This is a genomic window from Palleronia abyssalis (assembly GCF_900302445.1).
In the GTDB taxonomy this organism is placed as follows: Bacteria; Pseudomonadota; Alphaproteobacteria; order Rhodobacterales; family Rhodobacteraceae; genus Palleronia; species Palleronia abyssalis.
This window is the reverse complement of record NZ_ONZF01000007.1, coordinates 108,800-163,228: the sequence shown is the minus strand read 5'-3', so window position 1 is coordinate 163,228 and position 54,429 is coordinate 108,800. Positions and strand designations below refer to the sequence as shown.

Genomic DNA, 54,429 nt, shown 5'->3' with positions numbered 1-54,429 from the left:
CGATACCTCGCCCACATGAATGCCGGCCTCTTCGTAGACTTCGCGGCGGACGGCGGCTTCGATCGTCTCACCGGGTTCGACGAAACCTGCCAGCAGCGAATACATCCCGTCGGGCCATCCCGGGGAACGCCCCAGAAGGACCGAATTGCCGCGGGTGATCAACATGATCGCGACCGGATCGGTGCGGGGGAAATGATGACGCCCGCAGGCGGGACACAGGCGTTGCCACCCTGCAAGGGTCACCTGCGATGACTCACCGCAGTTGGCACAGAAGCTGTGGGTCCTGTGCCATTCCATCAAGCCACGGGCCGTCGCCGCGAGTTCCGCGTCACGGGCCGACAGGGACGTCATGATGCCTCTCAGTTCCACGAAAGCGGCGTCCGGAAGGGCCGGATGGCGCTGTTCGGACGGGTCTGAGAAAGCATCGAGCGTCCCTGGCAGTTCGGCCGGTGTCCAGGACGATAGGTCCGCCGCATAGATCGGCCTACCGCCGTCTCGGCCCAGAAATAACGTAAATCCAGAATCCTGAAGGGCAGGGTGGTTGAGAGGGATGCGAAGAAGCGCTTGGCCGCCGGCTTCCGTGTCACCGATTACAGCCGGCTTGCCCCGCCACATGACAATGCTGCGTGCAACCGGAAGCTGCTTGAGCTGAGTTTGCGCCGCCTTGTCCCGCAACTGGGCCGCGCGGTCCAGTCCCGAGCCGCCAAACGTCACTATTTCCGCGTTTTTCACTTGGTTATTCCACACTGAGACAAAAAAGCATCGCGTTGTTCGAAGGTTCTTGATTTCGGAGCGGCAGTTTTATTCAACCAATACGTGTCCAATAGAAGCATCAACAGCACATCCGACTTGCCAGACCTCGGTTTTGACCCGGTGGACCAGGATCAGCTGATCTGGATACGGGTGCTGGCCACGACCGACATTCATGCCGAATTGCGCGATTTCGACTATGCGCGCAACCGCGCCGATCCGAACAAGGGGCTCAGCCGCGCAGGTGGTCTGATTGCCGGTCTCAGAAGAAGCGCGCCCGCAAGCCTGCTCCTGGACAACGGCGATTTCCTTTTCGGGCGGCCGTTTTCCGAACTGCCCGACCGCGGTGCGGCGGCTGTGATCGAATCGATGATCCGGCTTGGCTACGATGCGGTCAATCTGGGCAACCACGAACTGGACCTCGGATTTGACACGCTGGTCGGCGCGGTCAACGGAACCGAATTGTCCGTTGTCTCGGCCTCGTTCCTTGGGCCGGACGGGGCGCCCGTCTTTCCCGTTGGGCGGATTGTCGAACGGGCGATCCCCGTGGCGTCGGACCGGCGCGCCGTCGTTCGTATCGGTATCACGGGCGTGTTGCCGCCACGGTGTTTGGGCCCCTCGACGGCGCTCGGGGCCGCGAATATCCGATTGGCCGACCCGGAAGAGGCCCTTTTGGCGGCGGCCGCCCATCTGCGCGAACAGGGGGCCCAAATCGTGGTTTTGCTGTGTCATGAAGGGCTGTCAACCGAAGATGGGGAGGACCTGCCGCAGCGCCTTGCCAAGTCGGGTGAGATCGACGCCCTGGTCCTGGGGCATACGCATGAAACCTTTCCCGGACCCGCCTGGACCGGTCTGCCCGGCGTCGATCCCGAGGCTGGCACGGTCCACGGGATCCCGGCCGTCATGCCGGGCAGTTGGGCCAATCAGGTGGGGCGGATCGACCTGGGCCTTGCGTCGGACCCGGTGCTGGGCTTTCGGGTGGTCGCGCACGATGTAGGTTTGCATGCCGTCAATCCGCCGAATGCGGATCGCCCGCCCAACGCCCCGGCGGTGCTAACCGCTAGCCAGGGGGCGCATGCCGCGATGCTGCGGACCTATCAGGAACCTGTCGTCAATACGGACCGGTCGCTTTTCACCTTTTTCGCTCAGCTGGGCTATTGCCCGTCCACGCGGATGTGCGCCGCGGCCATCGCTCGGGCGGTTGCGCAAGCGGTGCCCGACAAAACCCGAGGGTCGCTTCCGATCGTCGGGCTCGCCGCGCCTTTCATGTGCGGCGGCTACCGGGGGCCGGGTGACTATGTCGAGATCCGCCCAGGGCCCATCTCGCGTGGGGAGCTCAGGCGAATGTCGCCCCACAGCGATCTGGTCATCGGGATCCCCGGCACCGGCCGCGACCTTCGATTCTGGCTGGAACGATCGATGAGCGCGTTCCACCAGATCTTGCCCGGCGAACATGCCGTGGAGCTGATCGACGCGGGCTTTCCACCTTCGGATTTCGATGTGCCTTTCGGGGTGCAGTTCACCCTCGACATCAGCAGCCCTGCGATGTGCACCTCACGCGGGATGGCCACCGGCGAAGCGCCGGGGCGCGTCCAGGACCTTCATATCGACGGACAGCCGGTCACGGACGACATGCCCCTGATCATCGCGACGACGACCCATCGCAGCGGTGGGGGCGGACGGTTTCCGATACCGCAGACCGATGCCGCGGTCGTCACGGATGTGTCCATTGCCGATGCCCTGGTCGACGCGCTGGCGGCCGGCGTATATCCGGCCACGGGTCGAATGTTCAATTTCGCCCCGCTTCCCCATACCCGGGCCGTCTTTTCGACCGGACCGCGCGCGATGGCCTATATCCCGGACGACGCCCGGACACGCCTGAAACCACTTGGTGTGGGGCGTGACGGGTTCCTCAAGATGCTTTTGAACCTCAGCGCGGGTTGAAACCCACGATCGTCGCGCGTATCTGCGGGATCGAGAGGCTGGCGCGGGCAGGCGCCTCGCCAACCCGGTCAGGTCCGGAAGGAAGCAGCCGCAACGAGCCCCGCCTGGGTCGCGTTCAGTCTCTCACCCAGCTTTTACCCGGATCACTTCTTGTAAGGCTTCATGCCTTCGCGGGCCAGCTCGTCCGCGCGCTCGTTCTCGGGGTGGCCGGCATGTCCCTTGACCCATTCCCAACGGACCTCGTGACGCTTCTGCGCCTCGTCCAGCCGCTTCCACAGGTCGTCGTTCTTCACCGGCTTCTTGGCCGCGGTCTTCCAACCGTTCTTCTTCCAGCCGTGGATCCAGGACGTAACCCCGTTCTTCACATACTGGCTGTCGGTCACCATCGTGATAACCGACGGGCGCTTCAGGGATTCGAGAGCCGAGATCGCGGCCAGAAGCTCCATCCGGTTGTTCGTCGTCACGGCCTCGCCGCCGTTCAGCTCGCGCCGTTTCACCTCGGCCTCACCATCACGCGCGATCAGAAGCGTGCCCCAGCCCCCGGGGCCGGGATTGCCGGAACAAGCTCCGTCCGTATAAGCGAACAATCTGGCCATCAGCCGAAGATCACCGGCAGAAGGCACAGGACGACGACCGTCGTCAGGATCACCCGCAGCGACACCCACCAGCGCGGCGCAAGGTTTTGCGCCTGGAACATCGCGTCGAGGCCCAGGATCCCGACGAACCCGAGGGCGAGGTACATCGCCGCCGAAACCGGCCCCCCGCCCACAAGGAAGAACGCCCACAGCGCGGGCACGGTCGACAAGGCATAGCCCGAGGCCGCCACAGCCCCTGTCGCTCGCGTCGCGAAGCCCCACAGGACGCCGGACATGAAACTGAGGATCACGGTCCCATAGGCCAGTTGCACGTAGGGCCCGACAAAGCGCGGCCCGATGGTCTGCGCGGTCCATTGGCCCAGTGGGGGGACGAACATCGTCACCACGCCCCACAGGAACGGCAAAAGCCCGGCAAGACCCAGAAGAAGGGGTGCGGCGGGGATACGGGTCATGCGCGCTCCATCGCCAGGCGGGCCGCCAATGCGGCGAAGAGGGCAGCGATCCCCCGGCCAAGCCAAGTCAGAAGCCGCGGGCTTTGCAGAACCCGCTCACGCGCGGAGGCCGCCAGAGACCCGTAGAGGCAAAAGACGGCGAAGGTCATGGCCATGAACATTGCGCCCAGCGACAGCATCTCGGCCGTCGCGGTTCCGGGGGTTCCCGACAGGAACGGCGGTAGCAGCGCCAGGAAGAATAGCGACAGCTTCGGATTCAGCGCGTTCAGAAGCATGCCGCGCAGTGCCGTGCGGGGGCCGGGCTCGGTCGCGCGGTCGGGTGCCACGTCAAGCGCACCCCCTGCCTGCAGCGCGCCCCAGGCCAGATAAAGAAGGTACAGAACGCCCACAAGCTTCATCGCGTGGAATGCCAGCGCGCTGGTATGCAAAATCGCGGCAAGTCCCAAAGTCGCAGCCAGAAGATGGGGCAGGATGCCGAGAGTGCAGCCCGCCGCGGCCCAGATCGATGCGACACGGCCCCGTCCCAGACCGATCGCGACGGTATAGAGGACGCCGGCCCCGGGCGCGATCACCACGACAAAGGCGGTCAACAGAAAGGCGGGGTCGAACATACGCGGTGTCCTCTGGCTCGGCCCCGGTCTTTTGGCATCATCGGCGGCCGAGTGAAAGGCGCACCGGCGTCGCGATCCGCAAAAGCGATGTCGCGATCTTCGCAGACTTGACCTAGGGTCATCTGGCAGGAAAGGCCATCGGAGTGCGGAGGAGGAAAGGGGCCGTGGATATCGCAAGGATGGTGACAACAGTCGCGAATGCCGACCATGCACCGCTGGAAGGGGGCACGGACCCGGCATTCGGGACAGTGTGCTGGCGCACCCTGTTCTCGGCCGACCGCACCGCGACGGCCGGCATGGTGCTGGGCGTGGCGGAATTCGGACCGAACGGCACGCTTCTTCCCCACACGCATACACCGGCCGAGTTCTATTTCGGACTGTCCGGAGACGGGATCGTCACCATTGACGGGATCGCCCACGATCTGCGGTCCGGCGTGGCCCTTTTCATTCCGGGCGACACCGAGCATGGAACAACCGCCGGGCCCGATGGGCTGCGTTTCCTCTATGGGTTCCCGACGGATCGGTTCTCGGATGTGGAGTACCTATTCACGGCATAACGTCTGACGCCCGATCAGGCCGGTTCGCGCAACGCGCGGGGGATCTTGAATTCGACACGCTCCTTGGCTGTCTCGACGACCTCGGTCGAGATCTCGTAGCGGTCGGCGATTGCGGCGACGACCTCGTCGATCAATACCTCCGGGGCCGACGCGCCCGCCGTGATGCCGATCGCCGAGATACCGTCGAGTGCGCGCCAATCGATATCCTCGGCCCTTTGAACAAGCTGGGCATAGGCGCATCCGGCGCGGCGGCCAACCTCGACCAGGCGGCGCGAGTTGGAGGAATTCGGCGCCCCGACGACCAGCATCGCGTCGATGAACGGGGCCATGGCCTTCACCGCCTCTTGCCGGTTGGTGGTAGCATAGCAGATGTCTTCCTTGTGCGGCCCGACAATGGCGGGGAACCGGTCCTTCAGCGCCGCGACAATCTCGGCCGTATCGTCGACCGACAGGGTTGTCTGCGTGATGAAAGCCAGGCGTGCGGGATCGCGGACCTCGATCCGGGCGACGTCTTCGGGGGTCTCGACCAAGATGACCTCACCCTCAGGCAATTGTCCCATGGTGCCCAGCGTCTCGGGGTGGCCGGCATGGCCAATCATGACCATCTGGAGGCCGTTGTCGTGATGGCGCTCGGCCTCGATATGCACCTTCGACACAAGGGGGCAGGTCGCATCGACGTAAACCATGTCACGTCGGGCCGCCTCGGCCGGGACCGCCTTCGGGACGCCATGGGCCGAGAAGATCACGGGCCGGTCGTCGGGCATCTCTTCCAGCTCTTCGACGAAGATCGCGCCCTTGGCACGCAGTTCGTCGACCACGTACTTGTTGTGCACGATTTCGTGGCGGACATAGACCGGCGCGCCCCATTTCTCGAGCGCCATCTCGACGATCTTGATGGCGCGATCGACGCCGGCGCAGAATCCGCGCGGCGCGGCAAGATAGAGCTTCAGGGGTGGTTTCTGCATGGGCCGGGCCTCCTTGATGCCACACCTAGGGATGCAGGCGCGAAGCGTCCAGTGGGTGGTTTGGTAACCAACGCCATCGAAAGTTTTTGCGGGAAAGTGATCAATCGCTTATGGTGCGGGTATTGATCGGTCCTTTTCAATCGACGTTTTCATCCGGGCTGCCGATGCGACTGTGCATCGGCAGCCCCTTTTTCGTTTAGGTGACGCCTGCCGTCGCGGCCGCAAGCACAGCGTAACGCCCTGTTTTCGCAAGTGTGACGAGGCCGACGAATATCCACCAAGGCGTTCGCAGGATGCCGGCCACGACGGTGATTCCATCCCCAAACGGGGCCCAGCTGAGCAGTAGCGTCCAGACGCCCCACCGCCGATACCAGTTCTGCGCGCGGTCGAGTTGTCTTTCGCCCACGGGAAACCAGCGGCTGCCGCGAAACCGTTCGACCCCCATGCCCATCAGGTAATTGACGACGGACCCCAGGATGTTACCGAGGCTTGCGACGACAATCAGCGTCGTGAGGGAAACGCTGCCCCGGATCTGAAGGGCGGCGAACAGGACCTCGGATTGTGCGGGCAAAAGCGTCGCTGCGCCGAATGCCACGGTGAACATGCCGACAAAGGACCATGCGTCTTCCATGATCCCACATCTAGGTCTGGGCAGGGCCGTGCGAAACTTAGCCGATTGCGGCGTCTTGCTGGGACTCGTGCCGAGCGGGGCGCCCGATCACGTCGCGCAGCTCTTCAAGCTCGATGAAGTTGTCGGCCTGACGGCGCAGTTCGTCGGCGATCATCGGAGGTTGCGACCGGATGGTCGACACGACCGACACCCGCACGCCAGCGCGCTGAAGCGCTTCGACCAAGGGCCGGAAATCCCCGTCACCGGAGAATATCACGGCGTGGTCCATCCGCGATGCAAGTTCCATTGCATCGACGGCCAGTTCCACGTCCATGTTGCCCTTGACCTTCCGGCGGCCATGGCTGTCAGTGAATTCCTTCGCGGGCTTCGTGACCATGGTGAAGCCATTGTAGTTCAGCCAGTCGACCAGAGGGCGAATGGGCGAATACTCTTCGGTATCCAGAAGCGCAGTGTAATAAAATGCCCGTAGAAGCTTGCCGCGACGCATGAATTCCTGACGCAGAAGCTTGTAGTCGATGTCGAAGCCCAGCGCTTTGGCGGCGGCATACAAATTAGAACCGTCGATAAATAGCGCGAGCCGCTCGTCGCGGTAGAACATAAAATTACCTTTCCAAAATTACCTGCCGGTAGGCACATCCGGTGGAGCAGATAGCGGATGGGGAGGGTGCCGGTTTGTTCGAACGCCAACAAGATATCCGAACGGATAGCTCGGACTTCAACGGGGTGGTCGCATTTGGTGCCAATCTACCGCGGAAAAGCGCCGAACCGCGACAGACGGTCGAAGAGGCGGTGCGGGCCCTGACGGATCGGGATGTGGCGGTCTTGGCCCGAAGCGCGATCTACAGCTCTCCGGCGGTCCCGCCGGGATCGGGTCCTGACTTCGTGAACGGCGTCATCGGCGTACAGTGGGCCGGCGACGCCAGCTCTTTACTTGATGTCCTGCACGATGTCGAAGCTGCGTTTGGTCGCACCCGGGATGCGCGTTGGGCGCCGCGTCCGCTGGACCTGGACCTGATCGCCTTTGGGCAGTCGGTCCTGCCGGACGCCGAAACGCAGGACCGTTGGCGCAACCTTGCGCCTGACCGGCAACGCATCGAAACGCCGGAGATGCTGATTCTGCCCCATCCCCGAATGCAGGATCGCGCCTTCGTCCTGAAGCCCATGGCGGACATCGCGTCGGGCTGGACACACCCGCGGACCGGCCTGACCGTCGTCCAGCATCTCGAAAACCTCGATTCTTCGGAAGTTGAGGCAGTCGAAGCGTTAGAATAACAGGGATTTGGGGCGGATCCGGGTTGTCAATACGTATTCATTGGCCTATCTCCTCACTCTCGTTCCGGGGCAGTTCTGTCCGCCGGACCCGAATTTGACTGGAGGCACCCATGGCCCGCGTGACCGTCGAAGACTGCGTAGACAAGGTTCCCAACCGTTTCGAACTGGTGATGCTTGCCGCGCACCGGGCACGCGAAATTACCGCCGGATCCACCCCCACGGTCGATCGTGACAACGACAAGAACCCCGTCGTGTCCCTGCGCGAGATCGCCGAAGAGACGCAACAGGCCGATGGCCTGCGCGAGCGGATGATCGAAAGCCACCAGACCCAGATCGAGGTGGACGAACCCGAAGAGGATGCGATGGCGCTTCTCATGGGGGCCGAACAGGACAAGCCCGCCGACGACGACATGTCCGAGGAAAAGCTTCTCCGCGCCCTGATGGAAGCCCAGAAGCAGCAGTAATGCATGGATGACGGCGCAATCTGGCTGGAGGACGCCGAGCGGCTGATCGCTCGGGTCCGAAGCTATAATCCCCGCGCCGACATCGACCGGATCCGCCGCGCCTATGCCTATGGGGCGGCGATGCACGAAGGGCAGTTCCGCCACTCGGGCGAGCCCTACATCACCCATCCCCTTGCCGTCGCGATGATCCTGGCCGAGCAGCAGCTCGACGATGCCACGCTCATCACGGCGCTTTTGCACGACACCATCGAGGACACGAAATCCACGTTCGGCGATGTCGCGGACCAGTTCGGATTCGAGATCGCCGAGCTGGTCGATGGCGTCACGAAGCTGACCAAGCTTCAGCTGACCTCGACCGAGACCAAGCAGGCCGAGAATTTTCGCAAGCTGTTCATGGCGATGAGCCGTGACATGCGGGTGATCCTGGTCAAGCTGGCCGACCGTCTGCACAACATGCGTACGATCAAGGCGATGAGGCCGGACAAGCAGGCGCAAAAAGCGCGTGAAACCATGGACATCTATGCCCCGCTTGCCGGACGTATGGGTATGCAATGGATGCGCGAAGAGCTTGAGGACCACGCCTTCAGCGTCCTGAACCCCGAAGGCCGTCGATCGATCATCCACCGCTTCGCAACCTTGCGGCGCGAGGCCGGGGATGTGGTCGACAAGATCACCCGCGATATTCGCATCGAACTCGACAAGGCCGGGATCAAGGGCGAGGTCTATGGCCGGGCCAAGCGTCCGTTCTCCATCTGGCGCAAGATGGAGGAAAAGAACGTCGGCTTCTCGCGCCTGTCGGATATCTACGGCTTCCGCGTAGTCGTCGCGTCCGAGGCCGAATGTTATTCCGTCATGGGGGCCATCCACCAGCGCTGGCGGGCCGTTCCCGGGCGGTTCAAGGACTATATCAGCCAGCCGAAATCCAATGGCTATCGCTCGATCCATACCACCGTGTCGGGCCGCGATGCCAAGCGGGTCGAGGTTCAGATCCGTACGCGCGCCATGCACGAGGTGGCCGAGACGGGCGTCGCGGCGCATTGGTCCTATCGTGACGGCGAACGGGTCGAGAACCCCTTCGCCGTGGACCCCGCCACCTGGGTCCGCGCGCTGACCGAACAGTTCGACGCCGCCGACGACCATGCCGAGTTCCTCGAGGCCGTGAAGCTCGAGATGTATTCGGACCAGGTCTTCTGTTTCACCCCCAAGGGCGAGGTCGTGAAACTGCCTAAAGGCGCGACGCCGCTGGACTTTGCCTATGCGATCCACACGCGTATCGGGGAACGGGCCGTCGGCGCCAAGGTCGACACGGTGCGCGTGCCCCTGTGGCAGAAGCTGCGCAACGGTCAGTCGGTCGAGATCCTGACGGCCGAGGGACAGACACCGCAGGCAAGCTGGCTGGATCTGGTGACCACCGGGCGGGCGAAATCCGCGATCCGCAAATCCCTGCGCGAGGCCGATCGCGACCGGTTCGTCCGGCTCGGGACCGAGCTGATGCGCGTGGCCTTCGATCACGTGGAAAAACGGATGACCGACAAGGCCATCGGTATCGCCGCCCGCGCGCTCGGGGTCCCCAGCGGCGAGGAGCTGTTGGCCCGTGTTGGCTCGGCAGAGCTTGAAACACGTCAGGTCATTGCCGCCCTGTTCCCCGGCGTCACCCCGCGCCCCGCCGACGAGATTGACGCGCGATCCGCCGTTGTCGGGCTCGAGCCGAACCAACCCTTCGGGCGCGCGCGCTGCTGCCAGCCCCTGCCGGGCGAACGGATCGTCGGCATATCGTACCGGGGTGAAGGCGTGCAGATCCACGCCATCGACTGCGAGGCGCTGGCCCAGGTGGAGGATCAGCCCGAACGCTGGATCGATCTGGCGTGGCAGTCGGGGAACCATCCGGCGGTCCATGCCGTCACCTTCGACATGACGATCTCGAACGATGCCGGGGTCCTTGGGCGGATCTGCACGTTGATCGGGTCGCAGAAGGCGAATATCTCGGACCTGAAATTCCTCGAACGACGGCAGGACTTCTACCAGGTGTTGATCGACGTCGACCTTCGCTCCATCGAGCATTTCCATGCCGTGCGCATGGCGCTGGAGGCCGAGGCCAACGTCGCCATGATCGAGAGGGTCCGGGACCCCGCCCTCAGCCCCTGATGTTCAAACGCCGGATCCCCCGTTCCACGCTTGCGCAGGTCGGTCGGTCGCTCTGGCCCAGGGGGGGGTGGCTGAGGGCGGTGCGCTATGTCGTCTACCGCATTCGCCGCCTGCCGGACCCAGCCTACAAGATTTCGCGCGGGATCGCGGCGGGGGTTTTCGTGTCCTTCACCCCGTTCTTCGGTCTGCATTTCCTGATCGCTGCCGCGCTGGCCTGGATCATGGGCGGCAATATGCTGGCCGCCCTTCTGGCGACATTCTCGGGCAACCCGATCACCTTCCCGATCATCGCCGGCATTTCGGTCGAGCTTGGCAACCGCCTGTTGGGCAATGCGAACTCGCTGCCGCTGCCCGAAGTGTTCAACGCCTTCTCGCGCGTGTCGATCGAGATCTGGTTCAACCTGCGCGCCGTTTTCACATCCGACCCGGTGCGCTGGTCGGACATGGGCCTGTTCTTCCGCGACGTCTTCCTGCCCTACCTAGTCGGGGGGATCATCCCCGGGGTGATTGCCGGGGTCGCCGCCTACATGGTGTCGCGCCCCATTATCGCGGCGTATCAGAAGGCGCGGATCAAGAAGATGAAAGAGCGGTTCGCGAAGCGCCGGCAGCTGGCCGAGCTTCGCAAACCGGTCGGAGAGGAAAGCAAGATATGACGAAGCTGCGGCTTGGTGTGAACATCGACCACGTGGCCACGGTTCGCAATGCGCGGGGTGGCACGCTGCCCGATCCGGTACGTGCGGCGAAACTGGCCCAAGAAGCCGGCGCCGACGGTATCACCGCGCACCTGCGCGAGGATCGCCGACATATCGGGGATGGCGATATCGAGGCGCTGATGTCCGAGCTGACGGTGCCGCTGAACTTCGAGATGGCGGCCACCGACGAAATGCAAAGGATTGCCCTGCGCCATTCTCCGCACGCCGTCTGTCTCGTGCCCGAGCGTCGGGAAGAACGCACGACCGAAGGGGGTCTTGAGGTCGCGCGGGACGAGAATCGGCTTGCCCATTTCATCGCGCCCCTGGCCGAGGCCGGATGCCGGGTGTCGATCTTCATCGCCGCCGACCGCCCCCAGATCGAGGCCGCGGCGCGGATCGGGGCCAGCGTGGTTGAGCTGCACACGGGCGCCTATTGCGACGCCCATGCCGAGGGCCGGTTCGACGAACGGGACGCCGAACTGGCGCGCATCGGCGACATGGCGGTCTATGCGCACGAGTTGGGCCTTGAGGTCCATGCCGGCCACGGTCTGACATACGAGACCGTGCCCGACATCGCCGCCATGCCCCAGATGCGCGAACTGAACATCGGGCATTTCCTGATCGGCGAGGCGATCTTCCGGGGCCTTCAGCCCGCCATCGCCGAAATGCGTCGCGTGATGGACGAGGCCCGCGGGCGGGACACGGTCAGTCCCGCGCCCTGAGGATCTGCGCAGGCCGTGCCGCCAGCGGCCCCCAGGCAAAGGCGATCCCGGCTACCAGCGTCAGTGCGACGCCGCCCACGATGATCGCCAAGGCGGATCCGGGGGCGAAGCGGAAACTCGTGTCCATGATGAAGACCGACACGCCCCACCCGGCAGCAGCCCCCGCGAAGACCGCGACCAGCCCGGAGGTCAGCCCCAGGATCGCCCAGCGCAGTGCGAAACTGCCCAGGATCGTGGCGCGGCTGGCCCCCACCGTCTTCAGGATCGACGCCTCGTAGGTGCGCGCCTTGGTGCCCGCCGCCGCCGCGCCGATCAGAACGACCGCCCCGGTGACCAAGGTCGCGGAAGCGCCGTAGGTAATGGCGGCCGCGACGCCGGCAAGAATCTCGGACACCTGATCGATGGCATCGCGCACGCGGATCGCGGTGATGTTGGGGAAATCGCCAGCAATGTCGCGCAGGATGCGGGCCTCGGCCTCGGGTTCGGCATAGATCGTGGCGATCCAGGTATGGGGCGCGCCTTCCAGCGCCGACGGGTTCATGGCCAGCACGAAGCCGATCCCGGCGGTCGAGAAGTCGACCTCCCGGAACGAGGTGACTTCGCCTTCGATATCACGGCCCAGGATATTGACCGTCAGCGTGTCGCCCAGCTTCAGGCCCAGTTCGGCCGCTTCCTCGGCCGCGAAACTGATCTGGTTCGGGCCATCGTAATCGGCAGCCCACCACTCACCCGCGGTGATCTTGGTATCCTCGTCCAGTTCCTCAGCATAAGTGACGCCCCGGTCGCCGCGCAGGGTCCAGTGGTCGCCCCCGACCTCGACTGCGTCCTGCCCGTTGATCCGGGTGATAATACCGCGCAGCATCGGCGCGGCTTCGACCGCCTCGACCTGCGGATCATTTTCCAGCGCGCGGATGGCGTCGATCTGGTCGGGCTGAATATCGACCATGAAATAGGCTGGGGCTACCTCGGGCAGGTCACGCTGGATCGCGGCGCGAAGGTTCGCGTCGATCTGGCCGACCGCCGCCAGCACCGTCAGCCCAAGCCCCAGCGACAAAACGACCGCCGCGGCCTCGCCCGAGGGGCCGCCGACCGACCCCAGCGCAGTGCGCAGCGCTGTGTGCCCCTTGAAGGCGTCCATCCGCGCGAGCCGCCGGGCGGCTTTCCGTGTGGCCCATGCGGTCGCCAAAAGGGCCAGGAACGCAGCTAGAAGCCCGCCGGCCGTATAGAGCGTGAGCGTGGGAATGCCCGACAGGACTGCCGCGGCGGCGACTAGCGTGACGAGGATCACGCCGGTGGCGATCAGGTAGCCCCGGCGGGGAAGTCCGGCGGGCATGCCGCCTGCCTCGCGGAACAGCGCCGCGGCGCGGATGTCCTGCGCCTTCGCCAACGGCCAGAGCGTGAAGAGCGCAGCCGCCAGAGTGCCGTAAAGTGCAGCCTCGACTAGGGCCAGCGGGTAGACCGAGATTGCGGCGGGGACGGGTAGCCGGTCCTCGATAATGGGCGAAAACGCCAGTGGCAGCACGGCCCCGAGGGCAACTCCCAGCACCACGGCCAGCGCGGTGATCGCCCCGATCTGGAGAGCGAAAGCGGTGAACAGGGTCCTTGCCTCGGCCCCCACGGTCTTGAGCGTGGCGATGGTCGCCGTCTTTTCGACCATATGCGCGCGCACGGCCGAGGCGACGCCGATCCCGCCGACGGCAAGCCCTGCAAGACCGACGAGAACGAGGAACGCCGACAGTCGTTCGACGAATTCAGCGATCCCCGGCGCGCCGTTCCGGCTGTCGCGCCAGCGATAGCCGCTATCGGGTAGCGCCTGATCCAACCGCGCCTCGGCAGCGTCCAGATCGGTGCCTTCGGGGAGGCGCAGGCGGTATTCGGTCTCGTACAGCGTACCGGGCTGGATCAGCCCGGTGCCGTCCAGATCATCCGTGAACAGCAGGGTCCGAGGGCCGAAATCGAAACCGCCGCCGGCATTGTCGGGCTCGGACTCGATTCGGGCGGCAAGGCGGAATGTCTTTTCGCCCAACGTGAACATGTCGCCCACCTGGAGGCCTAGCCGGTCGGCAAGAACGGGATCCATCGCGGCACCGGGGGGATCGCCCTGCAGGGTGGCGGCAAGCGGTCCAGGGGGATCGAGGATCAGGTCCCCATAGATCGGATAGACGTCGTCGACGGCCTTGATCTGCGTCAGTGCGCGGTCCTCGCCCACGGTGACCATCGAGCGGAACTCGACGATCTCGGACACGTCGCCGAGGGAGGCCAGGGCGGCGCGTTCGGCGTCATCGGCGAAACGGTAGGTAAACTCGACGCTCGCATCGCCGCCCAGAAGGGTGGCGCCCTCGCGGGCAAGGCCTTCGGTGATCGCCTCGCGCACCGAGCCGACGGCGGCGATGGCGGCGATGCCGAGCGTCAGGCAGGCGAGGAAGACGCGAAATCCGCGCAGGCCATCGCGGAAGCCATTGCGAAGCTCGCGCCGGGCGATGTTGCGGGCGGCGGTCATTGGGCGATGTCCGAGGGGGCGTTGCCCCCGCCCTGCGGGCCCCCCAGGGTATTTTCCCAAGGATGAAGGGTCATTCGGCGGCCTCGGCCTGGCGATCGAGGCGCCCGTCCACGAGGCGGATGGTGCGGCTGCAGCGGGCGGCGAGGTCGGGGGCGTGGGTGACTAGGATCAGGGTTGCGCCGTGGCGGGCGTTCAGGTCGAACAGCAGGTCCATGATCGTCTGGCCGGTGGGGCCGTCCAGATTGCCCGTGGGCTCGTCCGCCAGCAGAATCTCGGGGCGCGGGGCTGCGGCGCGGGCCAGGGCGACGCGTTGTTGTTCGCCGCCCGAAAGCTCGGACGGGTAGTGGTTCATCCGTTTGCCCAGCCCGACGGCCGAAAGCTCCTCGGCCGCGCGGTCGAAGGCGTCTGCGTGGCCGGCGAGTTCCAGCGGGGTTGCGACGTTTTCGAGCGCCGTCATCGTCGGGATCAGGTGGAAGGACTGGAACACCACCCCCATATGCGATCGGCGGAACCGGGCCAGCGCGTCTTCGTTCATCGCGGTCAGGTCCTGGCCCAACGCATGGACCTTGCCGCCGGTGGCGCGCTCCAGTCCGCCCATGACCATGAGGAGAGACGATTTGCCCGATCCACTCGGCCCCACCAGCCCCAGCGTTTCGCCGCGCCTTACGTCAAGCGTGATGTCCTTTAGGATGTCGACCGGTCCGGCATTGCCGTCGAGGGTCAGGTCGGCCTTTTCGAGGCTGAGGATCGTGTCGGACATGCGGTACCCTTTGTTGCGTGTGGCATATGGGGTGGCCTCGGGCGCGCTCAAGGCCGGTGTGGTGATCGGTCTCGCCGGGGCGGCCTCGGCCGAGGTGACGGTGGCCGCGCTGGGCGACTCGTTGACGCAAGGCTATGGGCTGGCGCAATCGGACGGGTTCGTGCCCCGGTTGGAGGCCTGGTTGCAGGAGCAGGGGGCCGATGTGTCGGTGATCAACGCGGGCGTGTCGGGCGATACGACGGCGGGCGGTCTGAGCCGTGTGGAGTGGACTTTGACGCCGGATGTGGACGCGATGATCGTGGCTTTGGGGGGCAATGACCTGTTGCGGGGCCTCGATCCGGGGGCGTCCAGGGAGAACCTGGACGGTATCCTTAAGGCAGCGGATGTGGCGGGGGTCGAGGTGCTTCTGGTCGGTATGGAAGCGCCGGGGAATTACGGCGCGGACTACAAACGCGCCTTCGACGGAATGTACGGCGAATTGTCGGAAAAATGGGGTGTTCCGCTGGCCGAGAGCTCTTTTCTGGGCGCTTTGATGCAGATCGAGGATCGGCAGGCGGCGATGCGGGAGTTCATGCAATCGGACGGTATCCACCCCAATGCCGAGGGCGTGACAGTGATCGTCGAGACGCTGGGGCCGGATGTGCTGGACCTGGTGGAACGCGCCGAGTGACGCGGTCTGGCGCATTGTCGCGCGATGCGTGATGCTGCCGCCCATCGCGACGGGGAGGGCCGCATGGACATCATCGAGACGTTGAGAGGGATCGTAGGCAGTACGCATGTTCTGACGGGAGCGGATGCCGCCCCCTTCGCCCAGGATTGGACCGGCGCCTATCGCGGCGAGCCGATCTGTGCCGTGCGGCCCGCCGATACGGGCGAGGTGGCGGCGGTTGTGAAGGCGGCTGCGGCGGCTGGGATCGCGGTAGTGCCTGTGGCCGGGAATACCGGGCTGATGGGCGGCACGCACGCGCCGGGCCGCATCGCGCTGAGCCTTGAGCGGATGAACCGGATTCGCGAAATACGCGAAGGCGCGCGCATCGCCATCGTCGAGGCAGGTGTCGTGCTGACCCAGCTTCACGAGGCGGCCGACCAGCATGGGCTGGTATTCCCGCTGACCTTCGGGGCCAAAGGCTCGGCCCGGATCGGCGGGGTTCTGGGGACAAATGCCGGCGGGTCGAACGTCCTGCGCTATGGCAACACGCGGGCGCTGTGTCTGGGGCTGGAGGTGGTGATGCCGGACGGGCAGGTGCTGAACACCATGTCCGAGCTGATGAAGGACAATTCCGGCTATGACCTGCGCGACATGTTCATCGGGGCCGAAGGGACGCTGGGCATCGTCACCGCTGCCGTGATGAGGTTGCACCCCAAGCCCTTGGCCTATGCGACGGCGATGGTCGCAGTGCCGTCCGTGGCCGATGCGTTGGGGCTTCTGAACCGCCTGCAAAGCGCCACCGGGGGGGCTGTCGAGGCGTTCGAATACATGCCCCGCAGCTACTTCGAAGGGTGGACCAAGCGCGAACCGGACAAGCGGCCCCCGTTCGAGACGACCTATGACCACGCGATCATGGTCGAGGTCGGCGCCACCGCGCCCCGCGACGCGACACCCAACGAAACCGGAGAGATCCCGATCCAGGCCTATCTGGAAGAGGTGCTGGGCGAGATGATCGAGGCCGGCACGGCGCTGGACGCCACCGTCGCCCGATCCGAAGCGCAGCGCCGCGAGATCTGGGAGCGGCGCGAGATCGCGGGCGAGCTGTCGCTTGGCGCTGGTCCCTTCGTGCTGACCGATGTCAGCGTTCCGCTGGACCGGGTGGAGCCGTTCCTGGACCGCGCCTATGCCGCGCTGGAGGCCGATGATCCCGACGTGCGGCATCTTCTAGTCAGCCATCTGGGCGACGGCAATCTGCATCTGACAGTCTGGCCCTCGGACGGGGACGACGGATACGAGCGCGTGATGGAGATCGTCGAGGACATCGTTCAGGAGATGGGCGGCTCGTTCTCGGCCGAGCACGGGATCGGGCTGGGCAAGCGGGGGGCCATGGCGCGGCGCAAGGACAAGGTCGCGCTGGAAGTCATGGGCAAGATCAAGGCGGCGCTGGATCCGCAGGGGATCATGAACCCCGGCAAGGTTCTGCCGTAGGGGCATTGCGGGTACGGGGGCGGCGTGCCAATGGCGCGGCATGCTTGCCCTCCGCCTGATCGCGCAAGACCGCGCGCTGCAACTCGTCACGCTGGCGTTCCTGGTTCACGGGACTTTCGCCGCCTCACTGGTGCCCTATCGCTCGCTTCTGGGGGTGGAGTGGTTCGGGCTATCGGACGGCATGTTCTCGCTGGTGTTCGCGCTGGGATCGACCCTCAGCCTGTTCTGCGCCATCGGAGTGGGCATCCTGACCGACCGGACGGGGCGACGGCGCAACGCGGCGCGGCTGGCCTCGGCCTCGGCCGTGACGGGGGCCGCGCTGGTGTTCCTCGTGGACCAGACATGGGCTTTCGTGCTGGCGCATGTGTTGTTCTTTCCCATCGGCATGACGTTGTTCTCGCAGCTTTTCACGCTGGCCCGACTGGCGGCATCGGTCCACCCGCCCGAGACGCGGACGGCGCTTCTGTCGGCGATCCGGGCCGCGTTCGCGGTGCCTTTCGTGCTGGTTCTGCCGGTCTGGTCGGTCGTCCTGTCGGCGGGGGTGCCGCTGATCTGGGTCTATGGCGTCTGCGCCATGGCCGAGGCGATGACGCTGACGCTGTTCCTGCTGGCTTGGCCGCGCGACGGGGGCACCCGCTGGAAGGATGCACCCTCCGGGCTGACGCTGGTCGGCGCCCTGCGGGAACTGGCCGAGCCGCGTGTCGTGGGGCGGTCCGCCCTGGTGGTTCTGGTGCTGTCGGGCGTTCAGATCTACCTGATCCTCGTGGGTCTAGTCCTGACGGGGTTCGAGGGGAGGGATGCGGGCGATGTGGCGATCTTCGCGGGTGCGGTCGCGGGGCTGGAGATTCCGTTCATGCTGATGCTGGCCACCCCGTTGGCGCGGTTCGGGCAGGTGAAGACCATCGCCTTCGGGGCGCTGGTATATGCCGCTTTCGTGGGGCTGATGCCGGTGCTGGGGCCGTCGCCCGCGGTGTGGATCCTGCCGATCCTCGGGGCACTGGGCGGGGCGATCATCCTGACCGTGCCGAACGCGTTCCTGCAGGACCTGATGGACGCGCGGCCCGGGGCAGGGGGCTCGCTGATCGCGCTCAGCAATCTGGCGGCGCAGCTTCTGGCGGCGGGGATCTTCGCGGGCGGCACGGCGCTGGGCGGCTACGGGCTGGTCGCGTGGATCGCGGCGCTGGTGATCTCGGCCGGGGGGCTGGGGCTGGCGTGGCGCGGTGGAAACAACACCGCCTGAGGCCATTGTCAAAGGGCGCATGGCCTGTAAGACAGTCCCGCGCAGCGAAAGGGACCTCATGGACGCGCCGGGCAAAATCGGAATCGTCGGCACCGGCTTGGTCGGGGCGGCCTTCGCGGCTTTGGTCACGGGGCGCAAGCCCGGCATCGGGGTCGAGGCGGTGGAACCGCAAGGCCCCTATCGCCAGGCCGTGGCCGCACAGTTGCCGCGTGTCGCGTGGAGGCATCGCGCCGCCGATCTGGCCGGGTGCGACATGGTCTTCCTGTGTGCCCCGCCGGGTGCACTGTCGAAGATCGCGCGAGAGGTTCTGGACGCCGGGGACGCGCTGGTCGTCGACATGGGATCCGTGAAGGGCCAGCTGGTCGAGGGGTTGGCGGACGCCCCGCGCTTCATCGGCGGCCATCCCCTTGCGGGCGGCAACCGCGCTGGTCCGTTCCGGGCGGCGCCCGATGTGCTGGTCGCCGCGCGCTTCGTCCTGACGCCCCATGCCGGAAACGCCGAGGCGGATATCGAACGTGTCGAGCGGTTCCTGGCCTCGCTGGGCTTCTCGGTCGTGCGAACCGACGCGCAGGCCCATGACGAGCTGATGGCGCGCACCTCGCATTTGCCGCACCTGCTGTCCTACGCCTATGCCAACGTCCTGTCGCGAATGGACCCCGACGAGCTTCAGGTGTTTTCCTCACGCTCGACCCAGACGCTGACCCGGCACGCCGCCGGCAACACCCGGATGTGGGGCGAAATCCTGCAACAGAACGCCGAGCCGGTGTCGGCCGCGCTGGACGATCTGATCGCCGAGCTTATGACCCTCAGAAACGCCTTCGCGGGGCAGGGGACCAGTGTCGCCACCCGACTGGACCCCGCCGCCGCCATTGCCGCGACCCTTAATCGGAGCAACGAAGAATGACCAAGATCGGCTATCTGGGCCAACCCGGCAGCTATTCGCATCAGGCCGCCACGCAGCTTCGCCCCGACGGCGAGCATGTTCATTATCCCTCGTTCGAGGAATTGGTGACGGCGACCGAAACCGGAGAAGTAGCCGAGGCCGTGCTGCCGCTGGAAAACTCGGAATCGGGGCGCATCCCGGACGTCCACCGGCTGGTCGTGTCGATGGAGCTGTTCATCATGGGCGAGCTGCTGCTGGACGTGTCGCATTGCCTGGTGACCTGCGGCCCCGCGGTCGAGGCCGAGATCCATTCGGTCTTCAGCCACCCGCAGGGCTTCCTGCAATCCTCAAAATTCCTGAAGGACCGCTTCCCCGACGCGCAGCGCCGCACCCGCAGCGACACCGCGACCGCTGTGCGCGAAGTCGTCGCGTCGAAGGACCGGCATCTGGCGGCCGTCGGGTCGGAATTTGCCGCAAAGCACTATGGCGGTACAGTGCTGCACAGGGGCATCTCGAACCGCGAGGACAACATTACCCGCTTCGTGATCGTCGGCAAGGAAGCGACGTTCGACGACGTGGACGACATGTCCTCGCTGATCATCCAGGTGGGCCACAAGCCCGGCAGTCTGGTGCAGGCGCTGGCGGTGTTCGGGCAGCATGGCGTGAACATCACCAAGCTGGAAACCTACATGATTTCCGAACGGACCGAGCTTCCGACCTTCTATCTGGACGTGGGCTGCGGCGGGCAGGCGCAGAAGCTGATCGACGCCATGCGCGACATTGAGCCCCATATCTCGTATTCCAAGTTCCTGGGGTCCTACAAAGCCGATCCGCGCCGGTCCGGTCGGAACGGATTCCTCAAGCCATGACGGAGGCCGCGATGAGCAACCCGAAATACGACGACATCGCCTTCTTCGTGGACGAAGAGAAGGCCAAGTTCGACGCCTTCGCCCACGGCAAATCCATCACGGATCTGGGCAAGCTGGTGCTGGCCGTGCGCAATGCCGAACATCTGGGTGCCGCGGCCGAGCAGATGGCGGCGGCCTACCTCATCACCAACCTTCTGCTGATGAGCCGCGCTCAGCGGCGGATTGCAAAGCTGGTCATCCTGGACATGGAAGGCACAGACCGGGCGAAGCTGTTTCCCGTGACGAACGCGCTGCGGTATTTCCTGATGGAGGATTACACGCAGATCGACAATTTCGATGCTTGGGCAACCTCGCTGCGCGAGACGGCCGGAGTCTCGACCCGGTTGCGCGACGAATTGAACGACCTGTCGGACTTCATGACCTCGTCCGAGTTCGCCGATGCCGGGTCCGGCCACCGCAAGGCCGAGACGATGCTGGCCGTGCGGTCCCCGGCCTTCACCGAGGATCAGGGCCTGACCGCGGACGTGTCGAACCCGTTCATGGCGCGGTTCACGGCAGCGGGTGTCGAAAGCGTCGATGTCCTGGGCCAGTCCGTCTATGGCGAGGCGTTCTCGATGCGGGTCGCCAATTCGCGCGATGTCATCGTGATCGACATCGACGGCGCCCGGGCGAAAGAGGCCATCGGGCAGTGGATCGCGCGATTGGACGACGTTCTGGACAATGCGCTTCTGGGGCTGAAGCCCTCGAACTGATCCCGGACGGGGACATGAAAAAGGCCCGCCATCCTGTCCGGGTGGCGGGCCTTCTTGCATTCTGTAAAAGGCGCTATTCGCGCGGCAGAACCCGCAGGCCAAGCTCGCGCAGCTGGGCGGGCGTAGGCTCCGAAGGGGCGCCCATCATCAGGTCCTGCGCCTGCTGGTTCATCGGGAACATTATGACCTGCCGGATATTCTGCTCGTCCGCCAGCAGCATCACCATCCGGTCGATCCCGGCGGCGCAGCCACCGTGGGGCGGGGCGCCATACTGGAACGCGTTGACCATGCCGCCGAAGCGCTCGCGCACCTCGGATTCGGGGTAGCCCGCGATCTCGAACGCCTTGAACATGATTTCGGGGCGGTGGTTCCGGATCGCGCCCGACACCAGCTCGTACCCGTTGCAGGCCAGGTCGTACTGGAAGCCCTTCACCTCCAGCGGGTCGCCGTCCAGCGCCTCCATCCCGCCTTGTGGCATCGAGAACGGGTTGTGGCTGAAGTCGATCTTCCCCTCGTCGTCCTTCTCGTACATCGGGAAATCGACGATCCACGCGAAGGCGAAGCGGTCCTTGTCGGTCAGCCCAAGTTCGTCCCCGATGACGGTGCGGGCACGGCCAGCGACGCCTTCGAAATCCGAGGGTTTGCCGCCAAGGAAGAAGGCGGCATCGCCCTTGCCGAGCGACAGTTGCTGGCGGATCGCCTCGGTCCGTTCGGGGCCGATATTCTTGGCCAGCGGCCCGGCGGCTTCGAGGCCGTTTTCGCCGTCACGCCAGAAGATATATCCCATCCCCGGAAGGCCCTGCTCCTGCGCGAACTTGTTCATCCGGTCGCAGAACTTGCGGCTGCCGCCCTTGGGGGCGGGAATGGCGCGGATTTCGGTGCCTTCTTTTTCCAGCAAGCTGGCGAAGATCGCAAAGCCGGACCCGGCGAAATGCTCGGAAACGACCTGCATCTCGATCGGGTTGCGCAGATCGGGCTTGTCGGTGCCGTATTTCAGCGCGGCGTCGGCATAACTGATGCGCGGGAAGGCCTGATCCACGGCGCGACCGCCGCCGAACTTCTCGAAACAGCCGCGCATGACCGGCTCGATCGTGGCAAACACGTCCTCTTGCTCGACGAAGGACATTTCCAGGTCGAGCTGGTAGAAATCGGTGGGCGAGCGGTCGGCGCGCGGGTCTTCGTCGCGGAAGCAGGGGGCGATCTGGAAATACTTGTCGAAGCCCGACACCATGATCAGCTGCTTGAACTGCTGCGGAGCCTGCGGCAGCGCATAGAACTTGCCCGGATGCAGGCGCGACGGCACCAGAAAGTCGCGCGCGCCCTCGGGGGACGAAGCGGTCAGGATCGGTGTCTGGTATTCGTTGAAGCCCTGGCCCCACATCCGCTCGCGCAGGTCGCGCACGACGTCAGACCGCAGCACCATGTTCTTGTGCAACGTCTCGCGCCGCAGGTCGAGGAAGCGGTATTTCAGGCGCGTTTCCTCGGGGTACTCGGGTTCGCCGAAGACGGGCAGGGGAAGCTCGCCCGCGCGGCCCAGAACCTCGATCCCGCGGCAATAGACCTCGATCTCTCCCGTGGGCAGCTTGGCGTTCACCAGGCTTTCGTCACGGGCCTTCACGCTGCCGTCGATGCGGATGCACCATTCGCTGCGGACCTTCTCGACCTCGGAAAACACCGGGCTGTCGGGGTCGCAGATCACCTGCGTCATGCCGAAATGGTCGCGCAGGTCGATGAACAGCACGCCGCCGTGGTCGCGCACGCGATGGACCCAGCCGGCCAGGCGCACGTCGTCGCCGACATTGGCTTTCCTCAGGTCGGCGCAGGTGTGGCTGCGGTAGGCGTGCATGACGGACTCCGTGAAACAGGGCTTGACCCGCGCGATACACATGCCTGCCGCCATGAAGTCAAGCGCAGGGGGTACTTGACCCCGCCGCCCGGAAGAACAGAGTTCAAGGTGTGGTGAAGAGTCGCAGACGTTGTAACAGAAGAAGAAAAGCCGAGGACAAGCCCATGTGGGAGAGGGTGTTCGAACAAATCGTTCGATCGATCGTGAAGCAGGGAACGCTGGACGTGACGCTGCCGTCGGGTCGGACGTTCCGGGCCGGATCCGGGGCACCGGAAATCGCAGTCGAGATCAAGACCGAAAGCCGCCTGGCCGATATCGTCCGAAACCCCGATCTGGGCATGGGCGAAGGCTATATGGATGGCGACATCCTGATCGAGAACGACGATCTGCGCGGGTTCATGGGGTTGATCCTTGGCAACATGCGCGCCGGGAATCGCCATTGGATCCAGAACGCGCAGGTCGGCCTGGGCCGCCAGTTGCGCCGCGTGTCGCAGTTCAATCCCGCCACCCGGGCGCGCAAGAACGTGGCCCATCACTACGATCTGTCGGCCGAACTATACGACATCTTTCTTGACGACGACCGGCAGTATTCCTGCGCCTACTGGCCCTCGGACGACATCACGCTGGAAGAGGCGCAGCTGGCCAAGAAGCGCCACATCGCCAAGAAACTGCTGATCGAGCCGGGGATGCGCGTCCTCGATATCGGGTGCGGCTGGGGCGGCATGGCGATCACCCTGGCCGAGGAGTTCGGGGCCCAAGTCGTCGGCGTGACCCTGTCCGAAGAACAACACAAGTTGGGGCAGGAGCGTGTGGCCGCCAGGGGCCTGCAGGACAAGGTGGACATCCGTCTGCAGGATTACCGCGACGTCGAAGGGCCGTTCGACCGCATCGTGTCCGTGGGAATGTTCGAACATGTCGGCCAGCCCCATTACGACGAATATTTCGGCAAGGTCCGCGAGGTTTTGGACAAGGACGGCGTGGCGCTGATCCACACGATCGGGCGCACCAATCCGCCCGGCATCACATCGCCCTTCATCGCCAAGTACATCTTTCCCGGCGGCTATATTCCCGCCCTGTCCGAGACTTCGGCCGCCATCGAACGTCAGTCTCTCGCCTCGACCGATATCGAGGTCTGGCGCCTGCACTACGCCAAGACCCTGCGAAGCTGGACGGACCGTTTCGAGGCCGGGATCGACAAGGCGCGCGCGCTGTATGACGAGCGGTTCTGCCGGATGTGGCGCTACTACCTCATCGCTTCCGAGATGAGCTTCATCGCCGGCCATCAGGTCGTCTTCCAGCTTCAGCTGACGCGAGAGATCGACGCCGTCCCGATCACGCGCGACTACCTCTACGGATAGGCGGCGAGGGCGCCCTCGCTACGTCTCCCTTAACCGGAACGCCCCGGTCACACCCCGCCTGCGACCCAAATAGTGGTAGGGTTCGACCAAGATGGCGGGCCCCCGTCGTTCAGGGGCCTTGCGCCCCCGAGCGCGGCCCGTATAACCCCGGACGATTTGCCCCGGGGGACGCCATGCCGAAACGTACCGATATTCAGTCCATCATGATCATCGGGGCCGGACCCATCATCATCGGGCAGGCCTGCGAATTCGACTATTCCGGCGCACAGGCCTGCAAGGCCCTGCGCGAAGAGGGGTATCGCGTCATCCTCGTCAACTCGAACCCCGCGACGATCATGACCGATCCCGGTCTGGCCGACGCGACCTATATCGAGCCGATCACCCCCGAGGTGGTCGCCAAGATCATCGAGAAGGAAAAGCCCGACGCGCTGCTGCCGACCATGGGCGGTCAGACTGGCCTGAATACCGCCCTGAAGCTGGAAGAGATGGGCGTGTTGGAAAAGCACGGGGTCGAGATGATCGGCGCCCGCCGCGAGGCTATCGAGATGGCCGAGGACCGGGGCCTGTTCCGCGAGGCGATGGACCGGATCGGGCTGGAAAACCCCCGCGCCACGATCGTGTCCGCGCCGAAGACCGAGAAGGGCTTCGACATCAAGGCGGGCGTCGCCAAGGCGATGGAGGCGCTGGAGGATATCGGCCTGCCCGCGATCATCCGACCCGCCTACACGCTGGGCGGCACCGGTGGCGGCGTTGCCTATAATCGCGAGGAATACGAGCATTTCGTCCGCTCGGGCATGGATGCGTCGCCGGTTGCGCAGGTGCTGGTGGACGAAAGCCTTCTGGGCTGGAAAGAGTTCGAGATGGAGGTCGTCCGCGACAAGGCGGACAACGCGATCATCGTCTGCGCGATCGAGAACGTGGATCCGATGGGCGTCCACACCGGCGACTCGATCACCGTCGCGCCCGCGCTGACGCTGACCGACAAGGAATACCAGCAGATGCGCGCGGCCAGCATCGCCGTCCTGCGCGAGATCGGGGTCGAAACCGGCGGGTCGAACGTCCAATGGGCCGTGAACCCCGATGACGGCCGCATGGTGGTGATTGAGATGAACCCGCGGGTCTCGCGCTCCTCTGCGCTGGCCTCCAAAGCCACCGGTTTTCCGATCGCCAAGATCGCTGCGAAGCTGGCGGTGGGCTATACGCTGGATGAGCTCGACAACGACATCACCGGCGTCACGCCCGCATCGTTCGAGCCGTCGATCGACTATGTCGTCACCAAGATCCCGCGCTTCGCGTTCGAGAAATTCCCCGGCGCCAAGAACGACCTGACCACGGCGATGAAGTCGGTGGGTGAGGCCATGGCCATCGGCCGCACCTTCCACGAGTCTGTGCAAAAGGCGCTGTCTTCGATGGAAACGGGGCTGTCGGGTTTTGACGAGATCGCGATTCCGGGCATCGACGACAATCCCGCCTCGTCTCAGTCGCGCGCCGCGATCACCAAGGCGCTGGCCCGCCAGACCCCCGACCGGCTGCGCATCGTGGCCCAAGCCATGCGCTATGGCCTGACGCTGGACGAGATCCACGCCACCACCAGCTACGACCCGTGGTTCCTTGCCCGCATCCACGAGATCGTCGACGCCGAGGAACAGGTGCGCAAGAACGGCCTGCCCCGCGACGAGGACGGGCTGCGCGATCTGAAGATGATGGGCTTCACCGATGCGCGTCTGGCCAAGCTGACCGGCCGGGACGAGGCGCAGGTGCGCCGCGCACGTCAGAACCTTGGCGTGACGGCTGTATTCAAGCGCATCGACACCTGCGCCGCCGAGTTCGAGGCGCAGACGCCCTACATGTATTCGACCTACGAGGCCCCGATGATGGGCGAGGTCGAGGATGAGGCGCGCCCCTCGAACCGCGAGAAGATCGTGATCCTGGGCGGCGGTCCGAACCGGATCGGGCAGGGGATCGAGTTCGATTACTGCTGCTGTCACGCGTGCTACGCGCTGTCGGATGCGGGCTACGAGACCATCATGGTCAACTGCAACCCCGAGACGGTCAGCACGGATTACGACACCTCGGACCGTCTTTACTTCGAGCCGCTGACCTTCGAGCATGTGATGGAGATCCTGCGGGTCGAACAGGAAAACGGCACCCTGAAAGGCGTCATCGTCCAGTTCGGGGGACAAACGCCGCTGAAGCTGGCCAATGACTTGCAAGAAGCCGGGATCCCGATCCTCGGGACCTCGCCCGACGCCATCGACTTGGCCGAGGATCGCGAGCGGTTCCAGGCCATGCTGAACGAGCTGGGCCTGAAGCAGCCGAAGAACGGCCTGGCGCGGTCGGACGAACAGGCGCTTGAGATGGCCTCCGAAGTCGGCTTCCCGCTGGTGATCCGCCCGTCGTACGTGCTTGGCGGGCGCGCGATGGAGATCGTGCGCGATACCGACCATTTGAAGCGCTACATCCGCGACGCGGTGGACGTGTCGGGCAAGAACCCGGTGCTGCTGGACAGCTACCTGTCCGGCGCGGTCGAGGTCGACGTGGACTGCCTGTCGGATGGTCAAAACGTCCATGTCGCTGGCGTCATGCAGCATATCGAGGAGGCGGGCGTGCATTCCGGCGACAGCGCCTGCTGCCTGCCGCCGCACACCCTGCCGCGCGACATCGTCGAGGAGATGGAGCGTCAGGCCATCGCCATGGCCCTCAAGCTGGGTGTCGTGGGCCTGATGAACGTGCAGTTCGCGGTGAAGGACGGCGAGATCTACGTGCTCGAGGTCAATCCCCGCGCCAGCCGCACCGTGCCCTTCGTCGCCAAGGCCACCGACAGCGCCATCGCCGCCATCGCCTCGCGCCTCATGGCGGGCGAAAAGCTGGGCGCCTTCGCCGCGCGGCCTCCGTACCCCGAGGACGCGTCGGTCGAAAGCCCGCTGCCGCTGGCCGATCCGATGACGCTGGCCGACCCGGACATGCCGTGGTTCTCGGTCAAGGAATCGGTGCTTCCCTTCGCACGTTTTCCCGGCGTCGACACGCTTCTGGGCCCCGAGATGCGCTCGACCGGCGAGGTGATGGGCTGGGACCGCGACTTCGCCACCGCCTTCCTGAAGGCGCAGATGGGCGCGGGTGTGCATTTGCCGGACGAGGGGACGGTGTTCCTGTCAATCAAGGACACCGACAAGACCGACCAGCTTGTCGAGACCGCGCGCATCCTGATCGAGCTTGGCTTGTCGATTGTCGCCACTTCGGGAACGCATAGTTTCCTGGCTGAAAACGGGATCGAGTCAACCCTTGTGAACAAGGTCTACGAGCCCGGGCGCAACGTGGTGGACGTGATGAAGGATGGCGGCGTCGATCTGGTGATGAACACTACAGAAGGCGCGCAGGCGGTCGAGGACAGCCGCGCCATGCGGTCTGTCGCCCTGTACGGCAAGATCCCGTATTTCACCACGCTGTCCGGCAGCCATGCCGCAGCGCTGGCGATGCAGGCCCGTCGCACCGGCGATCTGGTGGTCCGCCCGCTGCAAGCCTGACCCTTGGCCTTCGCGCCCCGGACCAGTAACCGGGGCGCATGGCCAAGCTTTACTTCAACTATTCGACGATGAATGCCGGCAAATCGACCCTGCTGCTTCAGGCGTCTTACAACTACAACGAACGCGGCATGGAAACGCGGCTGCTGACGGCGCAGATGGACCGCCGTGCGGGCGACGCCCGCATCGGCAGCCGCATCGGCATCGGTGCCCCGGCCGAGACCTACGACCCCCAAGACGACCTGTTCGCCCGGATCGAGGGCTGGATTGCAGAGGCGACCATCGCCTGCGTCTTCGTGGACGAGGCCCAGTTCCTGACCGACGCGCAGGTCTGGCAACTGGCCCGCGCGGTGGACGACCTGAACGTGCCCGTGATGTGCTATGGCCTGCGCGTCGATTTCCGCGGCAAGCTGTTCCCCGGCTCGGCCGCGCTTCTGGCTTGGGCGGACGAGATGCGCGAAGTGCGCACGATCTGCTTTTGCGGCAGGAAAGCGACCATGGTGGTCCGTCAGGACGCAGAGGGGCGCGCCCTGACGGAAGGCGATCAGGTCCAGATCGGCGGGAACGAGACGTATGTTTCGCTCTGCCGGACCCACTGGCGAGAGGCCACGGGCGACCGCTAGGCCGGGTGCTGCGCCTTGGTGCGCCGCCTGCGGGACAGCATGTTCAGCACCTCGACCACCACGGCAAAGGCCATCGCGGAATAGATGTAGCCCTTCGGCACGTGCCGCCCGAACCCTTCCGCAATCAGGACCATCCCGATCATCAGTAAGAACGCCAGCGCCAGCATCACCACGGTGGGGTTGTTGTTGACGAACCGCGTCACGGGCCCCGCGGCGGCGAACATCACGCCCACGGCGACGATCACGGCGGCGACCATGATGGGAAGCTGATCGGTCATACCGATCGCCGTCAGGATCGAATCGACCGAGAACACCGCGTCCAGCGCGATGATCTGCACGATGGCCGCGCCAAGGGACGTGACCGCCTTGGTGCCGCCGTCTGAATGGGCCTCGGGGGATACCTTGTGATGGATCTCCTGCGTGGCTTTCACGCACAGGAACGCGCCGCCCGCGATCAGAATGATGTCACGCCACGAGAACGCGGTCTCGAAGCTTGGCTCGCCATGTTCGCCAAGCGCGCCTTGAATTCCAAGGTCGATCACCGGCGCAGTCAGTCCGACGATCCACGCGATCACCGACAGAAGCGCGAGACGCAGGATCAGGGCCAGCGACAGCCCGACGCGTTGCGCGATACGCGCCTGTTTCTCGGGCAGCTTGCCCGAAACGATCGAGATGAAGATGAGGTTGTCGATCCCCAGCACGATTTCCATAGTGACGAGGGCGGCAAAGGCGGCCCACGCCTGGGGTTGGCTTAGAAGGTCCAGCATAATGCGTCCCGGTTGAAGGTCTGGCGGGGCAACCTTGCGCGACGATACGGGTTCCCTGCTATCGCCGCCCTTCGCGCAGCCACGCCCCGATGGCAAGGCCCCCGGCCACAAGCAGCCAGACCCACGCGGGCAGAAGCGGAATCGCCGTGACGTCCGCCGTTAGGTAGGCCTCCCTCGGGGTGATCCCGATCCAGCCGCGTCCCGCTGCGGGCCGCCCTTCGCGGACCTGCCGCACATCCGGCAAGCCATCCTCGATCGAGGCGATCCCACCGCGCGTCCCGTCGATCACCGGATCCAGCCGTTCACCGCTTGCAACGGTTTCCTCGAACTCGCGCGGGGCGCTGGGACCAAGGGCGATCACCGCCTCCTCCTCGCCCTGAGCAAGGCGGTAGAGGCCGATCTCGGGGCCGACATACTCGGCTTGGAACCGCCCCGGTGCCACTTCTTCCATCTCCAGCGTCACGGTCTCGCCGTCCGGCCCTTCTATCTCGACCGGGCCGGCGGCGTCCTCCAGCGTGCGGCGGGTGATTGTCATCGTCTGCCCGTCCGCGGTGGCGGTCAAAGCCTCTTCCTCGAGCTCGGGCTCCTTCATCGACCAATGCGCCAGCCGCCGAAGCAGGTCGAGTTGCGGGCCGCCGCCCTCGAACCCGCGGCTCCAAAGCCACGCGTGGTCCGACCCCAGAAGCGCCACGCGCCCTTCGCCGACCCGGTCCAGCACCAGAAGGGGGCTGTCGCCGATTCCCGTCATCACCACGTCGCCCGACAACGGCTCCAGCTCGATCTGCCTCATCCAGCGGCCCCAATCGGGGGTCTCGGCGGTGCCGCCCAAGCCTTGGGTCACCGGGTGCCGCCGCCCCAGATCAGTCATTTCGGGCAGGAACGCCTCTTCCAGCACGCGGCTGGTCGGCGCGGCGGGCAGGATGTCGCCCAAGGGTGATCGATAAAGCGACGCGGCCGTCGCGAAATCCGGTCCGGCGGCCACCAAAACCGCACCCCCGTCCTCGACATACTGGCGTACGTTATCGAGGTAGATCGCCGGCAGGATCCCCCGCCGCTGATAGCGGTCGAAGATGATCAGGTCGAACTCGTCGATCTTTTCCAGAAACAGCTCGCGCGTGGGGAAGGCGATCAGCGACAGCTCGTTCACCGGCACGCCGTCCTGTTTCTCGGGGGGGCGCAGGATCGTGAAATGCACCAGATCGACGCTCGAATCCGACTTCAGCAGGTTCCGCCACGTCCGCTCACCCGGGTGCGGCTCGCCCGAGACCAGAAGCACCCGCAGACGGTCCCGTACCCCGTTGATCTGCACCACGGCGGCATTGTTGCGGTCGGTCAATTCGCCCTCGACAGCCGGCACGTTGAACTGGATGACGTTCATCCCCGCGTGCGGCAGCACAACAGGGAGCTCCATCTCCTCGCCGGTCGGGACAGTGAAGGTCCGAGGCTCGCCCCCGTCGATGGCGATCTCCAGCTCCACGAGGCCCTCCTGCGCTTCCGGCACGTCGCCCTGGTTGTCCACCCGAAGGCGCAAAGCGACTTCCTCGCCCAGAATCGCGAAGGCGGGGGCGGTCGTGATCTCCAACCGCCGGTCCCAGTCGCCTTCGCGCCCCGTCATCAGCAGATGCAGCGGTGCAGGCAGGTCCGGCGCCCGGTCCACATCATGCAGCCGCCCGTCCGAGATCAGCACCGCCCCTGCCAGCCGCGCCTGCGGCTCCTCGGCCATCGCCTCCGAAAGCGCCGTCATCAGAAGCGATCCGTCGTCCCCGATGCCGTCGCCCATCCGCACCACGCGTAGCTCGGTATTCTCCAGCCCCGCGATCTCGGCCTCCAGCCGCTCCAGCGCGGTCGCACTCTGGTCGGCCCGGTCGGAAATCCGCTGCGAGGCGCTTTCATCCACTACGGCAATGACGATGTCGGTCAGCGGGGCACGATCCTCGCTCTGCAGCGATGGCCCGCTCAGCGCCGCCAGCAGCGCCACCGCTGCCAGCCCGCGCAGCCACCAGCCGCCCAAACCGCGCCACAGGGCGACGCCCACGACCAACAGGGCCAGAACCGCCAGCCCGGCGATCACCGCCCATGGCACCAGCGGATCGAAGATCACGGTCTCGGTCAAAGCGGTTTGCCTTTCACCCTTGTGAAAATACCCAATCCCACGCGGCTCAATTTCCCAGCCGGTCGAGAAGGGCGGGTACGTGCACCTGGTCGGATTTGTAGTTGCCGGTCAGCACGTGCATGATCAGGTTCACCCCGAAGCGATACGCGATCTCGCGCTGCTGTTCCCCTGCGAACCCGCGCCCGACCGGGAACATCCGGCGGCCACCGTCGTCCACGGCCCAGGCGGCGGCCCAATCGTTGCCTCCGATGACCACGGGCGTCACGTTGTCGTTCAAGTCGCGGAAGGGCATTCCTTCCACCGCCTCGGCGTCGGGGGGCGCGGCCTCGACCCACAGGCCCCCTTCGCGGTGGCGGCCCGGGAAATCCTGAAGCAGGTAGAAGGTCCGCGTCAGCACGTGATCGTCGGGGATCTGCTCCAGCGGGGGCACGTCGAGAGGCCGGGCCAGCTCCTGAAGCTTGCGACCTGCGGGGGTGGTCCCGCCATAGCCCGAGACATCCGCATCGCGCGTGTCGAACAAGATCATGCCGCCGGTGCGCAGATAGGCGTTCAGCTTGGCATAAGCCGCGTCCGAGGGGCGAACCATGTCCGCTGTCACGGGCCAGTAAAGGAACGGGAACAGCGCCAGCTCGTCCTCTTCCAGATCAACGCCCACGGGCTCGGCCGGCTCGACCGAGGTGCGGCGGAACAGCACCTCGCCCAAGCCGCTCAGTCCGGCTTCGGCCACGCGGTCGATCTCGGCATCGCCGGTCAGGACATGGGCCAGCGTCACCTCGGCGGTGACGTCGACGGCGAAAGCCTCGTCCGTCGTCTCCTGCGCGCGAACCTCGCCGCCCATCGGCAGCACGGCCAGCGCACCAACAAGCGCGGCGGCGCGCGGGCCGGTCAGGCGTCCGGCCAGCCACAGCGCGGCCAGCACGTCGATCGCCAGGACGGCCAGCGCTAGCGACAGAAGAAGCCCGCCAAGGGGGCGTTCCTCGGTCGTCACGATCCCCTCGACCGGGACATTCCCGGGCCAAACGGCCGGGGTCAGAACAGTCTCGGGCCCGATCACGTTCAGTGCGATGCGGCGATCCTCCCCGGCATAGAGGCCCGGGGGGGTGTCCGGTCCGGGCACCTGTGCGGCCAGATCTTCGCCCGAAACGCCGGGCAGGTTCCCGGCCTCCTCGGCCTGGCCGAAGGCGGTCAGGCGCTGGTCGATGGACCATGTGGTGCCCGCCAGCTCCTCGGCTTCGAGCTGGGCCGGGCGGGTCGAGATGGCCAGCCGTTCCAGCATCGACACGAACAGGCCCGACAGGGGCAGGCTGGACCATTCAGCATTGGCGGTGACGTGGAACAGCACGACCTGCCCCGCGCCGATCCGCTTGCGCGTGACCAACGGCGTGCCATCGGTCAACGACGCGATCGTGCGCTCCGACAGGGTCGGGTCGGGTTGGGCCAGCACCTGCGCGTTCACTGTCACATCCCCAGGTATCGTCAGACCCGAGAACGGGGATTCGGCGTCGAAACTGCGCAGCGCCTTCGGTTCGCCCCAGCTCATCGCGCCGCCGACGGATCGGCCCCCGGCGCGCAGGCGCACGGGCAGCAGCGGATCTTCGTCATTGCGGCTGACGTCCGAGGCGGCCAGGCGCGGCCCGGCGAAGCGCACCAGCAGGCCGCCGGCTTCCACCCACTCCTCCAACGCGTCGGCTTGCCCGTCGGGGATCGTCGCGACATCGGCCAAGATGATCGCGTCGGGATTGGCCAGAAGCACCTCCGACAGGCCGCCATCCAGCAGGTCGGCCACGGGCTCCAACGCCTGTTCGAGGTAGTGGGTGGGGTTCAGAAGCTCCAGCGATTCGCGGTCGTCCTGTCCCGCGATCAACGCCACCTCGCGCCGCTTCAAAGCGTCGTCGGTCAGGCTGACCGCCCCGGCCGAGCGGGTGCCGACCACTTCGAACCGAGAAACGCGGTTGCGCAGCTCGGGCGGGAGGGACAAGGCCAGCGCGGCCTCGGTCTCGCCCGCGGGGAACGTCATCTCGGCCTCGGCCAGCCTCCGCTCGATCCCGTTGGGGTCCAGACCGCTGGCCCCGATGGTGACCGCTGCTTCGTCCCCCGCCGTCGCGCGCGTGGCCGACAAGGCGATGGCGCCGTCCTCGAACGCGGCCGGGCGCAGGCCGTAGACGGGGCGGGGGCTTTCGAAGACGCGGACGTTGCCCCGGTCCTGCAACGCAGCCAGCACGTCCTCGCGCCAGTCATAGGCCAGGCCGTCCGACAGCCAGATCGTGTCGAAGCCGCCGTCCAGCCCCTCGGCCCAGTCGACCGCGCCGTCCGGCGCCCAAGCTTCCGGCGCGAGGCCCGGAAGTTGCGCGGCCCAGGATTGCGCGGCACGGAAGGGCAGGTCGCCCTCGGGGCGGTCCGTCAACGTCACCACCGCAGCCGGCCGGTCGTCCCGCGCGGCCTCGCTCAGCGCCTGTTCGACCCGGTCGATCCGCCGCGGCCAGTCGCGCGCGTCCGCCCATGTCCCGTCCAGCAGGACGAGAAGCGGCCCGGTTCCGGGCTCCCTCGGTTCGGGGTTCAGCACCGGTCCCGCGAAGCCAGCGATCAGCGCCGCGATGGCTAACGACCGCAGTAGCAGCAGCCACCAGGGCGTCTTGTCGGATTGATGTTCCTCGTCTTGCAAACCCAGCAGAAGCGCCACGCCCGGAAACCTGCGTCGGATCGGCGCAGGCGGGACCGCGCGCAGCAGGATCCACAGGATCGGCAGCACGATCAGGCCCAGAAGGATCCAGGGGGCGGTGAAACCGATGGGGCCGATGATCAGCATCAGATCACCCTTTCCAACGCGGAATAGGCCCATAACAGCGCGCTCGTCGCGGGCTGGTCCGTGTGGTGGCAGCTATATTGCCAGCCGGCGACTTGCGCGAGTGAGGCCAGTTCGGCTTTCCGTTCGGCCAGGCGCTGCAGATAGCGGTCGCGCAGGTCGCGGGCCTTCAGAGTCTCGTGACGAATGCCGCCGCCCATGGATTCGAAGATGGTGCGGCCGTCGAAGGGGAACGCCTCCTCCTGCGGATCGAGGACTTGCAGCAGCACGCCCGACACACCGCGATCCGCAGCTTCGGTCAGTGCGGTGCGGGCGGGGGACAGATCGCCCAGGAAATCAGAGACGAACACCGCGCGCGACCGCGACGGCATCTCTCGCGCTTCGGGGGTGCCGTATTCGCCGTCGGAGTCCGGCCGCTCCATCGCTTCGGCCAAGCGCATCAGCTGCACCTCGCCGGTGCGGGCGGGCAGATCGTGGCCCATGAGGCCCACGCGCTCGCCAGCGTGGATCAGCAGAATCCCAAGCGCCAGCGCCATCTCGGACGCGCGGTGGCCCTTCTGGGGCAGTTTGCGGTCCGATGCGAACCGCATCGAGGCTGACGGGTCTACCCACAGCGTCACCGATTGTGCCGCCTGCCATTCCTTCTGCCGGATGAAATGCAGATCCGACCGTCCTGAGCGGCGCCAGTCGACATGCCGCGCCTCGTCGCCCTGAACGGCTTGCCGGTATTGCCAGAACTCGTCGCCCGGACCCGGCCGACGCCGTCCGTGCGATCCCAGCACGACCGATGCCGCCAAGTGCCGCGCACCGGCCAACAGTGGCGGGAAGGGCGCGGCAAGCTGTTCCGCACGGGACCGGAGGGCGACGGGATCGCTCACGCGGCGGACCTGACGCGCATCGTCCGTTCGACCGTTTCTTCGATGACGCGGGTCAGGCTTTCGCCACGGGCGCGGGCGGCGAAGGTCAGGGCCATGCGGTGGATCAACACCGGGTTCGCCATGTCGGCCACGTCTTCCACGTTGGGCGCCAGCCGCCCTTGGATCAGCGCGCGGGCGCGCACGGTCAGCATAAGCGCCTGCGCGGCGCGTGGGCCCGGGCCCCAGCCGACATACTGGCGCACGACATCCGGGGCGGTCTCGTCCTCGGGGCGGCAGGCGCGCACCAGATCGAGGATCGCGTCCATCACCCCGTCGCCCACCGGCATCCGCCGTAGCAGCATCTGCGCGGCGATCAGCTCGTGGTCGGTGAAGACGGCGTGGGCGGTCTCTTCGGTCGCGCCGGTGGTGGCCAGCAGGATGTCCCGCTCGGTCGCGCGGTCGGGGTAGGGGACGTCGATCTGCACGAGGAACCGGTCAAGCTGCGCTTCGGGCAGGGGATAGGTCCCCTCCTGCTCGATCGGATTCTGGGTCGCCAGCACGTGGAACGGGGCGGCCAGCGCATGGGCCTGCCCCGCGACGGTCACCGATTTCTCCTGCATCGCCTGCAGCAGCGCGGACTGGGTGCGGGGGCTGGCGCGGTTGATCTCGTCGGCCATCAGAAGCTGGGTGAAGATCGGGCCCTCGATGAACTTGAACGCCCGGCTGCCGTCGGTCCCGGTTTCCAGCACTTCCGATCCCAGAATATCCGCGGGCATCAGATCGGGTGTGAATTGCACCCGTTTGCCGTCCAGGCCCATGACGGTCGACAACGTTTCCACCAGGCGCGTCTTGCCAAGGCCCGGAAGACCAATCAGCAGCCCGTGACCGCCGCACAACAGGGTCGAGATCACGAGGTCCACGACACGCGTCTGGCCGATGAACCGCTTGGTGATGGACGTGCGGGCCTCGGCCAGCTTGCCCCCCAATGCGTCGATCTCGTCCAGAATGGGGTCGGCCATGACATCGCTCCTGAGGCTGCTAGGTGTATCCGCACACCCTGCGTAGGTATCTCAGGGCACACAAATGACAAAACCGGAGGTGGGACAAATGGCCGTGATGCCCGACGCCAAAGTGCTCGAAGAGGCCGCCCGTGCTGCATCGAAAGGCGGTTTGCCGCCCGTCGACAAGTGGGATCCGCCGTTCTGTGGCGATCTGGACATGCAGATCCGCCGCGACGGGACATGGTTTTACGAGGGAACGCCCATCGGCCGGCCGAAGATGGTTCGCCTGTTCTCGACCATCCTGAAGCGCGAGGGCGATGATTATTTTCTGGTCACGCCCGTCGAAAAGGTGGGCATCAAGGTCGAGGACGCGCCCTTCGTCGCCATCGACTTCACGGAAGATGACGGCGCGTTGACCTTCACCACCAACGTGGGAGACCGGGTGACCGCCGATTCAGACCACCCGATCCGCGTGGTGCGCGACGAAGACGGAGAGCCTTCGCCCTATGTCGAGGTGCGCCGCGGCCTAGAGGCGTTGATCGACCGCAAAAGCTTCTATCGCCTTGTCGATATAGGCGAGGTGCGGGACCATGACGGGGCCGAATGGTTCGGCGTCGTCTCCTCCGGCACGTTCTTTCCTATCGCGCCTGCGCGCGACCTGCCGGACTGACGGGCTCAGGCGCAGCCCCCGCCCTGTGCCTCGACCTCCAGCGTTGAATGCGGGATGCCGAATCGATCTTGCAGAAGCAATTTCGCGCGCGCACAGATCTCCGGCCCGGAGGAAACATCGCAGACAACCAGGTGCGCCTCGACCGAGGCGCGGCTTTCGTCGATCTGCCAGAGGTGGACGTGGTGGACATCCTCGACCCCTGCCACGCCGGACAGGGCCTTCCGAACTTCTTCGGTGTCGGGGGTGCCCGGGGCGCCCAGCATCAGAAGGCGGATCACGGGGGGCAGTTCCGACCCCGCATGCCACAGGATGTATCCCGCGATCAGAAGCGTGACGATGGGGTCCACCAGCCGCCAGTCATAGAGGATGATCAGCGTACCCGCGACGATGACGGCCACGCTGCCCAAGGCGTCGGCGAGGTTGTGCAGATAGGCCGCGCGGATGTTCATCGACCCCTTCGCCATGCGCACGGTCAGAAGCACCGTGACCACGTCCACGACCAGCGCCAGCGCCGCCAGGATCACGACGATCCAGCCATCCACCTGCGGCGGGGCGAACAGACGCTCGATCCCTTCGTAGATCAGGTAAAGGCCGATGACGATCAGGGTCGTCAGGTTGACCAGCGCGGCTACGACCTCGGCCCGGCCATATCCGAACGTCATGGTGTCGTCGGCGGGGCGGCGCGCAATCCGGCGGGCGGCGAAGGCGATCACAAGAGACAGCGCATCGCTGAGGTTGTGGATCGCATCGGCGATCAGGGCGATCGATCCCGACAGCAGGCCGCCCACGAATTGCGCGACGGTCAGTGCCAGATTGACGCCGACCGCCCAGGCGACGCGGGCATCGCCGGCATCGGGATCGACATGATGATGGTGGTGATCGTGAGGCATGGCCGAAAGCTAGTGCGGAACCGCGCCCGGCCAGCCCGATACGCAAAACGGCGCCGCACTTGGCGTGCGGCGCCGCTCCCCGCCCGAGGGAGGAAGGGTGTCTTAGGCCGCTTTGCGGCCGCGGGCGGGGTATTCCTTTTCCTTGATCATGTCGACGCGACCCAGCAGCGCCTCCAGATCGGGGCGCGCGAAGGGTGCGCTGGAGATGTTGGCCAGATAGAGCCGCCCGTCGGGGCGCACCCAGAAGACCGCAGGCTCGGCGAAGGTGCCCTTCTCGCTGTCCTGGATGGGCTCGGACAGGTACAGGCCCCAGTCGCGCGCCTGTTCCTCGGTCAGGCCGTATCCCATCGGGATCGGGTCGAGGCTCCAGTCCTCGTGTGCCTGTCGCGCACGCTCTTCGCTGTCCATCGAGACGTGGATAGTCTCGATCCCCTTTGACAGGAACTCGTCGTAAAGTTCGCGCATCTTGGACAGGTACTGCTTGCAGATGGGGCAATGCAGCCCGCGATAGACGATGATCTGCGTGAACGCGTCGGGCGACTGATCCTTCAGCTTCCATTCGGTGCCGATGATCAGCTTGACGTCAAGATCGGGTGCGGTCTGGTCCGGCATGGGGGTGGTGGGCATGGGATGCTCCTCTCCGGTGCGTGTCTGTTGCCTGTCCAGCGCGGGCAAAGCGCAGTTGTTCCCGGGCGTGGCAGGGTGACGCGCCCGCTAAAGCTCGGCCGCCAGTTCGGATTCCAGACGTTTGCGGATCCGGCGCCGCGACAGCCAGTTGCGCATCTGCTCGGTCGAGACCTTTTCGGGATGAAAGATGATCTCGTCTTCTCGACGGATCACGTGATACATCTTCCGTCCGGCAGAAATCGCCGCTGAATGCCCCGTTGCCGCCACGACGGTCAGCGTCAGCCGTTCGATCTGATCCGTGTCCAGAGCCTCTGCCGCGTGAAGCTTGATCCGGGTCAGCATGCTTTCGAAGCTGCCGGCGTCAAGATAGTCGCCCGACCCAAGCGGCCCTTCGTTCGTCGCGGCATCGGGGGATTCCAGAGAATCGCTGCCGATGTGATCGTTCTGGGTGATGTAGGCAGTGATCGTCTTGTCGCCGCACTGGGCATCCGCGATCAGCGCGGTGATGTATATCGGCTCTGCCCCCATATTCGACACGAACAGGCGCGCCTCGGGGCCTTTGCCGGCACCGCGGCTGACCATGATCATCGGGCGGCGTGTGCGACGGATCCCGACATAGAACAGGTTCAGATACAGAAGCCAGATCACCATCAAAATGCTGCTGGTGATGACCGAAATGACGTTATGATGCTCTGCGATGAACTCGATCATGGGCCGGCAACGGATTTGGGCGGGTGGGGTTCCGCCAAGACCGCCGGCGCATCAGCTTCGAAGCGTCTCCAACATCAGTGCGACGTTGTCTGGATCCGCATCCGGCGTGATCCCGTGGCCCAGGTTGAAAATGTGCGGGCCCTTCGCGAAAGCGGCGCGAATGCGGCGCACCTCGTCCACCAGGTCCTGCCCGCCCTTGACCATATGATGGGGCGCCAGGTTGCCCTGCACGCACCCGTCGACCTGCACATGTGCCGCCGCCCAGTCGGCATCGACCGAATTGTCGATGGCCACGCAATCCGCACCTGTCGCTTTGGCAAATCCGATATAGCCATCGCCTGCCTCACGCGGGAACGCGATGACGGGGATCTCCGGGTGGCGGGCCTTCAGCTCGGACACGATGCGCTGGGCGGGCTTCAGGGCATATTGGTGGAAATCCTGCCCCTTCAGCGATCCGGCCCAACTGTCGAAGACTTTCACCACCTCGGCCCCCGCTTCGATCTGTTGCGACAGGTATTCCACCGTCGCTCCGGTGATCCGGTCCATCAGCCGGTCGAACGCCGCCCGGTTGCCGTCCTTCAGCGCATGGGCCGGCGCTTGATCGGGTGTGCCGCGGCCCGCGACCATGTAGGTCGCCACGGTCCACGGCGCGCCGGCGAAACCGATCAGCGTCACGTCGTCCGGCAATTCACCCGACAGGATCCGCAAGGTCTGATAGATCGGGTTCAATGTCTCGTGGACGGCATCCACGGGCTTCAGCGCGTCGATCTTTTCTTCGGTGTCGATGGGCGACAGGCGCGGCCCCTCGCCGGTGACGAACCACAGATCCGCGCCCAGGGCTTGCGGCACCAGCAGGATGTCGGCGAACAGGATCGCGCCGTCGAAGGCAAACCGGCGGATCGGCTGCAACGTGACCTCGGCGGCCAATTCGGGGTTGTAGCACAGGGACAGGAAATCGCCCGCCTTGGCCCGCGTCGCACGGTATTCCGGCAGATACCGGCCCGCCTGCCGCATCATCCACGCGGGCGGCACGTCCATGACTTCGCCCTTCAGCGCGCGCAACAGTTTCTTCTCGGCCATGCCAATCCCCCATATGCAGTGCCGTTTGGTCCGCCGGGCACGTCCGCGTGTCAACCCTTTCGGTTGCCCCGCCCTTGCGGCCCGGCTACGCATGGCCCCATGCAGATGCCCACCCCCATGACCCCGCTGAAGATCGGCACCCGCGGCTCGCCGCTGGCACTCGCCCAAGCCAACGAGACCCGCGACCGGCTGGCCACGGCCTTCGACTTGCCGGGGGAGGCGTTCACCATCGTCGTCATCAAGACGACCGGGGACCGGATCATCGACCGCCCCCTGAAGGAGATCGGAGGCAAGGGCCTCTTCACCCGCGAGATCGAGGAGGCGTTGCTGTCGGCCGAGATCGACATCGCCGTCCATTCCATGAAGGACATGCCGGTCGAGCAGCCGCACGGCCTGACGTTGGACACCTACCTGCCGCGCGAGGATCCCCGCGACGCCTTCATCGCGCTGGGCGGCGGCACCCTGTCCGCGCTTGAGGAAGGGCGCACCGTCGGAACCTCGTCCTTGCGCCGCAAGGCACAGCTTCTGTACCGCCGGCCTGACCTGAACGTGGTCGAGTTCCGGGGCAACGTGCAGACCCGCCTGCGCAAGCTGGCCGACAACGTGGCCCACGCGACCTTTCTCGCCGTGGCAGGCTTGAACCGGCTGGGCGACGACGACGTGCCCCGTACCCCCATCCCCGAGGACGAGATGCTACCCGCAGTCGCGCAAGGCGCCATCGGGATCGAGCGACGCAAGGACGACGACCGCGTGGCCGAAATGCTGGCTGCCATTCACGACCGCGACACGGGTCTGCGACTGGCGGCCGAACGCGCGTATCTCGCCGCGCTGGACGGCTCGTGCGAGACGCCGATCGCCGGCCTGGCCGAACTTTCGGGTGATACCCTGCGTCTTCGGGGCGAAATCCTGCGCACCGACGGGTCGGAATGTTTGGCGGACGAGATTTCGGGGCTCATCGCGGACGGCCCGAATCTGGGGCAGCAACTGGCTGCGCGTCTTCTGTCGCGCACCACCGAAGACTTCTTCGACTGGAAATAACCCTCAGATCAGGTTGCCGTCCCCGATCCCCACGACCAGTATCGGACATCCCCCGCCACGACCCGCGGCCAGGCGTGACGACAGCTTCGGCAGCCCTGTCGTGCTGGCCCCCATCTTGTCCTTCAGGTACATCGGCGCCCCGGTCCGCCCGCGCTTTTGCACGAAGGTCTGGCCGCGCCGCGTGAACAGCGTCCGCATCTGCGCCGGGTCGTAGCTGCGCTGGGGATCGAAGACTTCCAGCGAGGGCAGGAACCCGGTCACCTGCGTCGACAGATCGCGCGTGACGATGACCCCGCAAGAGATTATGCCAAGATCATAGAACTGCCGGAACGCCAGCAGATCGCGGTCGTAGGTCTGGTCCTTGCTGTTCCACTCGTAATCCAGCGCCACGGCGTTCGACCAATGGTCGATCTTGTGGCCGAACAGATGCTCGCGGTTCTTCCAGGCCAGCACCTCGGTCCGGCCGTGGTTCAGCCGCCAGTGGAACTCAGCCGCAAGCGACACCTCTTCCGAGAACCCTTCGCGCACCGCCAGTTTCCCGAACAGCTCGGTCGGCTCGGATCGGCTGCCGCCGGGCTTGCAGATGTCCAGCATCCGGATCCGGAATCGTCGCAGCACGGCGACCAGCATCGCGTGTTCCTGGGGGGCATTGGCGGCCAGGATCGCGGCCGCGCCGCGGAAGCTGCGGAACCGGTATCGCCCGTGCAGATCAGCGGGGAACAGATCCCTGACCGCCAATTCGGGGTCGAACATTACTCGGCCGCGACGCCCGAATTATAGGCGTAGGTTTTCCAGTCGGGCTTCCAGTCGGCATCGGCCTGATTGCCCCAGACGGTCCAGCCCTCGCGCACGCCACGGCCGAACATCTCCAGGTAAGGCCCCCACGAGCAGCTTTCGATCAGGTCGTATTGCTCGTCCGGTTTGCGCGAATGCTCCCGCTTGCGGGTCTGGAGCATGTTGACCTGACGCCGTCCCGCGGCCTCGGTCCGGACGTTCTTGCCGCGCGTGCCGAACAGCAACAGCTCGGTCACGTTGCGGAAATAGAACCCCACGCCGCGCCCGTCGCTGCCGCCATCCTTGCGCACCTTGTGCCAGACGATGTTCGACTTGTACTCGAACCCCCACGCGGACAGCACCTGCAGCCCCTCGGGCAGCAGCGCATTCGGGACCCACATGTAGCAATGCGCCCGGTCCGCCAGGTGATCGTCGACCGGCAGGGCGCAGATCTCCTCCAGCGTCATGGTGGGATAGCGCGCCAGGCGCTTGTGTTCCGGCGCGACCTTTCCGGTCCGGTTGGTGAACCGCCAGGGCGGATCAGCCAGAACGCAGCCGAAGCGATCCTTGCCCAGAAAATCGGACAGGTCTTGTGCAGGAGTGCTTGTCATTTCCAACATATGGACCGGTCCGGTGCGAAAGTCACGGGTAGAACATTCGCCGAACATAAAGCGGTTCGCGCCGCAACGCTACCCCCGGATCGCGACCTTTCCCGCGGCGCCGACGCGGTTCTGCGCGATGGCAGCCAAGTGGGACAGGTCGGACCGATACGCGCCGCGGTTTTCCAGCGTGCGTTCCAGCTGATTGGCCGCGTCCGCCAATTCGGTGTCGCCCACGAGGCGGCCCAAGCTGCGGGCGAACCCAAGCGCATAGCCCAGTGTCGCTTCGTCCGCATCCGGGTCCAGGAGATGCGAGATCAGCGCAAAATCGCCACGCAGGGCGCTTTGATCGGGATGGACCTCAGTATTCATCACCGGGCGTGGTCCGTTGGGTCTGATCTCGGGGGGAAGCAAGTGCAAGATAGCCGCATGGAAGGCGGCGACCGTTCCGAAGGGCTTGGCGACAAACCCGTCAGCCCCGGCGTCCATGGCCGATTGTTCCAGCCCCGGATCGCCCGAGACCGCCAGGATCACTGCCAGACGCGGTGTCGTCGTCGCAAGCTGGCGAATCAGCCCCAGTCCCGACCCGTCCGGCAGGCCCAGATCGACGATGACCACCGTCGGCCGGTACGAGACAAGGTGCCGCGACGCCGATTTCAGGCAATCCGCGCGCCGGATCCTCGCGCCGCCTTTCATGCACATCAGCCGCATCGCCTCGCCGGCGTGGCGGCTGTCTTCCACGACAAGGATCGTCTGGCCCAGAAGGGGGCGATCGGCGGTTGGTTTTGGGGCGAACTGGTATTCCGAAAGGTCGGTCATGGCATCTGTCCCGTTAACGTTGATCCTTGGTGCCACGCCGAATGCTAACACTGGGTTAACCGCGACGGTGCGCCGCTTGCCGCTGCGTCGGTGGGTCGTTATTCCCACCGCGGAAGAAGGAGGCCCCCATGATCGGACGACTGAACCACGTGGCCATCGCCGTACCCGACCTAGAGGCGGCAGCGGCGCAATATCGCGACACGCTGGGCGCCGACGTGGGCGCACCGCAGGACGAGCCCGATCACGGCGTCACGGTCGTCTTCATCGAATTGCCGAATACAAAGATCGAACTTCTCTATCCGCTGGGCGAGGGGTCGCCGATCCGGGGGTTTCTTGACAAGAACCCGTCGGGCGGCATTCACCACATGTGCTACGAGGTCGAGGATATCCTGGCCGCCCGCGACCGCCTGAAGGCCGACGGCGCGCGCGTCCTGGGTGACGGAGAGCCGAAGATCGGCGCCCATGGCAAGCCCGTGCTGTTCCTGCATCCCAAGGATTTCAACGGCTGCTTGATCGAGCTGGAAGAGGTCTGAGATGGGCCCAACCTCTGCAATCGTCCTCTATGCCGTGGTCTGGTTCATGGTGTTCTTCGTCGTCCTGCCCATCGGCCTGTCGACCCAGGGCGACGAGGGCGAGATCGTGCCGGGCACCCATGCCGGCAGCCCCGCGCGATTCCCGCTGAAGAGGAAGGTGATCCAGACGACAATCTGGGGCACCCTCATCTGGGCAGTGATCGCCGGGGTGATCCTGTCGGGCTGGATCGAGGTCAGGGATTTCGACTGGTTCGACCGGATGCCCCCGCGCGAGGCGGTAGGCGGTGATACAAATGGGTGAACGCCGCCGCGCCCAGTAGCGGCACGGTCAGGTTCACGATGGGCACAGTCAGCGGCACCGCCATGACGCAGCCCGCCGCCCAGATGCGCAAGCTATGGCGCCGCCGCAACTCGGCCGCCGCGGCCCGTCCCAGCCGTCGCGCCGCGATCAGCTGGAAATACTCCCGCCCCAGCAGGAAGCCGTTCAGCGCATAGAAGATCAACGGCGCGAAGGGCGGCAGGATCAGGTAGGCCGCGAAGGCCGCAATATTGGCCAGGATCAGCACGCCCAGGAACCCTGCCCCGTCGCGGATCGATTCGGCCAGGTTCAGACGTGGGGCGGGGGAGAGGTGGGGGTAATGCTTCGCCTCGACCGCGTCGGTCACGTCGTCCAGAAAGAACGACGTGAAGGCCGAGGCGACGGGCACCATCAGGAACACCGACAGGATCAGAAGCCCGAACACTGACACCCCGGACGCGACGTCGTCCAGCCAGCCGATCTGACCGAACCACGGCAGGAAAACTGTATCAGGGAGCAGCCAGTTCAGCCCCCAGACGAAGGCCGCGCCGAAGGCGGCCAGCAGCGCGACCGTCAGACCGATCCCGGTCCAGAGGACCCGCTGGAACGCAGGATCAGCCAGTTGCGCCACCGCGCGGGCGACGTCCCCGAGGAACCTCATTCCGCCCGCCATTCCACCTTTGTGGCCATGTCGGGGCGCGGGCGATCGGGCGGGGCCACGCCCTCGGTTCCGATATGGATGAGACCCGCGACGAACTCGGGCGTCTCCACGCCCAGCCCCTCGCGCAGGAAGCCCTCGTCATGGCTGGCCCACCCGGTAAGCCAGTTCGCCCCCCAGCCCGAAGCCAGAGCCGCGTTCAGAAGGGCCGTGCAGACCGCCCCGGCGGACAGGACCTGTTCGACCTGCGGGATCTTGGGGCTGTCGACGGGGGAACAGACCACCGCAACGGCAAGGCCCGCCTCGCTGTATTGCAGGCGCTGCTTGTCGATCTCCTCGGGCGGGCGGCCCAAAGCTTCGCCACGCGTGCCCACCAGATCGGCCAAACGACGCAGCGCCGCACGTTCCAGCACGATCAGTCGCCATGGCTCGAGCTTGCCGTGATCGGGAGAGCGCAGGGCGGCGGTCAGGATGGGCTCCAGCTGAGCGCGCGCGGGAACCGGGTCGACCAGCGTTTTCGCCGGGCGCGAGCGTCGGGACAGAAGAAAGTTCAGGGCGGCGGGATCGGGATCGGGCATCGTCTCTCCTTCGGGTTTGCCCCTCATGTCGGCCCTTCGCCCCATCCGGTCAACAGATGCGCGCCCCTTCACGGGCCGGGGGCAGATTTTCGGCGCGAAAATCCGACCACGATAGCGTAGGGGTGCCGCATGACCGACCTGTCGCACCTGGCGCAAACTGGCGCACGCTTGTCCCTGCGCGTCACGTCGAACGCCCGTCAGGCAGGCTTGCGGATCGAGGGGGATACGATTCACATCCGCGTGACGGCTCCTCCCGAAAAGGGGAAGGCCAACGCGGCGGTCATGAAGGTGCTATCCAAGGCTCTCGGGGTCCCGAAAACGCGCCTTGCGATCACCGCGGGGACGACGGGACGGGACAAGACCGTGACGATCCTATGACTTGCGGCCGATCTTGTAGACGCCCTCAGGTAGGTCCAGCGCCGCGGCCAGGTCCGAGACCTGCGCAGGCGACAGGGTCACACGCATCACCCGGTCGCTTTGCGCGTCGTATTGCTCCAGCGTGACGCAATCCTCGAAGGCATTGACCGTCACATCCTCCTGCCGGTGGCGGGCGGGGTCGTCGACTAGGGTGATGACCGTGGCGTCGAAATCGTGCTCGATGGTGAACATGGGCGCTCCGTTTCTGGGCAGCCTGCGCCGGATCGTCCCGGTGCGCAACGGCTGGTCGCGGGGATCGCGCCCGCTATGCTAGTGGGGGCGAGCGATGACGGGGGCTTCCATGCGCGCCATTTTTCTTGTCCTTCTTCTGACCCTTACGGGCGGATGCGTCGCGCCGCCGGTCATCGTGGCGACGCCGCGCGCCCCGGCCGCGGCCCCGCAGGTGACGCGCGACCCCAGCCGCGCCGCACAGGATTTCGTGCGCGTGGTCGAGACGGTGATGCCCGTCGCCCGCACGGCCTGTCGCGAGCGGACGCGCGGCGTGCGCTGCGACTATGTCGTAGTCGTCGACGACCGCCCCGGCCTTCCGCCCAACGCGTTCCAGACGCTGGGGCCGGGCGGTCAGCCGGTGGTCGGCTTCACGCTGCCGCTGATCCTTCTGGCGCGCAACGTGGACGAGCTAGCCTTCATTCTGAGTCACGAGGCCGCGCACCATATCGAGGGGCACATCGCCCGCGGTCAGGCCTCGGCCCGGACAGGCGCATTCGTCGCGGGTGCGCTTGTCGCGGCTGGCGGCGGCAGCCCGGTGGCGGTGCGTCAGGCGCAGGATGCGGGCGCCTTCTACGGCGCGCGCCGCTATGCCCAAGGGTTCGAGCTCGAGGCGGATGCGTTGGGGGCCTTGCTTGCGCTGCGCGCCGGGTACGATCCCGTGCGGGGCGTCATGTTCTTTCAGGATGCGCCCGACCCTGGCAACCAGTTCCTGGGCACGCACCCGCCCAACGCGCAGCGGATCCAGACGGTCCGGCAGGTGGTTCAGGGATATTGAGCGAAGGGCGAGGGGCGCGGCCCCTCGCGCTCCCCGGGGTATTTTCCCAAGGATGAAGGGAAGGGCGGTTTGACATGGGTCAAGGCGCTGCGGCGATTCGGCTGGAAGGCTGGGGCATGTCGCACGCCAAGGAGGACACCCCATGACCGCCGACCCGCATTTTCGCCTTGTCCGAGAGATGACGGAGGCCGTCGGGATCGACCGGCGTCATCTGGACCCGGAGGACCTTTCGGACATCGTGCATCGGTGCCGGGATTGCACGCATGTCGGGGCTTGCAGGTCCTGGCTTGCGGACGCTTTCCACGATGCCCGCCATGCGCCGGAGTTCTGCGTGAACAAGACGCGACTCGACCGGATCAGGGATGCCGAGATCGCGGCCACCCTGACGGAGTGATCAGCCGACCAGGCGCCCCCAGAGGTCATATTCGCCCGCCTCGTCGACCTCGACCGTGACGATCTGGCCGGGGGTCAGGCCTTCGTGTCCCTCGTCGATATAGAGGTGGCCGTCGATTTCGGGCGCGTCGCCCTTGGTGCGGCAGGTGGCGGCGTCATCCTCGACCAAGTCGACGATGACATCGAGGCGCGTGCCGACCTTGGCTTCCAGCTTGGCCTCGGAGATTGCCTGCGCCTTCTCCATGAAGCGCTCCCACCGGTCCTGCTTGACCTCGGCGGGGACGTGGTCGGGCAGGGCGTTCGACCGTGCGCCAGCCACGTTCTCGTACTGGAAGCACCCGATCCGGTCGAGCTGCGCCTCGTCGAGCCAGTCGAGCAGGGTTTGGAACTCGGCCTCGGTCTCGCCCGGATAGCCGACGATGAAGGTCGAGCGCAGGGTCAGGTCGGGGCAGGCGGCACGCCAAGCGGCGATCTCGTCCAGCGTCCGCGCGGCGGCGGCGGGGCGGGCCATGCGCTTCAGCACGTCCGGATGCGCGTGCTGGAACGGTATGTCGAGATACGGCAGCACGCCCCCCTCGGCCATCATCGGCACCAGCTCGCGCACATGGGGGTAGGGATAGACGTAGTGCATCCGCACCCATGCGCCGAGCTGCCCCAGCTCGCGCGCTAGCCCCAGGATCGGCGCCTTTTCGGGGCGGTCGGCCCAGTCGGTGCCGTAGGCGCTGGTATCCTGGCTGATGACCAGGAGTTCGCCCACCCCGGCCTCGACCAGCTTTTCCGCCTCGCGCAGCACCGCCTTCATCGGGCGCGACTGAAGACGCCCGCGCATATCGGGGATGATGCAGAACTTGCACTTGTGGTTACAGCCCTCGGAGATCTTGAGATAGCTGTAATGCCGGGGCGTCAGGCTGATCCCGCGGGCTGGCAGAAGGTCGATGAACGGATCGGGCGCGGGCGGGACGGCGGCGTGGACGGCGTCGAGCACACGCTCATACTGGTGCGGCCCGGTAACGGCCAGGACCTTGGGGTGCGCGCCGGTGATGTACTCGGGCTCGGCGCCCAGGCAGCCGGTGACGATGACGCGGCCGTTTGCGTTTAGCGCCTCGCCGATGGCGTCGAGGCTTTCCGCCTTTGCCGAATCGAGGAAGCCGCAGGTGTTTACGATCACCGCGTCCGCTCCGTCGTAATCGGGCGAGATGCCGTAGCCCTCGGCCCGCAGTCGGGTCAGGATGCGTTCGCTGTCCACCAGAGCCTTGGGACAGCCCAGCGACACCATGCCGATGGTGGGTTGCCCCGCGCGCCGGTCGGGGGCGGCGGTGTCGAGGTCGCGCGACAGGCGGGCGTTGGCGAGATCCGGGCGGAGGGACGGGGGGTTCTGGGACATGCGCGCGGCCATAGCGCATCCGGGCGCCGCCGGGAAGCGTCCGCGCCGGCGATCCCCCGCCTATGACGCACCCGTGAGGCTTGCCCGCGCCCCCCCGCCCACGGCAAGACTTTGCCCCATGAGACCCATCGCCCTGATCCTGCTGTGCCTGTCCCTCGCTGCCTGCGGTGCCCCCCGCCCCGAGGTTACGCGCGCCATCGCCACTGCCGACCTCAACCCCGGCGAATCGCCACAGATGCGCGGGCTGGTGAACAAATGGGCGGCGATCCACGGCATCCCGGCCTCTCTGCTGCACCGCGTGATCCAGCGCGAGAGCGACTATCGCCCCGGCGCGCGGAACGGGCCCTATTGGGGGCTGATGCAGATCCTGCCGCAGACCGCGCGCACCATGGGTCATGCCGGACCGCCCTCCACGCTCCTCGATCCCGAGACCAACCTGAACTACGCGGGCCGCTACTTGAAAGGCGCCTGGATGGTGTCGGACGGGGACGAGCATGCGGCGATGATGTGGTACGCCCGCGGGTATTATTACGAGGCGAAGAACAAGTGCCTTCTGGTGGAAACCGGCCTCAACCACCGCGAAACCGCACGCCACTGCCGTTGACGCCGCCCCCGATCCGCTAGGTTTCACGCCGCAACGCGGAAAATGGGGCAATGACGTGACCTTCGATCAACTGATCCAGACAGATGCCGCCCAGCTCTTGATCCTGGCGCTGGCGGTGCTTGCGGCCGTGCTGCTGCACCGGCTGATCTGGCGCCCGCTGGCGCTGTGGCTGGCGCGCAGGGAGGGGCTGATGTGGCGCATGGCCTCTCGCCTGCGCCGGCCCCTGCGTTTGACCCTGGTCGTGATCGCCCTGGCCATCACGATTCCCGCGCTTAGCCTGCCGGGCACTTGGGTCGAACGCACCGAGCATTTCGCCGCCGCCGCGATCATCGTCGTGATCGGCTGGACCGTGCTGATCGTGACCAACTACATGACCGAGCGCGGCATCTCACGCACCTCGCTGGAGGAAGAGGATTACAACGCCCGCTCGCACGCGACGCAGCTGCGTGTCCTGCAGAAGGTCGCGCAGATCATGATCGTGCTGATCACCGCGGGATTCGTGCTGTTCACCTTCGAAAGCGTGCGCAGCTACGGCGTCTCGCTGTTCGCCTCTGCGGGTGCGGCCGGTCTGGTTCTGGGCTTTGCCGCGCGGCCTGTTCTGGCCAACCTCATCGCGGGCATCCAGATCGCGATGACCCAGCCCATTCGCCTGAATGACGTCGTCATCGTCGAAAACGAATGGGGCGTGATCGAGGAAATCCGCGCCACCTACGTGATCATCCGGATCTGGGACCTGCGCCGTCTGGTCGTGCCGTTGTCGTACTTCATCGAAAAACCGTTCCAGAACTGGACCCGCGACAGTTCGACCATCATCGGCTCGGCGATCTGGCACCTGGACTATACCGCGCCGCTGGGGGCCATGCGCCACAAGCTTCACGAGATCCTCGAAGGATCCGAGCTGTGGGACGGCAATGTCTGCGTGTTGCAGGTCGTCGACACCAACCAGGATTCCGTTCAGGTCCGCGCCTTGATGAGCGCGCGCAACGCCCCCCGCACCTGGGACCTGCGTTGCGAAGTGCGCGAGAAGATGGTCGTCTGGCTTCAGGAACACTATCCCGGCGCGTTGCCCCGCGTCCGGGCCGAGATGCACGCCTCGGTGCGCGACACGACCGAACGCCGCGCCCCTGCGCCTGCCCCGGATCAGGAGTTCGAGGAAAAAGGGCTGTCAGGTCTTCAGGACTTCGACACGCCCGACACAGGGCCGGGGGACGACCAGGGGCCCCGGAAGGGCTGACCACCGCATCGGATCGAAGGGAAAGATTGGTAGCGTGGGGCGGACTTGAACCGCCGACCCCAGCATTATGAGTGCTGTGCTCTAACCAGCTGAGCTACCACGCCACTACCGGGTGCGCAGGTATCCCTGCCGGCGCGAGGTGTCAAGCGGTCCGAACCGCATTTGGCGACGCGGAGGCCGAACCGGGCCGACCCCGCTTGTCCGCACTCTGCCAAGTCCCTATCCCCATCGGATGACCGTATGGCGCCCCTCCCAGACGATCCGGTTGAAAGCCCTCGGCCTGCATTGGCGCAAGGGCTGGCTGCTGGCCGCCGAAATCCGCGACGATGCCGGGCGCGTCAAAGGCGTGCGCCCCCTCGGCGGCACGGTCGAGTTCGGCGAAACGGCCGAGGCCGCGGTCCGGCGGGAATTCCACGAGGAACTCGGCGTCACCGTCATCCCCCTCGGGCCGCCCGTCTTCATGTAAAACATCTTCACGCATGAAGGCACCACCGGGCACGAGGTCCTGGCGATCTTCAAAGTGGCCTTCGACCCCGATCCCGTCGAGGGGGTCGAGCGCATCACCTTCCGTGAAGACAACGGCATGACCTGCTTTGCCGAATGGGTCGATCCCTCGGGGCTGGATCGCCCCGGCGGGCTTCCGCTTTTCCCCAGCGGGCTGAAGGCGCATCTGCGTCGGACGTAGGGGCGGTTCGCTTCCGCGCGCGCCCCGGTGATCGGCCCCCCCCCCCCCACACACGCCCGGGCCAAATCGCCGCGGCAGGAACCGGGACCGGGGCTGTTCCATTTCCCCAAGGAAGGAGGGCGCCCCCATCACTTTCTTTCGCAGCCTATCCGTCGCGGGCTTCGCGGCAACGGCCATCAGTTTCGGCCCCGGTCGCATGGGGTTCGGCCTGTTCGTGCCCGAGTTCCGGTCGGCCTTCTCGATGTCGTCGTCGGCGGTGGGGATCGTCTCCAGCATCGGGTTCGCGGGCTTCTTCATCGGTCTTCTGATCGCGCAGTTCTTCCTTAACCGCCGGGGGCCGGAATTTCCGGTGCTGTCGGGCCTAGCGGCTGCGACGGTCGGGCTGGGAATCGTGGCCCTCGCCCCCGGGGTGTTCGTCCTTGCGATCGGGGTGTTCCTGGCCGCCTCCAGCGCGGGCTTCGCCTGGACCCCGTTCAACGACGCGGTGCACCGAAAGGTACGGGACGTCGACCGGGCAACGGCCCTGTCCGAAATCAGCAGCGGCACGGCCATCGGAATCGCCGCGGCAGGGGGTGTTGCGTTGGCGATGGTCTTGGCCGGTTTCGGGTGGCGCATCTGCTGGGGGGCCTTTGCCGGCGCAAGCGCCGTGGCGCTGATCGTGAACTGGGCTGCCCTGCGTCAGGTGGACAAATCCCCCGACGATCCCCCCAAGAAGGGCTGGCGCGACCTGCTTCAACGCTGCGCGATCCCCCTGTTCGGCGTGGCCTTTGTCTATGGCACTACGTCGGCCATCTACATCTCGTTCGCCGCGGACCGGTTCGCCGAGGAAGGTGTCCCGGGGATGCCCGGTGGATCGGCGGCGCCGCTGGTCTTCATCTTCTACGGTTTGTTCGGCCTCTCGGGCCTGCTGACGGACCGGGTGCGGAATGCGATCGGCCTGACCTGGCTGTTGCGGGCGCTTCTTGTTATCGGGGCCACGTCGCTGGCCCTGGCGGCCTTCGGGTCGGGGCGATGGTCTGGACTCGTCGCATCGGCCGGTCTGCAGGGCGTCAACGTAATGATGACCAGCGCCGTCCTGGCCTTCTGGTCCGAACGCCTGTTCCCCCGTTTCCCGGCGCTTGGCTTCACCGCTACTCTATTGGCCACGGCCGCCGGCAGCGTGCTGGGCCCCATGGTCGCGGGCTGGGTCTCGGGCAGCATGGGCGTGGCGGCGATGTTCTACGGCACGGCCGCGATCCCGCTTGTTACCACGGTCCTGATCTGGTCACGCATCATCACCGAAAAGCCGCTGCAAACGACCGAGGTCTGACCTCGCGGGCGGACCCGACCCGTCGGGCGTATGTCCGACAGATGCCCGACGCTTGTCCGGCCCGCAGCCGACCCAAGGCCGACGCGTGTCCGGCAGATGTCCGGCGGATGTCCGGCGCGTGCGGGACGCTATTCGGTGTCCCCGTGGACCGCGAACTGGCTCAGGTCCGCCTCCGGCGCGGGGATCGAGCGGAAGGTTTCGCGGACCCCCGCATCCGTCATCTCACGGCTGACGGCCAGCAACGTATTCGCGTCATGATCGGCGCAAAGGTCAACCATATCAAGGATTTGCTCGCGCGCGACGGGCATGGCCGAAGCCTCGTCCGGGGCGCCGTAGACTTTCACGAAATGCCGGGCCAGCGATCCGGTCAGCCTCTCGACCTCCCCCGGCTCGATCCGGGCAACGGCTACCAAGGACACCCGGCCGAACGTCTCGACCCCAAGCCAACCGTTGGAGAACGCTTGCTTTTTCTTGCCCTCAAGCTGCGCCTTGCTCCAATCGGCAAAGGCGAATCCGCCCGGAATGCACCATTCCCCGGTGCGCGCGGGCTGCTCGAACACCAGCGTATCGCTCTCGTCCAGATGCACCGCCCGCGCCAGCTGCATCACGCCTCGCCCCGCGCGATCATGCCCTTGGCAATGTCCCTAAACGCTTGAGCTTGCTTGCTTTCCGGTTTTGATACAACGATCGGCGCACCCCCGTCAGCTGCTGTCCGGATGTCCAGATGCAGCGGGATTTCCCCCAATAGCGGCACGCCAAGCTTCTTGGCCTCGGCCGCGACGCCGCCATGCCCGAAGATATGCTCCTCATACCCGCAATTGGTGCAGATATGGGTGCTCATGTTCTCGATCATACCAAGTATGGGGGTCTTGAGCTGCGCGAACATGTCGATCCCCTTGCGCGCGTCCAGCAAGGCCACGTCCTGCGGCGTCGACACGATGATCGCCCCGTCCACCTCGGCCTTCTGTGCCAGGGTCAGCGTCACGTCCCCGGTGCCGGGCGGAAGGTCCACGATCAGGACGTCCAGCCCGCCCCACTGCACCTGCATCAGCATCTGCTGCAACGCGCCCATCAGCATCGGACCCCGCCACACGACAGCCTGTCCCTCGCCCACCATGAGGCCGATGGACATCATTGTAACCCCGTGATTTCGCATGGGAAGTATGGTCTTCCCGTCTGGCGAGGCAGGCCGGCCCGAGACGCCCAGCATCCGCGGCTGCGACGGGCCATAGACGTCGGCATCCAGAAGCCCGACGCGTCGCCCCTCGGCGGCCAGTGCGCAGGCCAGGTTGGCCGAGACGGTGGACTTCCCGACGCCCCCCTTGCCCGAGGCGACGGCCACGATCCGGTCCACCCCCTGCACCTTCTGCGGGGCGTTCGGCTGCGCAGGTTTCTTCTTCTGTCCCAGATCGGGCGGCGCTTTTTCGGAATGCGCGGTCATCACCGCCGACACGGTCGCGGCCCCCAGCGCCTTCACCCGCGCCTCGGCCTCGGCCCGCGTCCGCTCATAGCCTTTCGCCATCTCGCCGGGCACTTCCATGACGAAGCGAACCGCGTCCCCTTCGACGGTCAGGGCCTTCACCCGGCCGGCAGCCACGATGTCCTGCCCCGTCGCGGGATCGGCAATGCCCGCCAGGGCGGCTTGGACGTCTTCCGCAGTCAGACTCATTCGGTGCCTTGCCCTTTGATTTGTCCGGTTATTTCATGCTCCAGCCCAAGCTCCGGGATGGTCAGGACCACCTTCGCGGGATAGCTGCGCCCGGCCGTTTCCGGTCCGGCCTTGCGCATAGCCTCCTCGATCGCCTGCTGCGAGGTGACGCCCACCTGCTTCAGGAACTTGCGCATCGACATGTTGAAATCGTCGCTCATCAGAACCTCCATCCTATGGGGCGCGACCTAGGGCCGTCGGGCATCCGCCGCAACGTCCCCGGGGTATTTAGAATTTCGGCGCGGCCGCGGACCCGGTCAGGTCCGCTTCCGCCCCTTGCGCCGCTGCGGCAGGACCACGGCGTCCTCCGGCTGGCCATAATCGGCAGACGTCTTCGCCACGGGACGGGGCGGGCCGGACAGCATTCCGTCGTGCATCTGCGACTTCACCCGGCAATCGTCGCACATCCCGATCAGGCGCAGGGCCTGAGGATTGGCGAACATGGCGTGGTTGCCCGACAGTTTCTCGGTGATCCGCTCGATGGTCGATTTGACGCCGAACGGGGTGCCGCATTCGACGCAGTGGAACGGTTCCTCCTCGTTCATCACCGAAGGCGACAGCGCGTCGTCCGAGGTGTTCATCT

The 54,429-nt window shown here is 66.0% G+C and carries 58 protein-coding genes, 1 tRNA gene and 1 other RNA gene (2 of these 60 only partly in view); 29 read left to right on the top strand and 31 right to left on the bottom strand.

Going from position 1 to position 54,429, the window contains the following annotated elements:
• On the bottom strand, positions 1 to 732 hold the 5' portion of the coding sequence (gene nudC / locus PAA8504_RS15025; protein WP_108895004.1) for an NAD(+) diphosphatase. 231 nt of this gene lie to the left of the window's left edge; the window shows 732 of its 963 coding nt (coding positions 1–732); its start codon is at positions 730 to 732; its stop codon lies off the left edge, out of view.
• 117 nt (positions 733 to 849) lie between these two features.
• Here nudC and PAA8504_RS15020 point away from each other — a divergent pair, with 117 nt between their 5' ends.
• Positions 850 to 2,694: a 5'-nucleotidase C-terminal domain-containing protein gene (locus PAA8504_RS15020; RefSeq protein ID WP_181375812.1), complete on the top strand. Its 1,845-nt coding sequence runs from the start codon at positions 850 to 852 to the stop codon at positions 2,692 to 2,694.
• 31 nt (positions 2,695 to 2,725) lie between these two features.
• Positions 2,726 to 2,823: signal recognition particle sRNA small type (gene ffs / locus PAA8504_RS15015), an RNA gene on the top strand.
• 14 nt (positions 2,824 to 2,837) lie between these two features.
• On the opposite strand, the gene rnhA is transcribed toward ffs, so the two are convergent.
• The 3 genes from rnhA to PAA8504_RS15000 are packed head-to-tail and all read right to left on the bottom strand — an operon-like array spanning position 2,838 to position 4,353.
• Entirely contained in the window at positions 2,838 to 3,290 is a 453-nt protein-coding gene (rnhA, locus tag PAA8504_RS15010) for a ribonuclease HI (RefSeq protein ID WP_108895002.1), read from the bottom strand.
• On the bottom strand, positions 3,290 to 3,742 hold the full coding sequence (locus PAA8504_RS15005) for a DUF3429 domain-containing protein (RefSeq protein WP_108895001.1): 453 nt from the start codon (positions 3,740 to 3,742) through the stop codon (positions 3,290 to 3,292). The genes rnhA and PAA8504_RS15005 overlap by 1 nt, the downstream gene beginning before the upstream one ends.
• A complete protein-coding gene (locus PAA8504_RS15000) occupies positions 3,739 to 4,353 on the bottom strand; it encodes a LysE family translocator (protein WP_108895000.1) in 615 nt (204 codons plus the stop codon). Before PAA8504_RS15000 ends, PAA8504_RS15005 begins: the two co-directional genes overlap by 4 nt.
• 164 nt (positions 4,354 to 4,517) lie before the next feature.
• Here PAA8504_RS15000 and PAA8504_RS14995 point away from each other — a divergent pair, with 164 nt between their 5' ends.
• Complete coding sequence (locus tag PAA8504_RS14995) at positions 4,518 to 4,910, top strand: cupin domain-containing protein (RefSeq protein WP_245897652.1); 393 nt, start codon at positions 4,518 to 4,520, stop codon at positions 4,908 to 4,910.
• Positions 4,911 to 4,924: 14 nt separating this feature from the next.
• Here PAA8504_RS14995 and ispH read toward each other — a convergent pair whose 3' ends face one another.
• The 3 genes from ispH to PAA8504_RS14980 all read right to left on the bottom strand — a co-directional run bounded on the left by ispH (position 4,925) and on the right by PAA8504_RS14980 (position 7,104).
• Positions 4,925 to 5,875 (bottom strand): 4-hydroxy-3-methylbut-2-enyl diphosphate reductase, encoded by a 951-nt coding sequence (gene ispH / locus PAA8504_RS14990; RefSeq protein WP_108894999.1) that lies wholly within the window; start codon positions 5,873 to 5,875, stop codon positions 4,925 to 4,927.
• Positions 5,876 to 6,071: 196 nt separating this feature from the next.
• Positions 6,072 to 6,506, bottom strand: coding sequence for a YqaA family protein (locus PAA8504_RS14985; protein ID WP_108894998.1), 435 nt, complete (start codon positions 6,504 to 6,506; stop codon positions 6,072 to 6,074).
• Between the two features lie 37 nt (positions 6,507 to 6,543).
• Positions 6,544 to 7,104, bottom strand: coding sequence for a LabA-like NYN domain-containing protein (locus PAA8504_RS14980; protein ID WP_108894997.1), 561 nt, complete (start codon positions 7,102 to 7,104; stop codon positions 6,544 to 6,546).
• A 74-nt stretch (positions 7,105 to 7,178) separates the two neighbouring features.
• On the opposite strand from PAA8504_RS14980, the gene folK reads away from it, so the two are divergent.
• The 5 genes from folK to PAA8504_RS14955 all read left to right on the top strand — a co-directional run bounded on the left by folK (position 7,179) and on the right by PAA8504_RS14955 (position 11,801).
• Entirely contained in the window at positions 7,179 to 7,778 is a 600-nt protein-coding gene (gene folK / locus PAA8504_RS14975) for a 2-amino-4-hydroxy-6-hydroxymethyldihydropteridine diphosphokinase (RefSeq protein WP_181375811.1), read from the top strand.
• Positions 7,779 to 7,888: 110 nt separating this feature from the next.
• Entirely contained in the window at positions 7,889 to 8,242 is a 354-nt protein-coding gene (rpoZ, locus tag PAA8504_RS14970; RefSeq protein WP_108894995.1) for a DNA-directed RNA polymerase subunit omega, read from the top strand.
• 3 nt (positions 8,243 to 8,245) lie between these two features.
• Positions 8,246 to 10,387 (top strand): RelA/SpoT family protein, encoded by a 2,142-nt coding sequence (locus tag PAA8504_RS14965; protein ID WP_370739695.1) that lies wholly within the window; start codon positions 8,246 to 8,248, stop codon positions 10,385 to 10,387.
• On the top strand, positions 10,387 to 11,040 hold the full coding sequence (locus PAA8504_RS14960) for a DUF2062 domain-containing protein (protein WP_108894994.1): 654 nt from the start codon (positions 10,387 to 10,389) through the stop codon (positions 11,038 to 11,040). The genes PAA8504_RS14965 and PAA8504_RS14960 overlap by 1 nt, the downstream gene beginning before the upstream one ends.
• Positions 11,037 to 11,801 (top strand): pyridoxine 5'-phosphate synthase, encoded by a 765-nt coding sequence (locus PAA8504_RS14955; RefSeq protein WP_108894993.1) that lies wholly within the window; start codon positions 11,037 to 11,039, stop codon positions 11,799 to 11,801. Before PAA8504_RS14960 ends, PAA8504_RS14955 begins: the two co-directional genes overlap by 4 nt.
• Here PAA8504_RS14955 and PAA8504_RS14950 read toward each other — a convergent pair.
• Together PAA8504_RS14950 and PAA8504_RS14945 are read right to left on the bottom strand one after the other, a co-directional pair.
• On the bottom strand, positions 11,785 to 14,301 hold the full coding sequence (locus PAA8504_RS14950) for an ABC transporter permease (RefSeq protein ID WP_108894992.1): 2,517 nt from the start codon (positions 14,299 to 14,301) through the stop codon (positions 11,785 to 11,787). The two genes, PAA8504_RS14955 and PAA8504_RS14950, sit on opposite strands and share 17 nt — an antisense overlap.
• 70 nt (positions 14,302 to 14,371) lie before the next feature.
• Positions 14,372 to 15,061: an ABC transporter ATP-binding protein gene (locus tag PAA8504_RS14945; protein WP_108894991.1), complete on the bottom strand. Its 690-nt coding sequence runs from the start codon at positions 15,059 to 15,061 to the stop codon at positions 14,372 to 14,374.
• Between PAA8504_RS14945 and PAA8504_RS14940 the strand changes: the two genes are divergently transcribed.
• From PAA8504_RS14940 to PAA8504_RS14915, 6 genes are all read left to right on the top strand, one after another.
• Positions 15,060 to 15,731 carry an arylesterase gene (locus tag PAA8504_RS14940; RefSeq protein ID WP_108894990.1) on the top strand — a complete coding sequence of 224 codons (672 nt, stop codon included), beginning with the start codon at positions 15,060 to 15,062 and terminating at the stop codon, positions 15,729 to 15,731. The genes PAA8504_RS14945 and PAA8504_RS14940 overlap by 2 nt on opposite strands.
• Positions 15,732 to 15,794: 63 nt before the next feature.
• Complete coding sequence (locus tag PAA8504_RS14935) at positions 15,795 to 17,198, top strand: FAD-binding oxidoreductase (protein WP_108894989.1); 1,404 nt, start codon at positions 15,795 to 15,797, stop codon at positions 17,196 to 17,198.
• 40 nt (positions 17,199 to 17,238) lie between these two features.
• Positions 17,239 to 18,438, top strand: a complete 1,200-nt coding sequence (locus tag PAA8504_RS14930; protein ID WP_108894988.1) for an MFS transporter — start codon at positions 17,239 to 17,241, stop codon at positions 18,436 to 18,438.
• Positions 18,439 to 18,457: 19 nt separating this feature from the next.
• Positions 18,458 to 19,342, top strand: a complete 885-nt coding sequence (locus PAA8504_RS14925; protein WP_108894987.1) for a prephenate dehydrogenase — start codon at positions 18,458 to 18,460, stop codon at positions 19,340 to 19,342.
• On the top strand, positions 19,339 to 20,190 hold the full coding sequence (locus tag PAA8504_RS14920; protein WP_108894986.1) for a prephenate dehydratase: 852 nt from the start codon (positions 19,339 to 19,341) through the stop codon (positions 20,188 to 20,190). The genes PAA8504_RS14925 and PAA8504_RS14920 overlap by 4 nt, the downstream gene beginning before the upstream one ends.
• A gap of 11 nt (positions 20,191 to 20,201) precedes the next feature.
• Complete coding sequence (locus PAA8504_RS14915) at positions 20,202 to 20,942, top strand: hypothetical protein (RefSeq protein WP_146190503.1); 741 nt, start codon at positions 20,202 to 20,204, stop codon at positions 20,940 to 20,942.
• Between the two features lie 73 nt (positions 20,943 to 21,015).
• Here the strand turns inward: PAA8504_RS14915 and aspS are convergent, their stop codons facing one another.
• On the bottom strand, positions 21,016 to 22,788 hold the full coding sequence (aspS, locus tag PAA8504_RS14910; RefSeq protein ID WP_108894984.1) for an aspartate--tRNA ligase: 1,773 nt from the start codon (positions 22,786 to 22,788) through the stop codon (positions 21,016 to 21,018).
• Positions 22,789 to 22,952: 164 nt separating this feature from the next.
• Between aspS and PAA8504_RS14905 the strand changes: the two genes are divergently transcribed.
• The 3 genes from PAA8504_RS14905 (at position 22,953) to PAA8504_RS14895 (ending at position 28,290) form a co-directional block, all read left to right on the top strand.
• Entirely contained in the window at positions 22,953 to 24,146 is a 1,194-nt protein-coding gene (locus tag PAA8504_RS14905; protein ID WP_108894983.1) for an SAM-dependent methyltransferase, read from the top strand.
• A gap of 173 nt (positions 24,147 to 24,319) precedes the next feature.
• Positions 24,320 to 27,670, top strand: a complete 3,351-nt coding sequence (carB, locus tag PAA8504_RS14900; protein WP_108894982.1) for a carbamoyl-phosphate synthase large subunit — start codon at positions 24,320 to 24,322, stop codon at positions 27,668 to 27,670.
• Between the two features lie 38 nt (positions 27,671 to 27,708).
• Entirely contained in the window at positions 27,709 to 28,290 is a 582-nt protein-coding gene (locus PAA8504_RS14895; RefSeq protein WP_108894981.1) for a thymidine kinase, read from the top strand.
• Here PAA8504_RS14895 and PAA8504_RS14890 read toward each other — a convergent pair.
• The 5 genes from PAA8504_RS14890 to PAA8504_RS14870 are packed head-to-tail and all read right to left on the bottom strand — an operon-like array spanning position 28,287 to position 35,849.
• Positions 28,287 to 29,057, bottom strand: a complete 771-nt coding sequence (locus PAA8504_RS14890) for a TerC family protein (RefSeq protein WP_108894980.1) — start codon at positions 29,055 to 29,057, stop codon at positions 28,287 to 28,289. The genes PAA8504_RS14895 and PAA8504_RS14890 overlap by 4 nt on opposite strands.
• A 58-nt stretch (positions 29,058 to 29,115) precedes the next feature.
• Complete coding sequence (locus PAA8504_RS14885) at positions 29,116 to 31,170, bottom strand: hypothetical protein (protein ID WP_108894979.1); 2,055 nt, start codon at positions 31,168 to 31,170, stop codon at positions 29,116 to 29,118.
• 46 nt (positions 31,171 to 31,216) lie between these two features.
• Positions 31,217 to 33,976 carry a DUF4159 domain-containing protein gene (locus PAA8504_RS14880; RefSeq protein WP_108894978.1) on the bottom strand — a complete coding sequence of 920 codons (2,760 nt, stop codon included), beginning with the start codon at positions 33,974 to 33,976 and terminating at the stop codon, positions 31,217 to 31,219.
• Positions 33,976 to 34,851: a DUF58 domain-containing protein gene (locus PAA8504_RS14875; RefSeq protein WP_108894977.1), complete on the bottom strand. Its 876-nt coding sequence runs from the start codon at positions 34,849 to 34,851 to the stop codon at positions 33,976 to 33,978. The genes PAA8504_RS14880 and PAA8504_RS14875 overlap by 1 nt, the downstream gene beginning before the upstream one ends.
• Positions 34,848 to 35,849, bottom strand: a complete 1,002-nt coding sequence (locus tag PAA8504_RS14870) for an AAA family ATPase (RefSeq protein ID WP_108894976.1) — start codon at positions 35,847 to 35,849, stop codon at positions 34,848 to 34,850. The genes PAA8504_RS14875 and PAA8504_RS14870 overlap by 4 nt, the downstream gene beginning before the upstream one ends.
• 64 nt (positions 35,850 to 35,913) lie before the next feature.
• Here PAA8504_RS14870 and PAA8504_RS14865 point away from each other — a divergent pair, with 64 nt between their 5' ends.
• The gene (locus PAA8504_RS14865) at positions 35,914 to 36,501 is read left to right on the top strand and encodes a DUF1285 domain-containing protein (protein ID WP_108894975.1); all 588 of its coding nucleotides are present in this window, start codon (positions 35,914 to 35,916) and stop codon (positions 36,499 to 36,501) included.
• Positions 36,502 to 36,506: 5 nt separating this feature from the next.
• On the opposite strand, the gene PAA8504_RS14860 is transcribed toward PAA8504_RS14865, so the two are convergent.
• The 4 genes from PAA8504_RS14860 to hemE all read right to left on the bottom strand — a co-directional run bounded on the left by PAA8504_RS14860 (position 36,507) and on the right by hemE (position 39,809).
• Positions 36,507 to 37,391: a cation diffusion facilitator family transporter gene (locus tag PAA8504_RS14860; protein WP_108894974.1), complete on the bottom strand. Its 885-nt coding sequence runs from the start codon at positions 37,389 to 37,391 to the stop codon at positions 36,507 to 36,509.
• 102 nt (positions 37,392 to 37,493) lie between these two features.
• Positions 37,494 to 38,018 carry a redoxin domain-containing protein gene (locus PAA8504_RS14855; protein ID WP_108894973.1) on the bottom strand — a complete coding sequence of 175 codons (525 nt, stop codon included), beginning with the start codon at positions 38,016 to 38,018 and terminating at the stop codon, positions 37,494 to 37,496.
• Positions 38,019 to 38,105: 87 nt separating this feature from the next.
• A complete protein-coding gene (locus PAA8504_RS14850) occupies positions 38,106 to 38,729 on the bottom strand; it encodes a hypothetical protein (RefSeq protein WP_108894972.1) in 624 nt (207 codons plus the stop codon).
• A 51-nt stretch (positions 38,730 to 38,780) separates the two neighbouring features.
• Complete coding sequence (gene hemE, locus PAA8504_RS14845; RefSeq protein ID WP_108894971.1) at positions 38,781 to 39,809, bottom strand: uroporphyrinogen decarboxylase; 1,029 nt, start codon at positions 39,807 to 39,809, stop codon at positions 38,781 to 38,783.
• A gap of 99 nt (positions 39,810 to 39,908) precedes the next feature.
• Here hemE and hemC point away from each other — a divergent pair, with 99 nt between their 5' ends.
• Positions 39,909 to 40,847 (top strand): hydroxymethylbilane synthase, encoded by a 939-nt coding sequence (gene hemC, locus PAA8504_RS14840; RefSeq protein ID WP_108894970.1) that lies wholly within the window; start codon positions 39,909 to 39,911, stop codon positions 40,845 to 40,847.
• A gap of 3 nt (positions 40,848 to 40,850) precedes the next feature.
• Here hemC and PAA8504_RS14835 read toward each other — a convergent pair whose 3' ends face one another.
• The 3 genes from PAA8504_RS14835 to PAA8504_RS14825 all read right to left on the bottom strand — a co-directional run bounded on the left by PAA8504_RS14835 (position 40,851) and on the right by PAA8504_RS14825 (position 43,039).
• A complete protein-coding gene (locus PAA8504_RS14835) occupies positions 40,851 to 41,600 on the bottom strand; it encodes a BglII/BstYI family type II restriction endonuclease (protein ID WP_108894969.1) in 750 nt (249 codons plus the stop codon).
• The gene (locus PAA8504_RS14830) at positions 41,600 to 42,232 is read right to left on the bottom strand and encodes an MT-A70 family methyltransferase (protein ID WP_108895036.1); all 633 of its coding nucleotides are present in this window, start codon (positions 42,230 to 42,232) and stop codon (positions 41,600 to 41,602) included. Before PAA8504_RS14830 ends, PAA8504_RS14835 begins: the two co-directional genes overlap by 1 nt.
• Positions 42,233 to 42,310: 78 nt before the next feature.
• Positions 42,311 to 43,039 (bottom strand): response regulator, encoded by a 729-nt coding sequence (locus PAA8504_RS14825; RefSeq protein ID WP_108894968.1) that lies wholly within the window; start codon positions 43,037 to 43,039, stop codon positions 42,311 to 42,313.
• 128 nt (positions 43,040 to 43,167) lie between these two features.
• Between PAA8504_RS14825 and mce the strand changes: the two genes are divergently transcribed.
• Complete coding sequence (mce, locus tag PAA8504_RS14820; protein WP_108894967.1) at positions 43,168 to 43,572, top strand: methylmalonyl-CoA epimerase; 405 nt, start codon at positions 43,168 to 43,170, stop codon at positions 43,570 to 43,572.
• A 1-nt stretch (position 43,573) separates the two neighbouring features.
• Positions 43,574 to 43,873, top strand: a complete 300-nt coding sequence (locus PAA8504_RS14815; RefSeq protein WP_108894966.1) for a DUF1467 family protein — start codon at positions 43,574 to 43,576, stop codon at positions 43,871 to 43,873.
• On the opposite strand, the gene PAA8504_RS14810 is transcribed toward PAA8504_RS14815, so the two are convergent.
• Entirely contained in the window at positions 43,806 to 44,531 is a 726-nt protein-coding gene (locus tag PAA8504_RS14810) for an EI24 domain-containing protein (RefSeq protein WP_108894965.1), read from the bottom strand. The genes PAA8504_RS14815 and PAA8504_RS14810 overlap by 68 nt on opposite strands.
• Positions 44,528 to 45,106, bottom strand: coding sequence for a nitroreductase family protein (locus PAA8504_RS14805; RefSeq protein WP_108894964.1), 579 nt, complete (start codon positions 45,104 to 45,106; stop codon positions 44,528 to 44,530). Before PAA8504_RS14805 ends, PAA8504_RS14810 begins: the two co-directional genes overlap by 4 nt.
• A 129-nt stretch (positions 45,107 to 45,235) precedes the next feature.
• Between PAA8504_RS14805 and PAA8504_RS14800 the strand changes: the two genes are divergently transcribed.
• Entirely contained in the window at positions 45,236 to 45,484 is a 249-nt protein-coding gene (locus PAA8504_RS14800) for a DUF167 domain-containing protein (RefSeq protein WP_108894963.1), read from the top strand.
• On the opposite strand, the gene PAA8504_RS14795 is transcribed toward PAA8504_RS14800, so the two are convergent.
• Positions 45,479 to 45,715, bottom strand: coding sequence for a DUF8831 family protein (locus tag PAA8504_RS14795; RefSeq protein ID WP_108894962.1), 237 nt, complete (start codon positions 45,713 to 45,715; stop codon positions 45,479 to 45,481). The genes PAA8504_RS14800 and PAA8504_RS14795 overlap by 6 nt on opposite strands.
• A gap of 109 nt (positions 45,716 to 45,824) precedes the next feature.
• Between PAA8504_RS14795 and PAA8504_RS14790 the strand changes: the two genes are divergently transcribed.
• A complete protein-coding gene (locus PAA8504_RS14790; protein WP_108894961.1) occupies positions 45,825 to 46,529 on the top strand; it encodes a M48 family metalloprotease in 705 nt (234 codons plus the stop codon).
• Between the two features lie 142 nt (positions 46,530 to 46,671).
• Positions 46,672 to 46,923, top strand: a complete 252-nt coding sequence (locus PAA8504_RS14785) for a DUF6455 family protein (protein WP_108894960.1) — start codon at positions 46,672 to 46,674, stop codon at positions 46,921 to 46,923.
• On the opposite strand, the gene rimO is transcribed toward PAA8504_RS14785, so the two are convergent.
• Positions 46,924 to 48,306, bottom strand: a complete 1,383-nt coding sequence (gene rimO / locus PAA8504_RS14780) for a 30S ribosomal protein S12 methylthiotransferase RimO (protein WP_108895035.1) — start codon at positions 48,304 to 48,306, stop codon at positions 46,924 to 46,926.
• A gap of 118 nt (positions 48,307 to 48,424) precedes the next feature.
• On the opposite strand from rimO, the gene PAA8504_RS14775 reads away from it, so the two are divergent.
• Together PAA8504_RS14775 and PAA8504_RS14770 are read left to right on the top strand one after the other, a co-directional pair.
• Complete coding sequence (locus tag PAA8504_RS14775) at positions 48,425 to 48,910, top strand: lytic transglycosylase domain-containing protein (protein WP_108894959.1); 486 nt, start codon at positions 48,425 to 48,427, stop codon at positions 48,908 to 48,910.
• A 55-nt stretch (positions 48,911 to 48,965) separates the two neighbouring features.
• Positions 48,966 to 50,144 carry a mechanosensitive ion channel family protein gene (locus PAA8504_RS14770; RefSeq protein ID WP_108894958.1) on the top strand — a complete coding sequence of 393 codons (1,179 nt, stop codon included), beginning with the start codon at positions 48,966 to 48,968 and terminating at the stop codon, positions 50,142 to 50,144.
• 27 nt (positions 50,145 to 50,171) lie between these two features.
• Here PAA8504_RS14770 and PAA8504_RS14765 read toward each other — a convergent pair.
• Positions 50,172 to 50,248: transfer RNA gene (locus PAA8504_RS14765), tRNA-Met, on the bottom strand.
• Positions 50,249 to 50,409: 161 nt separating this feature from the next.
• On the opposite strand from PAA8504_RS14765, the gene PAA8504_RS22540 reads away from it, so the two are divergent.
• From PAA8504_RS22540 to PAA8504_RS14755, 3 genes are all read left to right on the top strand, one after another.
• Complete coding sequence (locus tag PAA8504_RS22540) at positions 50,410 to 50,610, top strand: NUDIX domain-containing protein (protein ID WP_245897651.1); 201 nt, start codon at positions 50,410 to 50,412, stop codon at positions 50,608 to 50,610.
• 54 nt (positions 50,611 to 50,664) lie between these two features.
• Complete coding sequence (locus PAA8504_RS22535; RefSeq protein WP_245897650.1) at positions 50,665 to 50,829, top strand: NUDIX hydrolase; 165 nt, start codon at positions 50,665 to 50,667, stop codon at positions 50,827 to 50,829.
• Positions 50,830 to 50,929: 100 nt separating this feature from the next.
• Entirely contained in the window at positions 50,930 to 52,138 is a 1,209-nt protein-coding gene (locus PAA8504_RS14755) for an MFS transporter (RefSeq protein WP_306419533.1), read from the top strand.
• Positions 52,139 to 52,266: 128 nt separating this feature from the next.
• On the opposite strand, the gene PAA8504_RS14750 is transcribed toward PAA8504_RS14755, so the two are convergent.
• The 4 genes from PAA8504_RS14750 to PAA8504_RS14735 form a co-directional block, all read right to left on the bottom strand.
• Positions 52,267 to 52,743 carry a DUF6505 family protein gene (locus tag PAA8504_RS14750; protein WP_108894956.1) on the bottom strand — a complete coding sequence of 159 codons (477 nt, stop codon included), beginning with the start codon at positions 52,741 to 52,743 and terminating at the stop codon, positions 52,267 to 52,269.
• The gene (locus tag PAA8504_RS14745) at positions 52,743 to 53,807 is read right to left on the bottom strand and encodes an Mrp/NBP35 family ATP-binding protein (protein ID WP_108894955.1); all 1,065 of its coding nucleotides are present in this window, start codon (positions 53,805 to 53,807) and stop codon (positions 52,743 to 52,745) included. The genes PAA8504_RS14750 and PAA8504_RS14745 overlap by 1 nt, the downstream gene beginning before the upstream one ends.
• Positions 53,804 to 54,007, bottom strand: a complete 204-nt coding sequence (locus PAA8504_RS14740) for a DUF6494 family protein (RefSeq protein ID WP_108895034.1) — start codon at positions 54,005 to 54,007, stop codon at positions 53,804 to 53,806. Before PAA8504_RS14740 ends, PAA8504_RS14745 begins: the two co-directional genes overlap by 4 nt.
• Positions 54,008 to 54,103: 96 nt before the next feature.
• On the bottom strand, positions 54,104 to 54,429 hold the 3' end of the coding sequence (locus PAA8504_RS14735) for a 4Fe-4S binding protein (RefSeq protein WP_108894954.1). Its footprint extends 1,651 nt past the window's final position; the window shows 326 of its 1,977 coding nt (coding positions 1,652–1,977); its start codon lies beyond the right edge, outside the window; its stop codon occupies positions 54,104 to 54,106.

Bases quoted from the DNA above. Each gene is read 5' to 3' on its own strand.
- rimO (WP_108895035.1), bottom strand. From the start codon at position 48,306: ATGTCCCAGAACCCCCCGTCCCTCCGCCCGGATCTCGCCAACGCCCGC.
- PAA8504_RS14985 (WP_108894998.1), bottom strand. From the start codon at position 6,506: ATGGAAGACGCATGGTCCTTTGTCGGCATGTTCACCGTGGCATTCGGC.
- PAA8504_RS14955 (WP_108894993.1), top strand. From the start codon at position 11,037: ATGACGAAGCTGCGGCTTGGTGTGAACATCGACCACGTGGCCACGGTT.
- PAA8504_RS14790 (WP_108894961.1), top strand. From the start codon at position 45,825: ATGCGCGCCATTTTTCTTGTCCTTCTTCTGACCCTTACGGGCGGATGC.
- PAA8504_RS14740 (WP_108895034.1), bottom strand. From the start codon at position 54,007: ATGAGCGACGATTTCAACATGTCGATGCGCAAGTTCCTGAAGCAGGTG.
- carB (WP_108894982.1), top strand. From the start codon at position 24,320: ATGCCGAAACGTACCGATATTCAGTCCATCATGATCATCGGGGCCGGA.
- aspS (WP_108894984.1), bottom strand. From the start codon at position 22,788: ATGCACGCCTACCGCAGCCACACCTGCGCCGACCTGAGGAAAGCCAAT.
- PAA8504_RS14785 (WP_108894960.1), top strand. From the start codon at position 46,672: ATGACCGCCGACCCGCATTTTCGCCTTGTCCGAGAGATGACGGAGGCC.
- PAA8504_RS14880 (WP_108894978.1), bottom strand. From the start codon at position 33,976: ATGCTGATCATCGGCCCCATCGGTTTCACCGCCCCCTGGATCCTTCTG.
- ispH (WP_108894999.1), bottom strand. From the start codon at position 5,875: ATGCAGAAACCACCCCTGAAGCTCTATCTTGCCGCGCCGCGCGGATTC.
- PAA8504_RS14775 (WP_108894959.1), top strand. From the start codon at position 48,425: ATGAGACCCATCGCCCTGATCCTGCTGTGCCTGTCCCTCGCTGCCTGC.
- rpoZ (WP_108894995.1), top strand. From the start codon at position 7,889: ATGGCCCGCGTGACCGTCGAAGACTGCGTAGACAAGGTTCCCAACCGT.
- PAA8504_RS14850 (WP_108894972.1), bottom strand. From the start codon at position 38,729: ATGATCGAGTTCATCGCAGAGCATCATAACGTCATTTCGGTCATCACC.
- PAA8504_RS14930 (WP_108894988.1), top strand. From the start codon at position 17,239: ATGCTTGCCCTCCGCCTGATCGCGCAAGACCGCGCGCTGCAACTCGTC.
- PAA8504_RS14860 (WP_108894974.1), bottom strand. From the start codon at position 37,391: ATGCCTCACGATCACCACCATCATCATGTCGATCCCGATGCCGGCGAT.
- PAA8504_RS14830 (WP_108895036.1), bottom strand. From the start codon at position 42,232: ATGACAAGCACTCCTGCACAAGACCTGTCCGATTTTCTGGGCAAGGAT.
- PAA8504_RS14945 (WP_108894991.1), bottom strand. From the start codon at position 15,061: ATGTCCGACACGATCCTCAGCCTCGAAAAGGCCGACCTGACCCTCGAC.
- PAA8504_RS14815 (WP_108894966.1), top strand. From the start codon at position 43,574: ATGGGCCCAACCTCTGCAATCGTCCTCTATGCCGTGGTCTGGTTCATG.
- PAA8504_RS14865 (WP_108894975.1), top strand. From the start codon at position 35,914: ATGACAAAACCGGAGGTGGGACAAATGGCCGTGATGCCCGACGCCAAA.
- PAA8504_RS14960 (WP_108894994.1), top strand. From the start codon at position 10,387: ATGTTCAAACGCCGGATCCCCCGTTCCACGCTTGCGCAGGTCGGTCGG.
- hemC (WP_108894970.1), top strand. From the start codon at position 39,909: ATGCAGATGCCCACCCCCATGACCCCGCTGAAGATCGGCACCCGCGGC.
- PAA8504_RS14805 (WP_108894964.1), bottom strand. From the start codon at position 45,106: ATGCCCGATCCCGATCCCGCCGCCCTGAACTTTCTTCTGTCCCGACGC.
- mce (WP_108894967.1), top strand. From the start codon at position 43,168: ATGATCGGACGACTGAACCACGTGGCCATCGCCGTACCCGACCTAGAG.
- PAA8504_RS14935 (WP_108894989.1), top strand. From the start codon at position 15,795: ATGGACATCATCGAGACGTTGAGAGGGATCGTAGGCAGTACGCATGTT.
- PAA8504_RS14890 (WP_108894980.1), bottom strand. From the start codon at position 29,057: ATGCTGGACCTTCTAAGCCAACCCCAGGCGTGGGCCGCCTTTGCCGCC.
- PAA8504_RS14745 (WP_108894955.1), bottom strand. From the start codon at position 53,807: ATGAGTCTGACTGCGGAAGACGTCCAAGCCGCCCTGGCGGGCATTGCC.
- PAA8504_RS14965 (WP_370739695.1), top strand. From the start codon at position 8,246: ATGGATGACGGCGCAATCTGGCTGGAGGACGCCGAGCGGCTGATCGCT.
- PAA8504_RS14810 (WP_108894965.1), bottom strand. From the start codon at position 44,531: ATGAGGTTCCTCGGGGACGTCGCCCGCGCGGTGGCGCAACTGGCTGAT.
- PAA8504_RS14800 (WP_108894963.1), top strand. From the start codon at position 45,236: ATGACCGACCTGTCGCACCTGGCGCAAACTGGCGCACGCTTGTCCCTG.
- PAA8504_RS14750 (WP_108894956.1), bottom strand. From the start codon at position 52,743: ATGCAGCTGGCGCGGGCGGTGCATCTGGACGAGAGCGATACGCTGGTG.
- PAA8504_RS14940 (WP_108894990.1), top strand. From the start codon at position 15,060: ATGCGGTACCCTTTGTTGCGTGTGGCATATGGGGTGGCCTCGGGCGCG.
- PAA8504_RS14825 (WP_108894968.1), bottom strand. From the start codon at position 43,039: ATGACCGACCTTTCGGAATACCAGTTCGCCCCAAAACCAACCGCCGAT.
- PAA8504_RS15005 (WP_108895001.1), bottom strand. From the start codon at position 3,742: ATGACCCGTATCCCCGCCGCACCCCTTCTTCTGGGTCTTGCCGGGCTT.
- PAA8504_RS14855 (WP_108894973.1), bottom strand. From the start codon at position 38,018: ATGCCCACCACCCCCATGCCGGACCAGACCGCACCCGATCTTGACGTC.
- rnhA (WP_108895002.1), bottom strand. From the start codon at position 3,290: ATGGCCAGATTGTTCGCTTATACGGACGGAGCTTGTTCCGGCAATCCC.
- PAA8504_RS14895 (WP_108894981.1), top strand. From the start codon at position 27,709: ATGGCCAAGCTTTACTTCAACTATTCGACGATGAATGCCGGCAAATCG.
- PAA8504_RS14835 (WP_108894969.1), bottom strand. From the start codon at position 41,600: ATGTTCGACCCCGAATTGGCGGTCAGGGATCTGTTCCCCGCTGATCTG.
- PAA8504_RS14950 (WP_108894992.1), bottom strand. From the start codon at position 14,301: ATGACCGCCGCCCGCAACATCGCCCGGCGCGAGCTTCGCAATGGCTTC.
- hemE (WP_108894971.1), bottom strand. From the start codon at position 39,809: ATGGCCGAGAAGAAACTGTTGCGCGCGCTGAAGGGCGAAGTCATGGAC.
- PAA8504_RS14870 (WP_108894976.1), bottom strand. From the start codon at position 35,849: ATGGCCGACCCCATTCTGGACGAGATCGACGCATTGGGGGGCAAGCTG.
- PAA8504_RS14795 (WP_108894962.1), bottom strand. From the start codon at position 45,715: ATGTTCACCATCGAGCACGATTTCGACGCCACGGTCATCACCCTAGTC.
- PAA8504_RS14920 (WP_108894986.1), top strand. From the start codon at position 19,339: ATGACCAAGATCGGCTATCTGGGCCAACCCGGCAGCTATTCGCATCAG.
- PAA8504_RS14980 (WP_108894997.1), bottom strand. From the start codon at position 7,104: ATGTTCTACCGCGACGAGCGGCTCGCGCTATTTATCGACGGTTCTAAT.
- PAA8504_RS14915 (WP_146190503.1), top strand. From the start codon at position 20,202: ATGAGCAACCCGAAATACGACGACATCGCCTTCTTCGTGGACGAAGAG.
- PAA8504_RS15000 (WP_108895000.1), bottom strand. From the start codon at position 4,353: ATGTTCGACCCCGCCTTTCTGTTGACCGCCTTTGTCGTGGTGATCGCG.
- PAA8504_RS14925 (WP_108894987.1), top strand. From the start codon at position 18,458: ATGGCCTGTAAGACAGTCCCGCGCAGCGAAAGGGACCTCATGGACGCG.
- PAA8504_RS14905 (WP_108894983.1), top strand. From the start codon at position 22,953: ATGTGGGAGAGGGTGTTCGAACAAATCGTTCGATCGATCGTGAAGCAG.